45 protein-coding genes and 2 rRNA genes (1 of these 47 cut by a window edge) are annotated in these 44,992 nt (G+C 69.8%); 19 read left to right on the forward strand and 28 right to left on the reverse strand.

The window, feature by feature from the left end; all coding sequences use genetic code 11:
• From ACFYP5_RS20485 to hemL, 6 genes are all read right to left on the reverse strand, one after another.
• A protein-coding gene (locus ACFYP5_RS20485; protein ID WP_389037779.1) for a cytochrome c biogenesis protein ResB crosses the window boundary here: on the reverse strand, positions 1-612 show its beginning. 1,122 nt of this gene lie to the left of the window's left edge; 612 of the gene's 1,734 nt are visible here — the first part of the coding sequence; its start codon is at positions 610-612; the stop codon falls past the left edge of the window.
• 5 nt (positions 613-617) lie between these two features.
• Positions 618-1,355 (reverse strand): cytochrome c biogenesis CcdA family protein, encoded by a 738-nt coding sequence (locus ACFYP5_RS20490; RefSeq protein WP_078852814.1) that lies wholly within the window; start codon positions 1,353-1,355, stop codon positions 618-620.
• Between the two features lie 31 nt (positions 1,356-1,386).
• Complete coding sequence (locus tag ACFYP5_RS20495) at positions 1,387-1,998, reverse strand: TlpA family protein disulfide reductase (protein WP_389037782.1); 612 nt, start codon at positions 1,996-1,998, stop codon at positions 1,387-1,389.
• 67 nt (positions 1,999-2,065) lie between these two features.
• Positions 2,066-3,316 (reverse strand): hypothetical protein, encoded by a 1,251-nt coding sequence (locus ACFYP5_RS20500; protein ID WP_389037784.1) that lies wholly within the window; start codon positions 3,314-3,316, stop codon positions 2,066-2,068.
• A gap of 188 nt (positions 3,317-3,504) precedes the next feature.
• The gene (locus ACFYP5_RS20505; RefSeq protein WP_093776284.1) at positions 3,505-4,191 is read right to left on the reverse strand and encodes a histidine phosphatase family protein; all 687 of its coding nucleotides are present in this window, start codon (positions 4,189-4,191) and stop codon (positions 3,505-3,507) included.
• Positions 4,188-5,504: a glutamate-1-semialdehyde 2,1-aminomutase gene (gene hemL, locus ACFYP5_RS20510; protein WP_389037786.1), complete on the reverse strand. Its 1,317-nt coding sequence runs from the start codon at positions 5,502-5,504 to the stop codon at positions 4,188-4,190. Before hemL ends, ACFYP5_RS20505 begins: the two co-directional genes overlap by 4 nt.
• A 129-nt stretch (positions 5,505-5,633) precedes the next feature.
• Here hemL and ACFYP5_RS20515 point away from each other — a divergent pair, with 129 nt between their 5' ends.
• The 3 genes from ACFYP5_RS20515 to ACFYP5_RS20525 all read left to right on the forward strand — a co-directional run bounded on the left by ACFYP5_RS20515 (position 5,634) and on the right by ACFYP5_RS20525 (position 7,926).
• Complete coding sequence (locus ACFYP5_RS20515) at positions 5,634-6,218, forward strand: hypothetical protein (protein WP_267004589.1); 585 nt, start codon at positions 5,634-5,636, stop codon at positions 6,216-6,218.
• Positions 6,219-6,408: 190 nt separating this feature from the next.
• Positions 6,409-7,518: a hypothetical protein gene (locus tag ACFYP5_RS20520; protein ID WP_389037788.1), complete on the forward strand. Its 1,110-nt coding sequence runs from the start codon at positions 6,409-6,411 to the stop codon at positions 7,516-7,518.
• Positions 7,519-7,659: 141 nt separating this feature from the next.
• Entirely contained in the window at positions 7,660-7,926 is a 267-nt protein-coding gene (locus ACFYP5_RS20525) for a hypothetical protein (RefSeq protein ID WP_389037790.1), read from the forward strand.
• An 18-nt stretch (positions 7,927-7,944) separates the two neighbouring features.
• On the opposite strand, the gene ACFYP5_RS20530 is transcribed toward ACFYP5_RS20525, so the two are convergent.
• Positions 7,945-8,517, reverse strand: a complete 573-nt coding sequence (locus tag ACFYP5_RS20530; protein ID WP_389037793.1) for a TIGR03086 family metal-binding protein — start codon at positions 8,515-8,517, stop codon at positions 7,945-7,947.
• Positions 8,518-8,605: 88 nt separating this feature from the next.
• On the opposite strand from ACFYP5_RS20530, the gene ACFYP5_RS20535 reads away from it, so the two are divergent.
• Both ACFYP5_RS20535 and ACFYP5_RS20540 read left to right on the forward strand, forming a co-directional pair.
• The gene (locus ACFYP5_RS20535) at positions 8,606-9,412 is read left to right on the forward strand and encodes a DUF6597 domain-containing transcriptional factor (RefSeq protein WP_389037795.1); all 807 of its coding nucleotides are present in this window, start codon (positions 8,606-8,608) and stop codon (positions 9,410-9,412) included.
• 46 nt (positions 9,413-9,458) lie between these two features.
• Positions 9,459-10,010, forward strand: coding sequence for a GNAT family N-acetyltransferase (locus ACFYP5_RS20540; protein ID WP_389037798.1), 552 nt, complete (start codon positions 9,459-9,461; stop codon positions 10,008-10,010).
• A gap of 13 nt (positions 10,011-10,023) precedes the next feature.
• On the opposite strand, the gene ACFYP5_RS20545 is transcribed toward ACFYP5_RS20540, so the two are convergent.
• Complete coding sequence (locus ACFYP5_RS20545) at positions 10,024-10,467, reverse strand: GNAT family N-acetyltransferase (RefSeq protein ID WP_389037801.1); 444 nt, start codon at positions 10,465-10,467, stop codon at positions 10,024-10,026.
• A 204-nt stretch (positions 10,468-10,671) separates the two neighbouring features.
• On the opposite strand from ACFYP5_RS20545, the gene ACFYP5_RS20550 reads away from it, so the two are divergent.
• The gene (locus tag ACFYP5_RS20550; protein WP_389037804.1) at positions 10,672-11,424 is read left to right on the forward strand and encodes a Mut7-C RNAse domain-containing protein; all 753 of its coding nucleotides are present in this window, start codon (positions 10,672-10,674) and stop codon (positions 11,422-11,424) included.
• Between the two features lie 40 nt (positions 11,425-11,464).
• Here ACFYP5_RS20550 and ACFYP5_RS20555 read toward each other — a convergent pair whose 3' ends face one another.
• A complete protein-coding gene (locus tag ACFYP5_RS20555) occupies positions 11,465-12,040 on the reverse strand; it encodes a TetR family transcriptional regulator (RefSeq protein WP_389037807.1) in 576 nt (191 codons plus the stop codon).
• A gap of 107 nt (positions 12,041-12,147) precedes the next feature.
• Between ACFYP5_RS20555 and ACFYP5_RS20560 the strand changes: the two genes are divergently transcribed.
• Positions 12,148-13,635, forward strand: a complete 1,488-nt coding sequence (locus ACFYP5_RS20560; RefSeq protein ID WP_389037810.1) for an FAD-dependent oxidoreductase — start codon at positions 12,148-12,150, stop codon at positions 13,633-13,635.
• A 60-nt stretch (positions 13,636-13,695) separates the two neighbouring features.
• Here the strand turns inward: ACFYP5_RS20560 and ACFYP5_RS20565 are convergent, their stop codons facing one another.
• On the reverse strand, positions 13,696-14,250 hold the full coding sequence (locus ACFYP5_RS20565; RefSeq protein ID WP_389037812.1) for a hypothetical protein: 555 nt from the start codon (positions 14,248-14,250) through the stop codon (positions 13,696-13,698).
• 135 nt (positions 14,251-14,385) lie between these two features.
• On the opposite strand from ACFYP5_RS20565, the gene ACFYP5_RS20570 reads away from it, so the two are divergent.
• Both ACFYP5_RS20570 and ACFYP5_RS20575 read left to right on the forward strand, forming a co-directional pair.
• Complete coding sequence (locus ACFYP5_RS20570) at positions 14,386-14,721, forward strand: YnfA family protein (RefSeq protein WP_030974282.1); 336 nt, start codon at positions 14,386-14,388, stop codon at positions 14,719-14,721.
• A gap of 147 nt (positions 14,722-14,868) precedes the next feature.
• Positions 14,869-15,627, forward strand: a complete 759-nt coding sequence (locus tag ACFYP5_RS20575) for an SDR family NAD(P)-dependent oxidoreductase (protein WP_389037815.1) — start codon at positions 14,869-14,871, stop codon at positions 15,625-15,627.
• 87 nt (positions 15,628-15,714) lie between these two features.
• Here ACFYP5_RS20575 and ACFYP5_RS20580 read toward each other — a convergent pair whose 3' ends face one another.
• Positions 15,715-16,908, reverse strand: a complete 1,194-nt coding sequence (locus ACFYP5_RS20580; RefSeq protein ID WP_389037818.1) for an RtcB family protein — start codon at positions 16,906-16,908, stop codon at positions 15,715-15,717.
• A 170-nt stretch (positions 16,909-17,078) separates the two neighbouring features.
• Here ACFYP5_RS20580 and ACFYP5_RS20585 point away from each other — a divergent pair, with 170 nt between their 5' ends.
• The 3 genes from ACFYP5_RS20585 (at position 17,079) to ACFYP5_RS20595 (ending at position 20,342) form a co-directional block, all read left to right on the forward strand.
• Positions 17,079-17,870 (forward strand): DUF3558 domain-containing protein, encoded by a 792-nt coding sequence (locus tag ACFYP5_RS20585; protein WP_389037820.1) that lies wholly within the window; start codon positions 17,079-17,081, stop codon positions 17,868-17,870.
• Positions 17,871-18,022: 152 nt separating this feature from the next.
• Positions 18,023-18,802, forward strand: a complete 780-nt coding sequence (locus ACFYP5_RS20590; protein WP_389037823.1) for a DUF3558 family protein — start codon at positions 18,023-18,025, stop codon at positions 18,800-18,802.
• A gap of 208 nt (positions 18,803-19,010) precedes the next feature.
• Positions 19,011-20,342, forward strand: a complete 1,332-nt coding sequence (locus tag ACFYP5_RS20595; protein ID WP_389037825.1) for a DUF2637 domain-containing protein — start codon at positions 19,011-19,013, stop codon at positions 20,340-20,342.
• 99 nt (positions 20,343-20,441) lie between these two features.
• Here ACFYP5_RS20595 and lysS read toward each other — a convergent pair whose 3' ends face one another.
• Complete coding sequence (gene lysS, locus ACFYP5_RS20600) at positions 20,442-22,202, reverse strand: lysine--tRNA ligase (protein WP_389037828.1); 1,761 nt, start codon at positions 22,200-22,202, stop codon at positions 20,442-20,444.
• Positions 22,203-22,336: 134 nt separating this feature from the next.
• Between lysS and argS the strand changes: the two genes are divergently transcribed.
• From argS to ACFYP5_RS20620, 4 genes are all read left to right on the forward strand, one after another.
• Positions 22,337-24,112 (forward strand): arginine--tRNA ligase, encoded by a 1,776-nt coding sequence (argS, locus tag ACFYP5_RS20605; protein ID WP_389037831.1) that lies wholly within the window; start codon positions 22,337-22,339, stop codon positions 24,110-24,112.
• A gap of 119 nt (positions 24,113-24,231) precedes the next feature.
• On the forward strand, positions 24,232-25,689 hold the full coding sequence (locus ACFYP5_RS20610) for a hypothetical protein (RefSeq protein ID WP_389037834.1): 1,458 nt from the start codon (positions 24,232-24,234) through the stop codon (positions 25,687-25,689).
• Positions 25,690-25,871: 182 nt separating this feature from the next.
• On the forward strand, positions 25,872-26,678 hold the full coding sequence (locus tag ACFYP5_RS20615; RefSeq protein ID WP_389037836.1) for a DUF4253 domain-containing protein: 807 nt from the start codon (positions 25,872-25,874) through the stop codon (positions 26,676-26,678).
• Positions 26,679-26,877: 199 nt separating this feature from the next.
• On the forward strand, positions 26,878-27,408 hold the full coding sequence (locus ACFYP5_RS20620) for a HEAT repeat domain-containing protein (RefSeq protein WP_389037839.1): 531 nt from the start codon (positions 26,878-26,880) through the stop codon (positions 27,406-27,408).
• 27 nt (positions 27,409-27,435) lie between these two features.
• Here the strand turns inward: ACFYP5_RS20620 and hemB are convergent, their stop codons facing one another.
• From hemB to ACFYP5_RS20650, 6 genes are all read right to left on the reverse strand, one after another.
• On the reverse strand, positions 27,436-28,434 hold the full coding sequence (gene hemB / locus ACFYP5_RS20625) for a porphobilinogen synthase (protein ID WP_030928139.1): 999 nt from the start codon (positions 28,432-28,434) through the stop codon (positions 27,436-27,438).
• 146 nt (positions 28,435-28,580) lie between these two features.
• Entirely contained in the window at positions 28,581-30,248 is a 1,668-nt protein-coding gene (locus tag ACFYP5_RS20630) for a bifunctional uroporphyrinogen-III C-methyltransferase/uroporphyrinogen-III synthase (protein ID WP_030974229.1), read from the reverse strand.
• Positions 30,245-31,228, reverse strand: a complete 984-nt coding sequence (gene hemC, locus ACFYP5_RS20635; protein ID WP_389037842.1) for a hydroxymethylbilane synthase — start codon at positions 31,226-31,228, stop codon at positions 30,245-30,247. Before hemC ends, ACFYP5_RS20630 begins: the two co-directional genes overlap by 4 nt.
• Positions 31,225-32,721 (reverse strand): glutamyl-tRNA reductase, encoded by a 1,497-nt coding sequence (locus tag ACFYP5_RS20640; RefSeq protein WP_389037845.1) that lies wholly within the window; start codon positions 32,719-32,721, stop codon positions 31,225-31,227. Before ACFYP5_RS20640 ends, hemC begins: the two co-directional genes overlap by 4 nt.
• Positions 32,718-33,488, reverse strand: coding sequence for a redox-sensing transcriptional repressor Rex (locus ACFYP5_RS20645; protein WP_389037848.1), 771 nt, complete (start codon positions 33,486-33,488; stop codon positions 32,718-32,720). Before ACFYP5_RS20645 ends, ACFYP5_RS20640 begins: the two co-directional genes overlap by 4 nt.
• A 272-nt stretch (positions 33,489-33,760) precedes the next feature.
• Complete coding sequence (locus ACFYP5_RS20650; protein WP_389037851.1) at positions 33,761-34,036, reverse strand: glutaredoxin family protein; 276 nt, start codon at positions 34,034-34,036, stop codon at positions 33,761-33,763.
• Positions 34,037-34,194: 158 nt separating this feature from the next.
• Here ACFYP5_RS20650 and ACFYP5_RS20655 point away from each other — a divergent pair, with 158 nt between their 5' ends.
• The 3 genes from ACFYP5_RS20655 (at position 34,195) to ACFYP5_RS20665 (ending at position 37,682) form a co-directional block, all read left to right on the forward strand.
• Entirely contained in the window at positions 34,195-35,151 is a 957-nt protein-coding gene (locus ACFYP5_RS20655; protein ID WP_389037854.1) for an HAD family hydrolase, read from the forward strand.
• 355 nt (positions 35,152-35,506) lie between these two features.
• Positions 35,507-36,283: an ECF subfamily RNA polymerase sigma factor, BldN family gene (locus tag ACFYP5_RS20660; protein ID WP_030974218.1), complete on the forward strand. Its 777-nt coding sequence runs from the start codon at positions 35,507-35,509 to the stop codon at positions 36,281-36,283.
• 208 nt (positions 36,284-36,491) lie between these two features.
• Positions 36,492-37,682 carry a DUF5667 domain-containing protein gene (locus ACFYP5_RS20665; RefSeq protein WP_389037857.1) on the forward strand — a complete coding sequence of 397 codons (1,191 nt, stop codon included), beginning with the start codon at positions 36,492-36,494 and terminating at the stop codon, positions 37,680-37,682.
• A 74-nt stretch (positions 37,683-37,756) separates the two neighbouring features.
• Here the strand turns inward: ACFYP5_RS20665 and ACFYP5_RS20670 are convergent, their stop codons facing one another.
• From ACFYP5_RS20670 to ACFYP5_RS20715, 10 genes are all read right to left on the reverse strand, one after another.
• The gene (locus tag ACFYP5_RS20670; protein ID WP_389037860.1) at positions 37,757-38,806 is read right to left on the reverse strand and encodes a lysophospholipid acyltransferase family protein; all 1,050 of its coding nucleotides are present in this window, start codon (positions 38,804-38,806) and stop codon (positions 37,757-37,759) included.
• Positions 38,807-38,821: 15 nt separating this feature from the next.
• On the reverse strand, positions 38,822-39,916 hold the full coding sequence (locus tag ACFYP5_RS20675) for an NAD-dependent epimerase/dehydratase family protein (RefSeq protein WP_389037863.1): 1,095 nt from the start codon (positions 39,914-39,916) through the stop codon (positions 38,822-38,824).
• Between the two features lie 189 nt (positions 39,917-40,105).
• A complete protein-coding gene (locus tag ACFYP5_RS20680) occupies positions 40,106-40,204 on the reverse strand; it encodes a 30S ribosomal protein bS22 (protein WP_003948845.1) in 99 nt (32 codons plus the stop codon).
• Between the two features lie 109 nt (positions 40,205-40,313).
• On the reverse strand, positions 40,314-40,526 hold the full coding sequence (locus ACFYP5_RS20685) for a helix-turn-helix domain-containing protein (RefSeq protein WP_158070919.1): 213 nt from the start codon (positions 40,524-40,526) through the stop codon (positions 40,314-40,316).
• 128 nt (positions 40,527-40,654) lie between these two features.
• On the reverse strand, positions 40,655-41,470 hold the full coding sequence (locus tag ACFYP5_RS20690) for a phosphatase (RefSeq protein WP_389037866.1): 816 nt from the start codon (positions 41,468-41,470) through the stop codon (positions 40,655-40,657).
• A 142-nt stretch (positions 41,471-41,612) separates the two neighbouring features.
• Positions 41,613-42,785: an acetoin utilization protein AcuC gene (locus tag ACFYP5_RS20695; protein WP_389037868.1), complete on the reverse strand. Its 1,173-nt coding sequence runs from the start codon at positions 42,783-42,785 to the stop codon at positions 41,613-41,615.
• Positions 42,754-43,965, reverse strand: a complete 1,212-nt coding sequence (locus ACFYP5_RS20700) for an MFS transporter (protein WP_389037871.1) — start codon at positions 43,963-43,965, stop codon at positions 42,754-42,756. The genes ACFYP5_RS20695 and ACFYP5_RS20700 overlap by 32 nt, the downstream gene beginning before the upstream one ends.
• Before the next feature lie 41 nt (positions 43,966-44,006).
• Positions 44,007-44,651: an HAD family hydrolase gene (locus ACFYP5_RS20705; RefSeq protein WP_389037874.1), complete on the reverse strand. Its 645-nt coding sequence runs from the start codon at positions 44,649-44,651 to the stop codon at positions 44,007-44,009.
• A gap of 72 nt (positions 44,652-44,723) precedes the next feature.
• Positions 44,724-44,840 (reverse strand): 5S ribosomal RNA (rrf, locus tag ACFYP5_RS20710).
• Positions 44,841-44,919: 79 nt separating this feature from the next.
• A 23S ribosomal RNA gene (locus ACFYP5_RS20715) occupies positions 44,920-44,992 on the reverse strand; the annotation flags it as partial.

A 44,992-nucleotide genomic window follows, 5' to 3' on the forward strand; every position in this document is an offset into this window, starting at 1 on the left:
GCCCTTCTCGGCGGCGACCGCATCGCCGTCCGCGTGCGCCCGGAATCGCCGCTTGCGCATGATCGCGAGTGCGGCCTCGCGGACCTGCTCGGGCTCGGCGTCGGTGCGCCACGTCGTGTACGCGGGCAGCCGGGTCAGCCTCTTGGGAGCCCCCGGCGGCCGGCTGCGCAGCTGACCGATGAACTGGCCGGTGCGCGGCACGATGCAGCCGATGAGGGAGACGAACAGCAGGATGTAGATCGCGGAGAACCACACCGAGCTGTAGACGTCGAAGAACTGGAGCTTCTCGTAGATCGGCGTGACGGTGGTGTGGGCTTCCTTGAAGGTCTGCACCTTCAGCTCGTCCACGCTGTTCTGCGGGATCAGCGAGCCGGGGATGGCGCCGAGCGAGAGCAGGAAGAGCAGGATCAGAGCGACCCGCATCGAGGTGAGCTGGCGCCAGAACCAGCGCGCCCAGCCGATGACGCCCATGGCGGGGAGTGCGGCCAGGGCTTCTTCGCGCGGTGCCGTGGAGAGCTGCGAGCCGGCACTGCCGAGCTCGGCCGCGTTCTCCCGCTCCTGTCGGCTCTCGCGCTCGCGCTCTTCGGCCGCGTCGGTCTTGGTGTTGCTCATGGAACTCAGATCCCCACCGTGAAGCCGTTGGACCAGCCCTGCAGTTCCTGCATCATGCTGCTCCACACACCGGTCAGCAGGAGCAGTCCGGTCACGATCATCATTGCGCCGCCGATCCGCATGACCCATACGTAGTGGCGCTTGACCCATCCGAAGGCACCGAGCGCCTTACGGAAGGCGACCGCGGCCAGCACGAAGGGCAGGCCGAGTCCGAGACAGTACGCCAGGGTCAGTACCGCCCCGCGCCCGGCGGTCCCCTGTTCGAGGGCGAGCGTCTGCACGGAAGTGAGCGTCGGGCCGAGGCACGGCGTCCAGCCGACCCCGAACAGCACCCCGAGCAGCGGCGCTCCGGCGAGGCCGGACACCGGCCGCTTGTGGATGCGGAACTCGCGCTGGGTCATCCAGGGCATCAGCCCCATGAAGAAGACACCCATCAGGATCATCAGGACGCCGAGAATCTTGGAGATGACCTCGCTGTGATCCTGCAGCCGCTGCCCGAAATAGCCGAAGAGCGCGCCGCCGGAGACGAACACGGCGGAGAAGCCGAGCACGAAGAGCGAGGCGCCGACGACCATGCGCCCCCGTCTGGCCTGGGCCAGATCGGTCCCGCTGACCCCGGTGACGTACGAGAGGTAGCCGGGCACCAGCGGCAGCACACACGGCGAGAAGAACGAGACCAGTCCGCCGAGTACGGCGATAGGCAGGGCCACCAGAAGGGCCCCGTTGAACACAGTCGTGTTCATGCCCGTGGTCGCGGCGAGCGTGAGCACGTGATCACTTCTCCGCGATCAGCGGGTCGATCATCTTGTGGAGCTTGACGTCGTCGAGGGCGACGAGGGTGCGGGCCGCGATCTTCCCGTCCCGGTCGATGACCACGGTCGACGGAATGGCCTGCGGGTTCAGCGTCCCCTTGGGGAAGCGGAGGATGAGCTTGCCGATCGGGTCGAAGAAGCTCGGGTAGGTGATGCCGTTGTCCTTCTCGAAGTTCACCGCCGGGCCCTTCTCGGCGTCCCGGGTGTTGATCCCGATGAACTGGACACCCTGGCTCGCGGTCTCCTTCGACACCTTCGCGAAGTGCTTGGCCTCCAGCCGGCAGGGACCGCACCACGAGCCCCATACGTTCAGCACTACGACCTTGCCCTTGTAGTCGGCGACGTCGAGGGGCTTGCCGTCCAGCGTCGCTCCGTCGAGCTTCGGCGCGTCCTTGCGGTCCGCCTTGGCCACGGTGGAGATCCCGCCACTGCCGGTGACGAAGTGGGAGTTGCCGCCACCGCCGGCCTTGTTGCCGTCACCAGCGCAGGCGGTCAGGGTCAACGCCAGCGCGGCGGCCGCTGCGGGGGCGGCGAGCAGGGTGAAGCGGCGTCGGGGTGCGCGGCCAAAGCTCATGTGAAAAGTTTCGCATGGCGGTTTCGGGGATCTTGCGCACCCCCCTCGGTGCCCGTAAAGACCGTTGTCAGGCCTGATTAAAGAAGCTGTTCCAGCCACCGCCGGGCGACTCGCCGACCTCGAGGGTACGGAGCTTCGCAAGCACGGCCGGGTCCTGGACATCGAGCCAGTCGACGAACTGCCGGAACGAGACGAGCCGCACATCCGGCTTCCCCGCGATCCTTTTGAGGGTCTCCTCGACCGCATCCATGTAGATGCCGCCGTTCCACACCTCGAAATGGTTGCCGATGTAGAAGGGCGCCCGATTCGTTTTGTACGCCCGCTCGAAACCGGCGAGATACGACTGGATGGCCTGCTCACGCCAGGCCGGAAAGCGCGACGGCATTCCCTGGGTGGAGTTCTTCGACTGGTTGGCAAGGATGTTGTAGTCCATCGACAGCACTTCGAACGAGTGACCGGCGAACGGTATGCCCTGGAGCGGAAGATCCCACAGCCCCTGGCGCTTCTCCGGCCAGATCTGGGTGCCGCCGGGCGAACTCGCGTCGTAGCGCCACCCCAGTTTGCGCGCGGTGGGCAGCAGATTGTCCTGGCCGAGCAGACAGGGTGTGCGGGCGCCTATGAGTTCCTTGCGGTAGTCGAAAGGCAGCGGGTCGAGATCGGTCCAACCGGTATTGGTGCGCCATTCGGTGACGAAGGAGACCGCCTGATCGACTTCGTTCTCCCACTGGGCGGGCGTCCAGTGGGCGACGGATCCGGAGCCGGCACAGAAATGCCCGTTGAAGTGCGTGCCTATCTCATGACCGTCGAGCCAGGCCCGGCGTACCTGGTCCAGCGTCGCCTTGATGTGATCATCGGTGAGATATCCGATGTCGGAGGCACCGATGGCGTTGTTCGGCGGCCGGTACAGGGATTTCTTCGACTCGGGCAGGAGATAGAGCCCGGAGAGGAAGAAGGTCATCGCCGCGTCGTGGTCCTTGGCGAGTTCGAGAAAGCGCGCGAAGAGACCGGTGCCGACCTCACCCGCCCCGTCCCAGGAAAAGATCACGAACTGCGGCGGGGTCTCCCCGGGTTCCAGCGGGACCGGCGCGGCAGGCTGGTTCGGCTGCTCTCCGGTGTCAGCGGTGGAACCGTCCCCGATCTCCCGCACGTCATTGTCCCCGGCACCGCTTCCGTCGCCCTTGCCGTCCGTCCGCGCCCCGGGGCCGGAGCCCGGCCCGCTCCTCACGGCAGAGTCCGGGGAACCGCAGCCCGCCATCCCGATGGCAGCCGCCGCTCCCAGTCCGGCTGTGAGCAGACTCCTTCGGCTGATATCACGCATGGCGTCCCCATCTGCGGTCGTTCCGGCCCAACTCCATACAAACTGGCGAAGGCTTAGATGGGTGAAACAGCACGGTGGTTCCGCCGGTCGGCACATGACTCCTCACACGACCCGACCCGACGCCGGAACGCGGCGCGGACCCCGGCCGACGGATCGGCGGGGCCCGCGGAGTCGGCGGAGAGAGGGATCTACGCCCCGAACGCCTTGGACTTCCCCTTCACCGGCTTGGCACCGGCCAGCAGATGCGCAGGCACCAGATCGCGGGCCGGCTCGGTGTAGCCGACGGAGACGATCTTGTCGCCCTGGTACGTGAAGGTGGTCAGCGAGGCGAGCGTGCACTGCCGCTTGCGCGGGTCGTGCCAGAGCCGCCGCCGCTCGACGAAGCTCCGGACGATCCAGATCGGCAGCTGATGGCTGACGCAGACCGCCTCGTGACCGCGGGCCGCGTCACGCGCGGCGTCGAGGGCACCCATCATCCGTACGACCTGCTCGATGTACGGCTCGCCCCAGGACGGGCGGAACGGGTTGGTGAGGTGCTTCCAGTTGTCCGGCTTGCGCAGCGCGCCGTCGCCGACCCCGAAGGTCTTGCCCTCGAAGACGTTGGCCGCCTCGATCAACCGCTCGTCCGTGGCCAGGTCGATGCCGTGCGTCTTGGCGATCGGTGTCGCCGTCTCCTGGGCGCGCTCCAGCGGGGAGGCGACGACATGGGTGATGTCGCGCTTCTCCAGGTGCTCGGCCACCCGGTCGGCCATCTGCCGGCCGAGCTCGGAGAGGTGGTAGCCGGGGCGGCGTCCGTAGAGCACGCCCTCGGGGTTGTGCACCTCCCCGTGACGCATCAGATGTACAACGGTGATGTCCTTGTCGGCCGGGCTCATGCGGTGGCCTCCGATGCGGCGCGGGCGGCGGCGGGCAGCGCGGCGGCGATCCGCTCGACGGCCTGCGTGTCGTGGGCGGTGGAGACGAACCAGGACTCGAACGCGGACGGCGGCAGATAGACGCCCTGCGCCAGCATCGAGTGGAAGAAGGCGGTGAAGCGGAAGGCTTCCTGCTTCTTGGCGTCCTCGTAGTTCCGCACCGGCTGGTCCGTGAAGAACACGGAGAACATGTTGCTGGCCGCGGACACCGTGTGCGCCACGCCTTCCTTGGTGAACGCCTCGCTCACCAGGGCCTGGATCTCCGCGGAGACCGCGTCGACCTTCGCGTACGCCGCGTCGTCGAGCAGCCGCAGCTGGGCGAGTCCGGCGGCGGTGGCGACCGGGTTACCGGAGAGGGTGCCCGCCTGGTAGACGAGGCCGACCGGGGCCAGGTGCGCCATCACATCGGCGCGCCCGCCGAAGGCCGCGGCCGGGAAGCCGCCGCCCATGACCTTGCCGAAGGTCATCAGGTCGGGACGCACCCCGTCGACGCCGAACCAGCCGGCCTTCGAGGTACGGAATCCGGTCATGACCTCGTCGGAGATGTAGAGCGCGCCGTCGGCGGCGCAGATCTCCTTGAGACCGGCGTTGAAGCCGTCCGCCGGCGGTACGACGCCCATGTTGCCCGGCGACGCCTCGGTGATCACGCAGGCGATCTCGCCGGGGTGCGCGGCGAAGGCGGTCCGCACGGCCTCCAGGTCGTTGTACGGCAGCACGATCGTGTCGCCGGCCTGCGCGCCCGTGACCCCTGGGGTGTCCGGAAGACCGAAGGTCGCGACCCCGGACCCGGCGGCGGCGAGCAGCGCATCCACGTGCCCGTGGTAGCAGCCGGCGAACTTCACGACCTTCGCGCGGCCGGTGAACCCGCGTGCCAGCCGGATCGCGGACATGGTCGCCTCGGTGCCGGACGACACCAGCCGTACCTGCTCCACGGGCTCGATCCGGGCCACGATCTCCTCGGCGAGCGCGACCTCGCCCTCACCGGGCGTACCGAACGAGGTGCCGCGGGCGACAGCCTCCTGGACTGCGGCGATGACCTCGGGGTGGGAATGGCCGAGGATCATCGGCCCCCACGAGCACACGAGGTCGACATACTCGCGACCGTCGGCGTCGGTGAGGTACGGACCTGTACCGGACACCATGAAGCGGGGCGTACCACCCACGGCCCGGAAGGCTCGTACGGGAGAGTTCACGCCTCCGGGCGTCACGAGGGACGCGCGGTCGAAAAGCGTCTGCGAAACTGGGGCGTCATAGGGAAAGCTCACACAAGCCATGGTGTCAGAGCCACCGACGGTCTTGCGGACGGGTGTTTCACACCACGCCCGCGGGGGAGGTCACTGACACGATGATCGGGTTGCGCGGCGGGGGCTGTGTCTCCTAAGTAGTAGTCGGGTGGATGAGATATGCATCGCGGTGGCGGAGTGGGCGAAGGGACCGACGACCTGGGGCCCGAGCCTGCCCGGCGAGGTCGGCACCGGCGTGGGGCTGAGCGCAAGCAGGGCATACATCAGGCCGGCAGTGCACAGGCCGGAAGCAGGAGTGGTGGTCGGGTGGGGGTGACCTACAAATATTTCGGGGCCCCCGACGGGGCCACTGCCGCACGCGTGCCCATTTCGATGCGCCCCGAGGAACTCGGCGGTGACGAGCTGGGCATGGGCGGCATGTTCAGCAAGATCAAGCCGGAGACGGTCGCGGCCATGGTGCTCACCGGCATCCAGGGCATACCCCTGCACAAGGTCCCCCCGCTGGAACTGGTCGTCCTGCACCCCGACTACGCGGTGGTCAAGCTCCCGATGACGGTCGTCGACCCGCTGCGCGACGTCGGCGAGGAGTCGGTCGGCGCGGCGGCCTTCATCTGGTCCACGGTCCCGGACCGCGGCGGCCCGCGCGACGCGTTCAACGTCTACCAGCTGCTCCACGAATGGCAGGATTTCAGCCATCGTCTCCATGACGCGGGGCATCAGGCCTACTGCTTGGTGTGGCCCTGAGACGATCCCGATCCGGCCCTGAGCCGGTCCCGGTCCGGCCCCGGACGTGCCCTGCCCCGCCCCCGTCCCGGTCCTGACCTGGTCCCGAGCCGGTCCCGACGCCACCCCGTAGCGCGGCTGTCACCCCGGGGCTCTACGGTTCTCCCCTGTTCTCGTGCACGCTGCACGCTGCACGTTCGGGAGGGGACCCATGACCACCAGTGCCGCATCCGCTCGCCTTGTCGCCACGCTCACCGCACCCCTGGACCGGGATCGTGACGGCGCGTACGCCCCGTCCGTCGTGCGGTGGCCGGATCGCCGTCTGCTGATTCAGCGCGGGGATTTCGAGGCGGTCGCCGTCGACCTGGACGACCCGTCCGCCCCGCAGACCCGCTTCCCGGCTCCCTGGCCGCGTCGCTTCGGTACGTTCACGGTGGCGCCGGGCGGGGATCTCGCGGTCTTCGCGGGGGTGCATTCGGTACGCGCGGTGGATCCGGCGGGGGCGGTGCGCTGGGAGGTTCGGCACGGTTGCTGGGAGGGCAGTTGCCGCATCCTGCACGAGTCGTTCGAGGAGTACACGGACAGCCGGTCGCATCTGTACGCGGACAGCGGCTCGGCGGTGTTCTCGGCGGACGGGTCGCTCGTGTGGGCCCACGTCCGCGGCCCCCTGGCGGCGGCCGGGCCGGATCCGGAGGCGCTCGACGAGTGGCTGGTCATCGATGCCGCCGACGGCCGGGTGCTGGGGCGGGCGGACGCGGAGACCGTGGCGGCGGGCTCGGAACACGTACCGCATCCCGATCCGGCGCAGATGGGGCTGAGCGTCGGTGAGGGCCAGGACGGGGCGCCGCTGCTGTGGGGGCGGTGGGACGGGGCGGAGCTGTCCGTGGAGCACTTCGGCGAGGAGGAGCGGATCCTGACCTCCGTGAGCCCCACGGGCGAGCACTTCCTGACAGTGGCTCACGATCTGGACGCGCTGGCTCTGCACCGGGTCTCCGACGGTGCGGTGGTGGCCGAGCTGCAGGCCGCGGACGCCGTCCCCCGTCACCCCGACGCGGATCCGGACGACTTCGACGCCGACGATGTGATGTGGGACTACGAATGCGGGTTCGTGGACAAGGAGACGGCCATCTCCAGTACGGATCAGGAGGAGGAGTACGGACCGGTGCGGCACTGGCTGCTGGACGCGGCGGGGATGCGCCCGGCGGGTCAGGTCGCGTACCCCTTCCCGGTCTCCGGTACTCCCACGGCACTCGGCGACGGCACCTGGTACACGGTGTCCGGGAGCGGGGACGCCGTGCACCTGTGGGCCCTGGACGCGTAGGCCGGCATACGCCCATATTCGGCCATTCATTGGCCGAAGAATGATCTTCAGCAGACCTCCCCGCCCTGCCGATGCAACCCGTACAGCCGATACCGCCGGTGCGGTCGGTGTGCGAGGCATCGACATCTAGGAGGCCTGCTCATGGGCGACATTCTGCTGTCCCTGTCCATCCCGGCACTGGTTTTCGCCGTAGGGATCTACGCAGGATGCGAGACGTGGTGGCGGCGCCGGCACCCGGCGCCGCCGTCCCCGTACACCCATCAGGCGGCGCGCCTCTCCGGGCGCGAGATGGTCGCGTCCGCCGAGGAGATCGTCCACGGGGCGCACGCGAGGCTGGAGGGGCTCTACGGCACCTCAGGCGGGACGATTCCGGTCACGCGAGCCAGCGGGGTCATGGACGCCTCGTGAGTCCCGGGGCCCCGGCGCTCACACCCGAGGCGGTTGCCAGTCCGGGTCGCGACCGGTCACAGCCAGCATCCGCTCGAAGGGGCCGGCCCCGTCCGGAACGGGGAAGGGCTCACCGAACACCTTCGCCTTCCGTGCATTCGGAGCCATCTCGGCGAGCCCGGGACCCAGTTCGCTCACCACCGCCTCGTCGGGGAGGTATTCCTGACCGGTGGCCCGCGCCAGGTCCCACGCATGCACGGTCAGGTCGCCCAGGACCATCCGCGCGACGGTTCTGGCGGGGAACCCCATGGAACCCGCGGTCCCCTCGTCCGCACCCGGCGCGTCCCACGCCGCCACCAGCTTGGCCGTCTCCTCGCCGAAGCGGCCCCGCCAGTCCCCGGTGACCGCGGTCGGCTTCGCGCCGAAGTCCGGCTCCCCCCTGGCCGCCAGGGCCTGGAAGTTGACGACCACCTGGAAGAGATGGTCGATCAGGTCCTTCACGTCGTACTCCGTGCACGGTGTGGGGTCGCCCAGTCGGCCGTCGTCGATCCCATGCATGACGGGAGCAGCGCTGTCGGCGGCCGCAGCCAGCAGTTCACTGATTTTCTTCATGCTGCGACCGTCCGCCCGGCGGCGGCCCGTGTCTTGAATAAACGCGACACCACCGATACGAACGTACGTTCGCAATAGAATCGCTGCCATGTCTGCTCCTCGACGCGACACCCGGGGCATCGTCGACGCCCGCGAACTCTTCTCGCATGTGCACTTCCGCCGGCGTGAGCCCGCACCCGGACTGCGGACGCAGGTGGCCTTCTACTGGCTGATCGACTGGGACCTGCCGGAGCCGTACACCTCGCACGTGGTGCCGCACCCGTCGGTGAACCTGGTCTTCCAGCACCACGAGAGCAGCGGCGAGGCCGCCTTCGCGGAGGTCGCGGGCATCGGACTCGAACTCTTCACCCAGAAGCTGGAGGGCCGGGGACGGGTGTGCGCGGCGAAGTTCCGGCCTGGCGGCTTCCGGCCGTTCGCACCGGGCCGCCCCGTGTCGGAGTGGACGGGCCGACGGCTCCTGGCGCACGAGGTCCTCGCCGTACCCGCTCCCGTGGAGGCCGTGCTGGACCCGGTCCAGGAGGACGCGCGGGTCGCCGCGCTGGACGCGTACCTGCTGGCACTCGCCCCGGAACCGGACCCGCAGGCCGAACGGGCCATGGCCCTGGTCGAGCGTGTCCGCACCGACCGCACGATGCGCCGGGTCGACGAACTCGCCCGCGCCGAAGGGCTTTCGGCACGCTCGCTGCAGCGGCTCTTCGCCACGTACGTGGGCGTCGGCCCCAAGTGGGTGATCCTCCGCTACCGCATCCACGAGGCGCTGGAGCGCGCCGAGTCGGACCCCGAAGTGGACTGGGCGGAGCTGGCCGCGGACCTCGGCTACAGCGATCAGGCCCACCTGACCAGGGACTTCACGTCGACCATCGGCGCCCCGCCGACGGCACTCGCCACCCGTTGACGGTCGGTGCCGGTAGTTGTCGGTGGTGCGGCCTACTGTCTTGGGTATGGAACGCACCACGTCGTCGCCGGCGCCCGTCGTACGGATCGTGCCCTGGTCGGACGACGACCTGGAGCTGCTCCGCCGCGCCAATGCACCGGAGCTGATGGACCACCTCGGCGGCCCCGAGTCCGAGGAGCAGCTCATGGCGCGTCACGACCGCTATGTCGCGCTGAGCGAGGACCGGGCGGGTCGCGGCAGGATGTACCGGATCGCGCTGACCGACGGCAAGGGGGACGAGGCCGTGGGGACCATCGGGTTCTGGGAACGGACCTGGCGGGGTCAGGAGGTGTACGAGACGGGGTGGGCCGTCCTCCCGGGATATCAGGGGCGGGGCATCGCGGCGACCGCGGCCGTCGCCGTCGCCGAGCAGGCCCGGGCCGAGCACAAACACTGCCATCTCCACGCATACCCGTCCGTGGACAACGCCGCATCGAACGCGGTGTGCCGCAAGGCGGGATTCACCCTGCTCGGCATGTGCGACTTCGAGTACCCGCCCGGCCATGTGGTGCTGACGAACAACTGGCGGCTGGAACTCGCCCCGGAGTCCGCCCCGTAGTTCAGCGCGTAGCTCAGCCCCGGTCCCGGGCCAGCCGCTTGGTGAAGCTGAAGGCGACGATGGCAAACCGCTCCCGCAGATAGAAGCGGTGGGCATCCGTGCGGTGGGTCCCCGAGTCCAGACTGAACTCCAGGCATCCCGACTCCTGGGCGCGCTGCTCCAGATACCTCAGGAGCCGGCGGCCGACGCCGGTGGAGCGGGCGCGCTCCGCGGTGACCAGATCGTCGACGTACAGCTTGCGGATCTGGCTGGTGTTGTCGACGACGCGCCATCCGGCCGCACCCACGCATACGCCGTCGTCGTCGTAGCAGGCGGTGAAGCGGAGCCCCTGCGCGTGTCCCCTCCCGTACACCTCGCTGAAGAGGTCCTCCGTCAGATGCGGACGCAGTTCACGCAGGACGGGAAGCAGGTCGTCGGCCAGTCGGGGATCGCCGGGTTCGAGATCGAGAATTTTCATGGCAGAACTGTAGGCGGGTCGCCCGAGGCCCGAAGCCGGGCGGACCCTGACCAGGCAATCATCTGCAATGCACAGCTTCTGTGTAATACAACTAAATGCTCTGCAGACCTGCCGCACACACCGCCGCGTTCCGCGCCCGAGCCACCGCCCCTCCCTCCGCGAATCCCCTGGCTGCCATGGACCGCTCAATGGCATCCTGGCGACGTGAACGGACCGGAGATCCACCTCGAGGTCGACCCCGAACTGCGGCTCTTCGTCGCGCACGAGCGCCGCAACGGGCGCACGGTCGTGATCACCGACGGCGCCTCGACGCTCGGCCATGTCGTGGAGTCGCTCGGGGTCCCGCTCACCGAGGCGGGCCAACTGCTCGTCGACGGGCACCCCGTCCCCGTCTCGCACATCCCGGGCGCGGGTGAACTCGTCGAGGTGCGCGCGGTGGCACGCCCCCAGCGCATCGAAGGCGCGCCGCTGCGCTTCGTCCTCGACGTCCACCTCGGCACGCTCGCCCGGCGGCTGCGGCTGCTGGGCGTCGACGCCGCGTACGAGAGCGCGGACATCGGCGATCCGGCACTGGCCGCGCTGTCGGCGAGGGAACGACGGGTACTGCTCTCGCGCGACCGGGGACTGCTGCGGCGGCGGGAGATCTGGGCGGGCGCGTACATCTACAGCGACCGGCCGGACGACCAGCTACGGGACGTACTCGAGCGGTTCGCACCGGTGCTGGCCCCGTGGAGCCGGTGCACCGCATGCAACGGGCAGCTCACAGAGGCCGACAAGGACTCCGTCAGCGGCCAGCTGGAGCACGGCACACGGCGGTCGTACGACGTCTTCGCGCAGTGCGTGGAGTGCGGCCGGGTGTACTGGCGCGGCGCCCACCACGCACACCTGGAGAAGATCGTCGCCAGCGCGGTCCACGAGTTCGGTGACGCTTCCGATCAGGCCGGTCCACTGGTGTAGGCGGTGTCCGGCCGAGTCCCCACCGAGGCCGGCGGGGCCGTTACGGCCGCTCGGCGGTCAAGTAGCGCTGGACGGTGGGCGCGAGCCAGGCGATCACCTCGTCGCGGGACATCGAGGCGGCGGGCGCGATGCGCAGGACGTATCGCGCGAGCGCCATCCCCAGGATCTGGGACGCGGTGAGCGCGGCACGGCGTGGGGCATCCGCGGGGTCGGGGCAGACCCCGGCAGCTATCGGACCGAGCTGTTCGGCGAAGACCGCCCGCATACGCTCGGCACCCGCCTCATTGGTGACACCGACCCGGAGCAGCCCCGTCAGCACGTCGTCCTCCTCCCAGCGGTCCAGGAAGTGGGCGACGAGTACGGCCCCGATGTGCTTGCCGGGCAGTGCCCCGAGCGCGGGCAGGCGCAGATCGATCTCGGACGCGGCGGCGAACAGTCCTTCCTTGTTGCCGTAGTAGCGCATCACCATCGACGGATCGATGTTCGCGTCGCGGGCGATGGCCCGGATGGTGGCGCGCTCATAGCCGTCGGCTGCGAACCGCTCGCGGGCGGCTTCGAGGATCGCGGCCTTCGTGGCGTCCGAGCGGCGGGGGGCGCCGGAGGCTTCCGTCATCATGCCAACAATCGTAGGCCAACAGGTGTTGACTTGCCATATCCGTCGGATCTACATTTGCCAACAAGCGTTGACCCACACTCGTTGGCAAACGGCTTCAGGAGGCCGCCATGACCGGCAAGCCCAGCACCCGTGCGAAGGCCGACTCCACCCCCGACGCGCCGCGCAACGCGACCACCGCCGATGTCTTCGTGGTGGGCGCAGGCCCCACCGGGCTGCTGCTCGCGGGCGACCTCGCCGCGCGCGGCCTGTCGGTCACCGTCGTCGAGCGCCGCCGACGCAGCGCCAGCAACATGACACGCGCCTTCGCCGTGCATGCCCGCACCCTCGAGGTGCTCGACGCCCGCGGCCTCGCCGACGAGCTGCTCAAGACGGGCTCCCGCCTCACCAGGCTGCGGCTCTTCGGCAACCTTTCGCTCGACCTCTCCCGGCTCCGGTCCCGCTTCCCGTTCGTGCTGATCACCCCGCAGTACGAGATCGAGCATCTGCTGGAGGGCCGCGCGCTGTCAGAAGGGGTGCACTTCCGATACGGCACGAAACTGACCGGCCTGCACCAGTCCGCCGACGAGGTCACCGCCGAGGTGGAGGACTCCGACGGGACGCGGACCACCCTCTGCGCGCGCTACGCCGTCGGCACCGACGGGGTGCGCAGTGCCGTCCGCGAGGCGCTCGGGCTCCCCTTCCCCGGCAAGTCGGTGATCCGGTCCATCATCCTGGCCGACGTCCGGCTGACCGAGGAACCCGCGGCCCTCCTCACGGCCAGCGGCGTGGGGGACGCCTTCGCATTCATCGCCCCGTTCGGCGACGGCTGGTACCGGGTCATGGGATGGAACCGGAACCACCAGGCCGACGACACCGACCCCGTCGAGCTCGACGAGCTGCGCGAGATCGCCCGTCTCGCCCTGGGCAGCGACCACGGCATGCACGACGCCCGCTGGATCTCACGCTTCCACAGCGACGAGCGCCAGGTACCCGCCTACCGCACGGGCCGGGTCTTCCTCGCCGGGGACGCCGCTCATGTCCACTCCCCCGCGGGCGGCCAGGGCATGAACACCGGCCTCCACGACGCCGCCAACCTCTCCTGGAAACTCGCAACCGTGCTCCGGGGATACGCGGCGGACCCGGAGGCGCTCCTCGACAGCTACCACGACGAGAGGCACCCGGTCGGCGCCAAGGTGCTGCGCAGCAGCGGTGCGCTGGTCCGCCTCGCCATGGCCCGCACGCTGCGGCAGCGAGCGGTCCGCGCGGCCGCCACCCGCCTCCTGTCGATGGCGCGGCCGGCCGGCGACAAGGCGATGGGCATGATCTCCGGCGTCGGCATCGCGTACGGGGCGCCGCGCGGATCGCATCCCCTCACCGGAAAGCGCGCTCCCGACCTGGGACTGGTGGAGGGCCGCCTCCAGGAGGTGCTGCGTGACGGCGAATTCGTCCTCGTGACTCCCGCCCACACGCCCACACCGGTATCGCCGGCCCCGCTGGTGCACACGCACTGGACGGACGACCGCTCGACCGTGCTGCTCGTCCGCCCCGACGGTCATGTCGCCTGGGCGAGCGACCGGCCCGACCCCGCGGCGCTGCGGGCCGCCCTCACTCGATGACCGACGCCCACACCACCACCGCGGCCGGCAGCCGCGTGTCCGGCCCCGCCGGACACGCGGTCAGAAGACGTATTCGTCCCCGGTGGCAGGCGCCAGCACCTCATGCCGGTCGTTCTGCGGGTTCCGGTCGGTCACGCCGCCGTTCCACGCGGTGTCGATCCGTACGGCCACCTCGTTCGGCCGCCCCGCGAGCTGCAGTTCTAGCGCGAACTGCCGCCCCGGCGCCCCACCCGCACGCAACGGGCCTGTCCGGCACAGCAGGGTGCGGGCGTCGGCCTGCAGACAGGCGCTCGGCATCTCCTGCCGGCCGGTGAGGGCCACCGAGAAGCGCAGCCGCACGGTCGAGCGCATCACGTCCGACGGGCCATGATTCTCGCTGAGCAGCCAGACTCCGAGTGCCTCGCCCCACAGTGAGACATGGCCGTGGTAGGAGATGTCCGCCTCCGGCGCAACCGACCGGTAGGCCGGAACCGGCATGGCCGCAGGTCCGGCCACCGGCACGGGCGCCGGGACCGCCCCGCTCGCCTTTCCGGCCCCCCACATCACAGTCGACACCGTCGCCGCAGTCGCCATCGCGACGAAGACCATCAGTCGAGCCCTACGCGTCAGTACCATGCCCCGAAGATACTGATCAGTCCGAATCATCCTTATTTACACACCGGCTCGACACACCAACTCCACCCACCTGCCCCACCTTCCGGATCACCTCCCCCGAGTCATCCCGCCCCGCCCACATGAAACGCTGCTCCCATGGTCGTCGCCCGCTCAGTCGCGCTGTTCGTCGTCGCCGCGCTCTTCGAGATCGGCGGAGCCTGGCTCGTCTGGCAGGGCGTGCGCGAGCACCGGGGCTGGATCTGGATCGGCGCCGGAGTCATCGCCCTCGGTGCGTACGGTTTCGTGGCCACGCTTCAGCCGGACGCCGAGTTCGGCCGTGTCCTCGCCGCGTACGGCGGTGTCTTCGTCGCGGGTTCGATCGCCTGGGGCATGATCGCCGACGGCTACCGTCCCGGCCGCTGGGACGTGATCGGCGCACTGATCTGTCTGGCCGGCATGGCCGTGATCATGTACGCGCCCCGCAACCACTGACCGCGCCATCGATCCCCTCGGTGACCAGCACCGACCGCACCGGCCGCGCCGCTGAACGCACCACCCCCGGTCGGCCGACGAACGGCGCTCGTCCCGCCTGCCTATCCTGAACGTGTACCGATCAGCTGTCCGAGGAGTCGAGTCCGCATGGCCGCCACCCCCATCGCCGTGATCACCGGAGCGAGCAGCGGCATCGGCGCCGCGACAGCCCGCCGGCTGGCCGTCGCCGGCTACCGCGTCGTCCTGACCGCCCGCCGCAAGGACCGGATCGAGGCGCTCGCCGCCGAGATCAACGAAGCAGGCCACGAGGCCACGGCGTACGCCCTGGACGTCACGGACCGCGAGGCGGTCGACACGTTCGCCACCGCCTTCCGCACCCTCGCCGTCCTCGTCAACAACGCGGGCGGCGCACTCGGCGCGGACCCCGTCGCCACCGGCGACCCGGCCGACTGGCGCCAGATGTACGAGACGAACGTCATCGGCACCCTCAACGTCACCCAGGCCCTGCTCCCCGCCCTCACCGCAAGCGGGGACGGCACGATCGTGGTCCTCTCCTCGACGGCGGCCCTCGCCTCCTACGAGGGCGGCGGTGGCTACGTGGCCGCCAAGCACGGCGAGCACATCCTGGCCGAGACCCTCCGCCTGGAGATCGTCGGCACCCCGGTCCGCGTCATCGAGGTCGCCCCGGGCATGGTCAAGACGGAGGAGTTCGCCACCACCCGGTTCCGTGGCGACACCGAGAAGGCCGCCAAGGTCTACGCGGGCGTCGACGCCCCCCTCACCGCCGACGACGTGGCCGACACGATCACCTGGGCCGTCACCCGTCCCAGCCACGTCAACATCGACCTTCTGGTGGTCCGCCCCCGCGCCCAGGCCTCCAACTCCAAGGTCCACCGCACCCTCTGACAGCCGACAGCGACGCGCACACGCAGAAGAGCCCCGGACCACCACCACAGGGTCCGGGGCTCTTCCGTTCATCGGTGCGAGAGGCACTCAGCCCTTCACGCACACCACCTGCTTCAGCTTCGCGACGACCTCCACGAGGTCCCGCTGCTGCTCGATGACCTGCTCGATCGGCTTGTACGCGCCCGGAATCTCGTCCACGACGCCGGAGTCCTTACGGCACTCCACACCCCGCGTCTGCTCCTCCAGGTCCCGTGTCGAGAAGCGCCGCTTGGCCGCGTTGCGGCTCATCTTCCGGCCGGCGCCGTGCGAAGCCGAGTTGAACGACTTCGCGTTCCCGAGGCCCTTCACGATGTACGAGCCGGTGCCCATCGATCCGGGGATGATGCCGAGGTCCCCCGACCCGGCCCGGATCGCACCCTTACGGGTGACCAGCAGGTCCATGCCTTCGTACCGCTCCTCCGCCACGTAGTTGTGATGGCAGGAGATGACCGGGTCGAAGGTCACCCGGGCCTTCTTGAACTCCTTGCGGACCACGTCCTGGAACAGCCCCATCATGATCGAGCGGTTGCGCTTCGCGTACTCCTGGGCCCAGAACAGGTCGTTGCGGTAGGCCGCCATCTGCGGCGTGTCCGCGATGAAGACGGCCAGGTCGCGGTCGACCAGTCCCTGGTTGTGCGTCAGCTTCTGTGCCACCCCGATGTGGTGCTCGGCGAGTTCCTTGCCGATGTTCCGGGATCCGGAGTGCAGCATCAGCCAGACCGAACCCGATTCGTCGAGACAGAACTCGATGAAGTGGTTGCCCGACCCGAGCGTCCCCATCTGCTTCGTGGCTCGCTCCCGACGGAACTTGACCGCATCGGCCACTCCCTCGAACCGTCCCCAGAAGTCGTCCCAGCCCGCCGTCGCGAAGCCGTGCAGCCGCCCGGGGTCCACGACGTCGTCGTGCATCCCACGGCCCACCGGAATGGCCTGCTCGATCTTCGATCGCAGCCGCGACAGATCTCCCGGCAGGTCGTTGGCGGTCAGGGACGTCTTCACCGCGGACATTCCGCAGCCGATGTCCACCCCCACCGCAGCCGGGCAGACCGCACCGTGCATCGCGATCACCGAGCCGACGGTCGCGCCCTTGCCGTAATGCACGTCAGGCATGACGGCGAGCCCCTTGATCCAGGGCAGGGTGGAGACATTCTGCAGCTGCTGCATGGCGCCGCCCTCGACCGAAGCCGGGTCGGCCCACATGCGGATCGGGACCTTGGCCCCCGGTACCTCTACATACGACATAGTTCCTCGATTCCCCCGAAAAGTCAGAAAGCGCAAAACCGGTGCCAAGGTCGGCAAATGAGTCGGCCGACCGGCATTCACAGCGGCGCGTGCGATACACATTGTGTCCACCGGCCGCCATCGAGCGGCAACCGTTTTTCGCACGAAGGGAGCCCAGGATCGTGCGACGAATGGCGTACGTACCCGGCGCCGCGCTCCTTGCAGCGCTTGTCGTCGGCTGTAGCGCCGGCACCGGAACCGACGGCTCCGCCGCCGACAGCAGGCCCGGCGGCCCGACGGCCTCCCCCGCCGCACCGGCGGGCAAGTACCGCACACTTCCCGACCCTTGCCGTTCCGTCACGCACTCCACCCTGAAGGACCTGCTCCCGGGCGTCGCCGAACTGCCGGAGGACCAGCAGGAGAAGGCGTACGCGGGAACGGCCTCCGTGACCTACGACACGGACCGCCGCGTCGGCTGCACATGGAAGGCCGAGGCCCCGGACTCGTCCCGCACCCTCTCCCTCGACTTCGAGCGGGTCGTCTCGTACGACACCGCCGTGAGTGACGACGACCGCGCCGACGAGGTGTACGGGAAGAAGGAGGCCGCCGCCCATCTGCCGCCCTCCGCATCGGACACCCCCTCGGACTCGGGCTCCCCGTCGGGCTCGGCGCCGAGCGACGCGACGACCGACGAGGAGACCGACGGAAAGGGCGGCGACGGGTCCACCGGAGCCACCGAAGACCTTCAGCCGCGTATCCTCGACGACCTCGGAGATGCCGCATTTCTGGACGATCTACTCATCCAGGCAGGTTCCGCCGCGCAGCACCGGACGGTGAGCGTGGTATTCCGCACATCGAACGTCATCGTGACCGTCCAGTACACCGACCAGCCCGCCCTCTCGACGGAGATCCCCGACAGCGAGGAACTGCAGGAGAAAGCCCAGGCGCTGGCCCGGAAGCTGGTCGACAAGTTCAGCGAATAGCCCCGTGCCGAGCGGCCCGGACCGGATCCGGTCGCCCTCGGCGGTCCACCCGGCCGAGGCGGCATCCGGCCGCCGTCCGTCGTACCGTGGCCCTCCGGAACACCCGCCCGACCGCCCACCCGCGCCGCCCGCGCCACCCGAGTGAAGGAACCATGCACCGATCAGCCTCGCGACTCACCCGCATACTCGCCTGCGCCGCCGTCCCGGTGATGCTCGTCGTCGCCGGCTGTTCGTCGGACTCCGGCAGCAAGAAGGAGTCGGACGGCTCGTCCTCCTCCGCTCCGGGCGCGAAGAAGTCGGCGGCGGCGGTCGCGCCGGCGAAGTTCGCCGAGCTGCCCGACCCGTGCAAGGCGATCTCCACGAAGACGATCACCTCGCTGGTCCCCAAGGCCAAGAGCAAGGCCGGCTCGCCGGCCACGTCCAGCGACACCTCGGCGCGCGCCGGCTGCTCCTGGAACGGCCTCGACGACAACGGCGTCAAGGGCTCGCAGTACCGCTGGCTCGACGTCGGCTTCACCCGCTTCGACTCGGACCAGGCCCTCGGCAGCGGCGCCAAGCGCGCCGAGGACGACCTCACGAAGCAGCTCGCCAAGACCAGGACGGCCGAGGGTGCGAAGAAGATCACGGAGGCGCCCGTCAGCGGTATCGGCGAGCAGGCCACCAAGGTCACGTACGACCTCACCAAGACCGGCGAGGACTTCAAGTACGCAACGATCGTGGCCCGTACGGGGAACGTCGTCGTCACCCTGACCTACAACGGCGCGGGTTACGCGGGTGCGAAGACGCCGTCCGGCTCCGACATCCTCAAGGACGCCGAGAAGGCCACCAAGGAAGCCGTCGCCGCGGTCGCCGACACCAACGGCACCGCCGACGACAAGCAGTCGAGCCCGTCCGCGAGCCCGTCGAAGTCGGCCAAATCCTCGTCGAACTAGGCGTCACAGGGCCCCGGACCCGGACCCGCCGCCGCTCGCCCGGCAGCCGCCCCGATTCCCAACCCCCCCTGCCCAGAAGCGGTTTTACGAAGCCCGGTCCTGCCCCGAGGACCGGGCTTCTCCCCTCCCCGCGCAACGCACGGCACACACATGTGCCAGGCTGTGCCCGCCAGAAGTCGAAGAAGGGGACACAGGGAGGGGATCGCGGGTGGCCGCGATGCAGCTGACACGCACGCACCGGGTACTCATCGGGGTCGTCGTCGCCGGCGCGGCAATCATCGCCGCGATCGGCTTCGCGGGCTCGTACGCCGCCGTGCGCGCGCTCGCAGAACAGAAGGGCTTCGGGAACTTCTCCCTGGTCTTCCCGATCGGCATCGACGCGGGCATCTGCGTGCTGCTGGCGCTGGACCTGCTCCTGACCTGGATGCGGATACCGTTCCCGCTGCTGCGCCAGACGGCCTGGCTGCTGACCGCCGCGACGATCGCCTTCAACGGCGCCGCGGCCTGGCCCGACCCGCTCGGCGTCGGCATGCACGCGGTGATCCCGGTGCTGTTCGTGGTCGCGGTCGAGGCCGCCCGGCACGCGGTCGGCCGGATAGCCGACCTGACGGCCGACAAGCACATGGAGGGCGTCCGGCTCACCCGCTGGCTGCTCTCCCCCGTCCCCACGTTCAAGCTGTGGCGCCGGATGAAGCTGTGGGAGCTGCGTTCGTACGAGCAGGTCATCAAGCTCGAACAGGACCGGCTGATCTACCAGGCCCGGCTCCAGGCCCGTTTCGGCCGGAACTGGCGCCGCAAGGCCCCCGTCGAGTCCCTGATGCCGCTGCGGCTGGCAAAGTTCGGCGTTCCGCTGGCCGACACCGGCCCGGCCGGACTGGCCGCAGCGGGCATCGAACCGGTCCTGCTGCCCCCGGCCCCGGAACCGGCCGCCGTCGAGACGGTCCACCCCCAGGCCGAGTTGCCGTACACCCCGCAGCAGCAGTACGCCGAGCCCCAACAGCACCATCCGCAACAGCGCGCCCACCCCTCCGACCCCGCCGCCGAGGAATGGCCGCAGGAGGGCCCCGGCTCGCACGAGAGCCCGTGGTTCGCGGCGCCGCAGGTCCCGGAGGGCGCGTACGAGGGTGCGTACAACCCGACGTACGTCGAGGGCCTCGAGCCCACCCCGGTCATGATCCCGTCGGGCCCGGGCGGCCGTACCCGCCCGCTGGGCAACGTGGGCACGATCGGCGCGGTCCCGCACCCCCGTAGCGAAGAGCCCCTGCCGGAGTCGCTGGAGCAGCCCCAGCAGCCCCAGGAGCCCGCGGCGGACCCGGTCGAGTGGGCGCAGGAGGACGCCGAGTTCGGCGAAATCGCCTACGAGGTGTTCAGCGCTTACACGCACCAGCACAACGACTACCCGAGCGTCGAGGTCCTCGACATTCATCTCTCGGACGGCCACAACGTCAGGCACCCGCGCAGCGCGGCCCTGCTCCGCCGTCTGCTGCCGGGTTTCAAGCAGCGCTTCGACAACGAGATGGCCGAGAACCACATCGCGTGAGCGATCCGGGCCCGTCACCGCGCGAGGACGGACCGGAACCGGCACGACGGAGGGCCGTCACCCACATCACCGGGTGACGGCCCTCCGTACAGCGGGCAGCTACGCGCCCAGCAGCTTCCGCACCCGCTCCGCACCCACGGCCAGCAGCAGGGTGGGCAGCCGCGGCCCGGTGTCCCGGCTGACGAGCAGCCGGTACAGCAGCGCGAAGAACGACCGCTGCGCGGTCTTCAGCTCGGGCGTCGGCTTGGCGTCCGGCTCCAGCCCCGCCAGGATCTTCGGCACGCCGTAGACGAGCGTCGTCAGCCCGTCCAGCGACCAGTGCGAGTCCAGCCCGTCCAGAAGCAGCTGCAGCGACCGGCGCCCCTCCTCGTCCAGCGAGCCGAGCAGCTCCTTGTCCGGCTCGTCGCGGACGATGGTGCGGGCCTCGGCCGGAACCTGGCTGGTGATCCAGTTCTCCGCGCGGTCGAGCCGCGGCCGCGCCTCGTCGAGCGAGGCCAGCGGGTTCTCCGGGTCCAGGTCGCTCAGGATGCGCAGCGTCTGCTCGTCGTGCCCGGCCGTGATGTCGACCACGGACGCGAGCGTGCGGTACGGCAGCGGACGCGGGGTACGCGGCAACTCACCGGCGGCCGTGCCGATGGCCCGGGCGTACGCGGCGGCGTCGGCGGGCAGCACGGAGCCGTCGCCGACCTTGCGGCCCAGCGAGTCCCACTCGTCGTACAGCCGCTGGATCTCCTGGTCGAAGGCGATCTTGAAGGACTGGTTGGGCTTGCGGCGCGCGTACAGCCAGCGCAGCAGCGGCGCCTCCATGATCTTCAGCGCGTCGGCCGGGGTCGGCACACCGCCCTTGCTGGAGGACATCTTCGCCATGCCGGAGATGCCGACGAAGGCGTACATCGGGCCGATCGGCTGCACACCGTCGAAGACCTCACGGACGATCTGGCCGCCGACGACGAACGACGAGCCGGGCGACGAGTGGTCCACACCGCTGGGCTCGAAGATCACGCCTTCGTACGCCCAGCGCATCGGCCAGTCGACCTTCCAGACCAGCTTGCCGCGGTTGAACTCGCTGAGCCGGACGGTCTCGGCGAAGCCGCAGGCGGTGCACGTGTAGTTCAGCTCGGTCGTCTCGTCGTCGTACGACGTGACGGTCGTGAGGTCCTTCTCGCAGTTGCCGCAGTAGGGCTTGTACGGGAAGTAGCCGGCCGAGCCACCGCTGCCGTCGTCCTCGCTCGCCGCGCCGGAGCCCGCCTCGGCCTCGAGCTCGGCGTCGTCGACCTTCTTCTGCTGCTGCGGCTTCTTGCCCTTGCCCGCGGCCGCCGGGTCCTTCTTCGTGCGGTACCGGTCGAGGACTGCGTCGATGTCGGCCCGGTGCCTCATCGCGTGCAGGATCTGCTCGCGGTAGGCCCCCGCCGTGTACTGCTCGGTCTGGCTGATGCCGTCGTACTCGACGCCCAGTTCGTCCAGCGCGGCCGTCATGGCGGCCTTGAAGTGCTCCGCCCAGTTGGAGTACGCGGACCCGGCCGGGGCCGGCACGGACGTCAGCGGCTTGCCGATGTGTTCGGCCCACGACTCGTCCACGCCGGGGACGCCCGCCGGGACCTTCCGGTAGCGGTCGTAGTCGTCCCACGAGATGAGGTGCCGGACCTGGTGCCCCCGGCGGCGGATCTCGTCCGCGACCAGGTGCGGGGTCATGACCTCGCGGAGGTTGCCCAGGTGGATCGGGCCCGACGGCGAAAGACCGGACGCGACGACGACCGGTTTGCCAGGCGCACGACGCTCCGATTCGGCGATGACCTCGTCCGCGAAGCGGGAGACCCAGTCGGCCTCGGTGCTGCTCTGACTCTGAGCCACGGTCGGCACGTCCTTCTCTCTGGTAGGGCTCGTAGGGGCACCGTCCATTCTCCCAGGTCCCACCGGCAGCGCGAAAACGGCTTTACAGTGCGTGGGATACTGGGCGTGATCCCTTGTACCCCTACGGAAACGGCAGCCGTCCCATGGCCTCGGTCAATTCCCTCGCTTCCACGCTCCAGCAGCAGCTGGCGGACGCCCTGACGGCAGCTCTGCCGGATGCCGGCACCGCGGACCCGCTGCTGCGCCGAAGCGACCGGGCCGACTTCCAGGCCAACGGGATCCTGGCCCTCGCCAAGAAGCTGAAGGGCAACCCGCGCGAGCTCGCGTCCCAGGTCACGGCCGCGATCCCGGCGGGCGACCTGATCAAGGAGATCGAGGTCTCCGGCCCCGGCTTCCTGAACATCACGCTCAGCGACAAGGCGATCATCGAGACCCTGGCCGCACGCGCCGCGGACGACGAGGGCCGCCTCGGTGTCCCGTACGGGCAGAACGCGGGCACGACGGTCGTCGACTACGCGCAGCCGAACGTGGCCAAGGAGATGCACGTCGGCCACCTCCGGTCCGCGGTGATCGGTGCCGCCATGGTGGAGGTCCTGGAGTTCACCGGCGAGACCGTGGTCCGGCGCCACCACATCGGCGACTGGGGCACCCAGTTCGGCATGCTCATCCAGTACCTGATCGAGCACCCGCAGGAGCTCGACCACCGGGGCGGCGAGGAGCAGGACGGCGAGGCCGCCATGTCCTCGCTGAACCGGCTCTACAAGGCGTCGCGGGCGCTCTTCGACTCCGACGAGGAGTTCAAGGCCCGCTCCCGGGACCGGGTGGTCGCGCTCCAGGCCGGTGACGAGGAGACGGTCGCGCTCTGGCAGCGGTTCGTCGACGAGTCGAAGATCTACTTCTATTCGGTCTTCAACAAGCTCGACATGGAGATCCGCGACCCCGACATCGTCGGCGAGTCCGGTTACAACGACATGCTCGAGGAGACCTGCCGGATCCTGGAGGAGACGGGCGTCGCCGTCCGCTCCGAGGGCGCGCTGTGCGTGTTCTTCGACGACGTGAAGGGCCCGGACGGCAACCCGGTCCCGCTGATCGTCAAGAAGACGAACGGCGGTTACGGCTACGCGGCGACCGACCTCTCCGCGATCCGCGACCGGGTGCAGAACCTCAAGGCCAGCACCCTGCTGTACGTCGTGGACGCGCGGCAGTCGCTCCACTTCAAGATGGTCTTCGAGACGGCCCGCCGGGCAGGATGGCTGAACGAGGACGTGAAGGCGCACCAGCTGGCGTTCGGCACGGTGCTCGGCAAGGACGGCAAGCCCTTCAAGACCCGTGAGGGCGAGACGGTCCGGCTGGTCGACCTGCTGGACGAGGCGATCGAGCGGGCGACGGCCGTCGTGCGCGAGAAGGCCGAGAAGGTCGGCCTGACCGAGCAGGAGATCGTCGAAAACGGCGAGTACGTCGGCATCGGCGCGGTGAAGTACGCCGACCTCTCCACGTCCGCCGTGCGGGACTACAAGTTCGACCTGGACCAGATGGTGTCGCTGAACGGCGACACGTCCGTGTACCTCCAGTACGCGTACGCCCGTATCAAGTCCATCCTGCGCAAGGCGGGCGAGATCCGGCCGGTCGCGCACCCGGAGCTGGAACTGGCCCCGGCCGAGCGGGCGTTGGGCCTGCACCTGGACCAGTTCGGCGAGAACCTCGCCGAGGTGGCGTCCACGTACGAGCCGCACAAGCTGGCCGCGTACCTCTACCAGCTGGCCTCGCACTACACGACGTTCTACGACCAGTGCCACGTGCTGAGCGACGAGAATCCCGCCGGGGTGGTCGAGAACCGGCTCTTCCTCTGCGACCTGACCGCCCGCACCCTGCACCAGGGCATGGCACTGCTCGGCATCCGCACCCCCGAGCGTCTCTGACCCTCCGTCTCCCCCTGTGACCTGCGAAATCGCCTATTGACCGGAGGTCGGTCACCGGGCGACAGTGACGCGGCCGACCTGTTCGGCACGGACGCGAAGTCACAGGGTGGGGACGGACCATGCAGGTTGTCGGCGAAGAGGACAGACCGGCGCGCGCGGAAGCGGAAGCGCTGTTGCGGGCGGGACGGCTTTTCGAGGCCCGGTGCACGGCACAGGACGCGCTAGACGCGGACGGGCCGGACGCCGGGCTCTACGTCGTTCTGGGACGGTCCCATGCGGCTGAGGACGCGGATGACGAGGACGATCTCGCCGAACGGGTCTACCGCACAGGGCTGGCCGCGTTCCCCGACAACCTCGACCTGCTCGCCGCCTACGCGGAACTCTGCCTGAACAGCGACCCGTTCGACCGCCCCGCCCGGTACGGGCACGGCCCCGAGCTCGCCGAGCGGCTGCGCCAACTGGCTCCGGGCTCTCCTCAGGCGCTCCGCCTCGAACAGGCCGCCTCGCGCCGCGGCAGCCCCACCGGCAGGACCGGCACGCTGCCACCGTCGGCGTCCCGTGCCCAGCGTCACGACGCCCGCGAGGCACTGACCGCGGCAGCGGCAGCAGGCGTGGCTCCGCGCGAGGCCGCGCACAGCGCCCGGGAACAGGCGGACGAGCACCCCTCCGACCTCCGTCTCGGCGTGCGCGCCGAGACCCTCGCAGCACTGGCCCGCCCTGGCCTGGCTCCGCTCCGTCTCCTGGTACGCGCTCCGCTGGCAAGCCTGGCGGCACTCTCGGTGGCCGTGGGCGCCGCTGTCCTGGCCGTACCGGCGGTCCACCTGCCGTGGTGGGTCTCGTTCGCGGGCCCAGTGCTCTGCCTGCCGCACCGGATACTCGCGCTCCTGCTGCGCGCGGCCCGTCGCCGGGCCGCGACCACCACCGCCCCGCCCACCGGCACCGAGGCGCCGGAACCGACCGCATACCCCGCGCTCCAGCCCGTCCCCGGGATCTCGCGCCGGGAGCGGGCCGTGTCCCTGACCGCAGCTCTCGTCGTCGTCGCCGCAGTGATCACCGCCGGGGCGTGGTCGGACGCCCGGTACCGGTCCTACCCGCACTACACGGCATCCCCTCCGGCCGTCTTCCGGGGAGCGCAGCTGCTCCCCGACACCCCGGCCGGAACCGCCCTCAGCAATGCGATGACGGTCGAAGGGGACTTGGGGGACAGTGAGCCATTCACGTACATCTACGGGACGCCGGGCCGCACGCGGCCCGAGGCCATGGTGTTCGGCGCGATCGGCGACTTCCACGACACCTCGCCCGAGGTCGTCGGCTTCTTCGAGCAGGGGCTGCGGGAACTCACCTCGACGGCCGGCACCGCCTGGAACGCCGACCCGGGTGACGACGGCGGGTGGCTGCGCTGTGTGGCGTACACGCCCGTCGTCGACAGCGGTGCGCGCCAAGTGGCGTGCAGCTGGGCCGACAAGGGCAGTCTGGGCACGGTCGTCGTCAACGAGGAGGGGCTGGACCACGAGTCCGCGGCCGGGCTGGCCCGCGCGCTGCGCCACGCGATCCTGCACACGGGCCCCGAGGTCTGACAGGGTTCGCCACCGCTGGCCCTGGACCCTGCTTCGAGCCCCGGCACGGCGGCCCGCGCGGCCTCGTCGCCGTACACATCCGTCTGCCCGACGACGAGCCCGTCACCGTCGGCCGCCACAACGACCTGCTGACGCCGGGGCCGGGCCGCCGGTTGTCGGTGGCGGCCTCTAAGGTCACCGACATGGCGACGCTCCCGAACCCGCTCCCGTCACTGGCCACTTCCGGGCTCCAGCTCCCGCCCGGCACCCTGGTCGACACCACTAACGACGGCCCGTGGCACGAACCCCTGCTCTGGTACGCGGACGGGCCCGCGACCCCGGACACCTGGCCCCGGCTGCTCACCGAGGGCAGGACGGTCGGGCTGCTCCCCGTCCTCCTGGACGGCGGACCACGCGGCGAGTGGCCCGAGAAGTGGGAGCTCAGCCCCGGCATCACGTCGTACCCGGGCGACCACCACGCGGATGACGTGCTGGGCGAGTTCTGGGAGGAGTACGCGGAGGACGAGCTGGAAGGTGCGGCCATCGAGCCGTTCGGCCCGGAATGGCCGGGCCTCGCGCCCACCCCGTCGGCGAACGGCCCCGTCGACGCGGAGGAACGGGCCGCGGGGATAGCCGCTCTGCTCACCGACGCGGACGGCCGGATGCCGGGAGCCCGGGCGGCGCTGGTCCCCGCGCGGCGCAGCGCGGACATACCGGCGGCGATCGGCTGGGCGGGACCACTGAACCACGAGAACGACGTGGCGCGGCTCTGCGCGGTGCTCCGGTCCTGGGAGGACCGCTTCGGCATACGCGTGGTGGCGCTCGGTTTCGACCATCTGATCGTCTCGGTGGCCACCCCGGCTGCCACTGCCGACGAAGCGGTAGCGGTCGCCGCCGAGCACTTCGCGTTCTGCCCGGACAACATCGCCCACAACACCCCGGACACCCTGCGCGCCTACGCGGACCAGTACGTGCTGGGCGAGGATTCCTGGTCGTTCTGGTGGGACTGAGCGAGTGGTGCTGACTGCTCGCTCACCAGGACTCCCCGGCCACCCGAACCCCCTCCGGCTCCCCCTCTTCATGAGCACGTGGAAGACCGCGGTTGCCGTGGCCGCCTGGAGGGGCGGACCACGGGAACGGGCCGGTCACCCGGTCCTTGGGACAGGGGCCGAGGAATGCAACCGCCGCCGACGGGGAAACGCACACATCATGGATCGGACAGACAGCCTCATCGAGCAGTTCCGCGCGCTGCCCGCCGAAAGCGACGAAAAGCGCGCACTCATCGCCGCAATGGGCGACATGCTCGCCGACCGCCCGGACCATCCGGCCGCCGTGCCCTTCCTCGCCTCGGTGACCGCCGACTCGGAGGAGTACGACCTCGCACGGGTCGAAGCCACCATGGTCCTGCGCCTGCGGCCGCCGACCGAGGCCGATTTCCGGCTCCGCGCGGGCCGGGCACTGCTGACCGTGCTGCGCGGCCCCGACGAGAACCTGGTCCGCCAGTACGCGGCCATGGCACTCGGGCCCTACGCCGACGATCCGGAGGTCCACGAGGTGCTGGCCGCCGCCGTCATGGACGACTTCGACCGGCTCGTACGGGACAACGCCCTGGCGGCACTGGACGAGGCGGGCCCCAGCGACGAGCGGATCGAGCTGCTGCACCGGCTGTCCGCGGACGCCGCGCTGGGCCACGAGGCGGTCCGCATCCTCTCGTCCTGGGGCCTGGAACCCGCGGCCTGAGGCGACGCCGGCTCCAGGTGTCCGCTGCTACGAACGGCGCAGCCGCTCGGCGACCTCCGTCGCCCAGTACGTCAGGATCATCTGTGCACCCGCGCGCCGGATCCCGGTCAGGCTCTCCATGATCGCCGCGTCGCGGTCGATCCAGCCCTTCTCGGCGGCGGCCTCGATCATCGCGTACTCGCCACTGATCTGGTACGCGGCGACCGGCACATCCACCGCGTCGGCCACCTTCGCCAGGATGTCCAGGTACGGTCCGGCCGGCTTGACCATGACCATGTCGGCGCCCTCGTCGAGGTCGAGCGCCAGCTCGCGCAGGGACTCACGGGCGTTCGCCGGGTCCTGCTGATACGTCTTGCGATCGCCCTTCAGCGACGATCCGACCGCCTCACGGAACGGCCCGTAGAACGCCGACGAGTACTTCACCGTGTAGGCGAGGATCGACACGTCCTCGTGCCCGGTCTGGTCGAGAGCGTCGCGGACCACGCCGACCTGGCCGTCCATCATGCCGCTCGGGCCGACCACATGGGCGCCCGCATCCGCCTGGACCTGGGCCATCTCGGCGTACCGCTCCAGGGTGGCGTCGTTGTCGACGCGGCCGTCGGCGGTCAGGACACCGCAGTGACCGTGGTCCGTGTACTCGTCGAGGCACAGGTCCGACATGACGACGAGATCGTCACCGACCTCTTCGCGCACCGCGCGCAGACCGACCTGGAGGATGCCGTCCGGGTCGGTGCCCGCGGTTCCCCGGGCATCCTTCTTCTCGTCCGTCGGAACGCCGAAGAGCATGATCCCGGAGACCCCGGCCGAGACCGCGTCGACGGCGGCCTTCCGGAGGGTGTCCAGAGTGTGCTGCTGGACACCGGGCATGGCCGAGATGGCGACGGGCGCCGTGATGCCCTCGCGTACGAACGCGGGCAGGATCAGGTTCGCCGGGTCGAGCCGTGTCTCGGCGACCATCCGCCGCATCGCCGGGGTCGTCCGCAGCCGCCGGGGGCGGGAGCCGGGGAAGTTTCCGTACACAGTCATCCTTCGACGATAGACCCGTACACATCACCGTCTTACCGACACCTGTGCCGGAAAAACGAACGGGAGACGGGCCGGCGAACAGGCAGGGGCCCGGCTGCCGAAGCAGCCGGGCCCCTGAGCACCCTCGACATTCCCGAACGGGCCGGTCAGGTCGTCGTACGACGCCTCCGCGCGCCAGGACGCCGCTCGCTCGGCCGCGTCACCGGGTCACCGGCCTCCTTCGCCGCGTCCCGGCGCTGCGCGCCGAAGTCGGCGAGCGCCGCGGCCAGCTTGTGCACCGACGGTTCCGGCGACAGCACGTCCACCCGCAGACCGTGCTCCTCGGCGGTCTTCGCCGTGGCAGGGCCGATACACGCGATGACGGTCACGTTGTGCGGCTTGCCCGCGATGCCGACCAGGTTCCGGACGGTCGACGACGAGGTGAAGAGCACCGCGTCGAAACCGCCGCCCTTGATGGCCTCACGGGTGTCGGACGGCGGCGGCGAGGCGCGGACCGTGCGGTACGCGGTGACGTCGTCGACCTCCCAGCCCAGCTCGATGAGCCCGGCGACCAGCGTCTCCGTGGCGATGTCGGCGCGCGGCAGGAAGACACGGTCGATCGGGTCGAAGACCGGGTCGTAGGGCGGCCAGTCCTCCAGCAGACCGGCGGCGGACTGCTCACCGGACGGCACCAGGTCCGGCTTCACACCGAAGTCGATCAGCGCGGCGGCGGTCTGCTCGCCGACCGCCGCGACCTTGATCCCGGCGAAGGCACGGGCGTCGAGCCCGTACTCCTCGAACTTCTCGCGGACGGCCTTGACCGCATTGACGCTGGTGAAGGCGATCCACTCGTAGCGGCCCGTGACGAGGCCCTTGACCGCACGCTCCATCTGCTGGGGCGTACGCGGCGGCTCGACGGCGATGGTCGGGACCTCGTGCGGCACGGCGCCGTACGACCGCAGCTGGTCGGAGAGCGACGCCGCCTGCTCCTTCGTACGCGGCACGAGCACCTTCCAGCCGAAGAGCGGCTTGGACTCGAACCACGAGAGCTGGTCGCGCTGGGCGGCGGAGCTGCGCTCACCGACCACGGCTATGACCGGCTGGTGCCCGTCCGGCGACGGCAGCACCTTCGCCTGCTTGAGCACCTGGGCGATCGTCCCGAGCGTCGCCGTCCAGGTGCGCTGCCGGGTCGTCGTACCGGCGACCGTGACGGTGAGCGGGGTGTCGGGCTTGCGGCCCGCCGATACCAGCTCGCCCGCGGTGGCCGCGACCGAGTCCAGCGTCGTCGAGACGACAGCCGTGGCGTCGCTCGCGCCGATCTCGGTCCAGCAGCGGTCCGAGGCGGTGCGGGCGTCGACGAACCGGACGTCGGCGCCCTGCGCGTCACGCAGCGGCACGCCGGCGTACGCGGGCACGCCCACGGCGTTCGCGACACCCGGGACGACCTCGAAGGGGATGCCGGCGGCGGCGCAGGCAAGCATCTCCGCGCCCGCGGACCCGTCCAGGCCGGGGTCGCCGGAGACGGCACGGACGACCCGCCTGCCGCCCTTCGCGGCCTCCATGACAAGATTGGCCGCGTCCCTGAGAACGGGCACCCCGGCGGCTGTTGACGACACGTCAACAACCGCCAGCTCAGGCGTGCTTACGCCTGCCCGCGCATGCCCGCGAACAACGCCGAGCACGTCGGGCTCGGCGACAAGGACGTCCGCGCTCGCGAGCGCCTCGACAGCGCGCAGAGTCAGCAGTCCCGGATCGCCGGGACCGGCGCCGAGGAAGGTGACGTGCCCTGCGGACAGGACAGGAAAGTCGGATGCGGCGGGGCCGGTGGGGCTCAAAGTGCTCGCTCCCCCATAAGACCGGCCGCACCCTTGGCAAGCATCTCGGTCGCGAGCTCGCGACCGAGGGCCGCCGCGTCGTCGTGCGACGTGGGGACGGGACCGGTGATGGACATCTGTACCAGCGAGGCGCCGTCGGTGGAACCGACGACACCGCGCAGGCGCAGTTCGTTGACAGCCTGTCCGTCGACCAGGAGGTCGGCCAGCGCACCCACAGGTGCGGAACAGCCGGCCTCCAGGGCGGCGAGCAGGGAACGCTCGGCGGTCACGGCGACCCGGGTGTACGGGTCGTCGAGCTCGGCGAGCGCGGCGGCGAGGTCCGCGCTGGTTGCAGCGCATTCGATCGCCAGTGCTCCCTGACCGGGAGCGGGCAGAACGGTGTCGACCGGCAGGAAGTCGGTCACCTCACCGGTCCGGCCGAGGCGGCTCAGCCCGGCCGCGGCGAGAACCACCGCGTCCAGTTCACCGCTTCGTACAAATCCGATACGCGTATCGACGTTGCCACGGATCGGCACGGTCTCGATGTCGAGGCCGTGGCTGCGGGCGTACGCGTTGAGCTGCGCCATGCGGCGCGGCGAGCCGGTGCCTATGCGGGCACCGGACGGCAACTGCTCGAAGGTCAGCCCGTCCCGCGCCACCAGCACGTCGCGCGGGTCCTCGCGCCGCGGTACGGCAGCCAGCACGAGGCCCTCGGGCTGTGTGGTCGGCAGATCCTTGAGCGAGTGGACGGCGAAGTCCACCTCGCCTCGCAGCAGCGCCTCACGCAGCGCCGCGACGAACACGCCGGTGCCGCCGATCTGCGCGAGGTGCTCCTTGGAGATGTCTCCGTACGTGGTGACCTCGACGAGCTCGACGGCGCGCCCGGTCACCTCGCTGACCGCGTCGGCGACCAGGCCGGACTGCGCCATGGCGAGCTTGCTGCGCCGGGTGCCCAGCCGGAGCGGCGCGCCGGTCTGCGCGCGGGGTGAGTTGTCGGTCATGACCGCCCTCGATTCGGGTCGTTCAGGTCTGCCCGGGAGACGGCGGCGACCGTCTGCGGGTCGAGGTCGAAGAGTTCCCGCAGAGCGTCGGCGTACCCGGCGCCGCCGGGCTCACTGGCGAGCTGCTTGACCCGCACGGTGGGCGCGTGCAGGAGTTTGTCGACGACGCGGCGCACGGTCTGCGTGATCTCGGCGCGCTGCTTCTCGTCCAGGTCGGGGAGGCGTCCGTCGAGCCGCGCGATCTCGCCGGCCACCACATCGGCGGCCATGGTGCGCAGGGCCACCACGGTCGGGGTGATGTGGGCGGCACGCTGGGCGGCACCGAACGCGGCGACCTCGTCGGAGACGATGGTGCGCACCCGGTCCACATCGGCGGCCATCGGAGCGTCCGCGGACGCCTCGGCGAGCGACTCGATGTCGACGAGGCGCACGCCGGGGAGGCGGGCCGCCGCGCCGTCGATGTCACGCGGCATGGCGAGGTCGAGCAGGGCGAGCCGGACGGTGCCGGTGGACTGCGCGGGCACGATGGCCCTGCGCACGGCCGGCGCCTGCACGGGCGTGGCGGCGGAACCGTTCTCCACCCACGCGGCGTGCTGGTCCAGGTCGGCGGCGGGCACGGCGGGCGCCTCGACGGCGATGGCGGCCGCGTCGAACGGCAGGCCGAGCGCACCGGCGACGGTCTCACCGGTCAGGACGAGTCCCGTCGCACCGGTACAGGACACAACGACATCGGCACGTGTCAGTTCGTCGGAGACCGCGGCCATCTCGACCGCCCGGGCGGTCACTCCCGTGCCACCGGCCTGGCCCAGGATCTCGACGAGCCGGTCGGCGCGGGCCCGGGTCCGGTTGGCGACGACGATCTCGGCGACACCGGTACGGGCCAGCGTGGCGGCGGCCAGCGACGACATCGAGCCGGCACCGATCACCAGAGCACGCTTGCCCCGGGCCCAGTCGGCAGTGTCGGCGCCGCCCGCGAGCTGCTGCAGGCCGAAGGTGACGAGCGACTGCCCGGCCCGGTCGATCCCGGTCTCGCTGTGCGCGCGCTTGCCGACCCGCAGCGACTGCTGGAACAGGTCGTTCAGCAGCCGGCCCGCGGTGTGGCTCTCCTGCCCCAGCGCCAGCGCGTCCTTGATCTGGCCCAGGATCTGGCCCTCGCCGACGACCATGGAGTCCAGGCCGCACGCCACCGAGAAGAGGTGGTGGACGGCCCGGTCCTCGTAGTGCACATAGAGATACGGAGTGAGCTCGTCCAGCCCGACCCCGCTGTGCTGCGCGAGGAGCGTGGACAGCTCGGCGACGCCCGCGTGGAACTTGTCCACGTCGGCGTACAGCTCGATGCGGTTACAGGTGGCGAGGACGGCGGCCTCGGCCGCGGGCTCCGCGGCCAGGGCGTCCTGCAGCAGCTTGGACTGCGTCTCGGCAGCCAGCGACGCCCGCTCCAGTACGGAGACCGGGGCGCTGCGGTGACTCAGCCCAACGACAAGGAGACTCATGCCGGCATCACGGCGGGCATGTCCCCGTCGGGTCCCTTCCGGCTGCTCGCGGCGGTGCGCACGGGCGGCGCGGCCTGGTCGGCGCCGCCCCCGGCCTCGGCTTCCTCACCGGCCTTGCGCTGCTCGTGGAAAGCGAGGATCTGAAGTTCGATCGAGAGGTCGACCTTGCGGACGTCGACGCCGTCGGGCACGGAGAGCACCGTCGGCGCGAAGTTCAGGATGGAGGTGACGCCCGCGGCGACGAGGCGGTCGCAGACCTGCTGGGCGGCACCGGCCGGGGTGGAGATGACACCGATCGACACGCCGTTGTCGCTGACGATCTTCTCCAGTTCGTCGGCGTGCTGGACGGCGATCCCGGCGACGGGCGTACCGGCCATCGCGGGGTCCGCGTCGATCAGCGCGGCGACCCGGAAACCGCGGGAGGCGAAGCCCCCGTAGTTGGCGAGCGCGGCGCCGAGATTACCGATACCGACGATGACGACCGGCCAGTCCTGGGTGAGCCCGAGCTCGCGGGAGATCTGGTAGACGAGGTACTCGACGTCGTACCCGACGCCACGCGTTCCGTAGGAGCCGAGGTAGCTGAAGTCCTTGCGCAGCTTGGCAGAGTTAACTCCCGCCGCCGCGGCGAGTTCCTCGGACGAGACCGTGGGGACCGAGCGCTCGGAGAGCGCGGTCAGTGCGCGGAGATACAGCGGAAGCCGGGCGACGGTGGCCTCGGGAATTCCTCGGCTACGGGTCGCCGGTCGGTGAGTTCGGCCAGTTGCCACGGTGCTCCTGCGGGATGAGCGGGGCTGCAGGCGGCCGTATGTTCCAAGACCGCCCCGTCGAGTGCAGGCTATGTCTTTGTGAACGCGTGCACAAAGATGGTGTCCGTTTTGTCCGGTCAAAGTGACCGGGGTCACGCACATCCGTCGCGCGATCCCGGAACCTTGGATCGCATCAGCCCGTTGCAGGCCCGAAGGGGGCAAAGCCGCACACACTCCTCACAACTACGCCCCCGAGATCACTCAAAACGCCCACGATGGTAACCGGGTTTCACTCAGGAAAGCAGCGCGCTGCGCAGCCTCGCCGGATCCACCCGCCAGAACGTGTGCTGTTCGTCATCGATGAGGACGACCGGAATCTGCTCCCAGTACTCCCGGTGCAGCTCCTCGTCCTGAGTGATGTCCTTCTCCTCCCAGGACGCGCCGGTCTCTTCACAGACCTCCCGCACCACCAGCCTCGCATCGTCACAGAGGTGACACCCCGGTTTCCCGACCAGGGTCACCACCCGGTCCGCGGGCTTCTTCTTCGCACGACGCAGCAAGGGACTCATGCCTTCATTCTGCGCCGACGGACCGTCCTTTCCGGAACTCGTCCGGCATCGATCCGGTACGCCCAGAATCGCCCGTTTAACAATTCGGCCGCCGAGAGTTCACGCCACCGCATCCCGGCAGGTCGGGAAGGGCTCAACAGACTGGCTATGCTCACGACATGGCCGCTCTTGGATGGCTCACACCACGTAGGCGTTCCGCGACAGCACGGAGCGTGCTGGCAGGCGAGGCAGCAGCCGAGGCAGCGCGGAAGTCGTCACTCCACGCCGAACAGCCCGCCGAACGATCCGCCGACGAGATCCCCGCCACGACCGCGGAGCCGGAACCGGCCTTCCCGGTCGTCGGCGACGAACGGGCTGCCGCCTTCTTCGACCTGGACAACACCGTCATGCAGGGCGCGGCGATCTTCCACTTCGGCCGCGGGCTGTACAAACGGAAGTTCTTCCAGCGTCGCGAACTGACCAGGTTCGCCTGGCAGCAGGCCTGGTTCAGGCTGGCCGGCGTGGAGGACCCGGAACACATGCAGGACGCCCGTGACAGCGCCCTGTCCATCGTCAAGGGCCACCGTGTCTCCGAGCTGATGTCCATCGGCGAGGAGATCTACGACGAGTACATGGCCGACCGCATCTGGCCGGGCACCCGCGCCCTCGCCCAGGCCCACCTCGACGCCGGCCAGAAGGTGTGGCTGGTCACCGCCGCCCCGGTGGAGACCGCCACGATCATCGCCCGCCGCCTCGGGCTGACCGGCGCGCTCGGCACGGTCGCCGAGTCCGTCGACGGCGTCTACACCGGCCGCCTGGTCGGCGAGCCGCTGCACGGGCCGGCGAAGGCCGAGGCGGTCCGCGCCCTGGCCGCCGCCGAGGGCCTCGACCTCGCCCGCTGCGCGGCGTACAGCGATTCGCACAACGACATCCCGATGCTGTCCCTGGTCGGCCACCCCTACGCGATCAACCCGGACACGAAGCTCCGCAAGCACGCCCGGGCCCTCGACTGGCGGCTGCGCGACTACCGCACGGGCCGCAAGGCGGCCAAGGTCGGCATCCCGGCCGCGGCCGGTGTCGGCGCCCTCGCGGGCGGCACCGTGGCCGCCGTCGCCCTGCACCGCCGCCGCCGCTGACCGCACGCGGACCTTTCCCCGCGCAGGGGGCCGAGCCACGCCCGGCTCCCTGCCGCCAATCGGGACCCCCTACCCGCTGACCGCTCCGGCCAGTCGGATTGCGCGCACCCGACCACAACCCGTTGCGGCCGCAGGCAGATCACGAAGTAATCCGATCAATAAACGGTCACGATGTGCTACTTGATGCGTCTCATAGTCGCTACAGAAGCGACGGAATCGATGATTTGAGCAACTGGGTGTAGCACTGCCTGTACGAAGCGTTATTCTCCTCAGACGCATTCCGGAACCCGCCACTCACTACGACGAGTGACGGTTTCGCACTGCACGTGATGGAAGCTCTGCCTCTGGGAGTCCCGTGTACCCACACGTCGGGGTTGACGCCTCGGGCCTGGCTACGCTGCGCGCAACGGTCGCCGACCGCTTGCGCGGCTTCGTCCCCACCGCGTACGCCGTACCCGCTTTTGCCGCCCCTGCACCTGTCGGCCCTTGCTATGCCCTGGCCGAACGCGGTGCAGCGGTCGGAAGACGCAGCAACCGCGGCGCAACGACCACGTCCACCGTTCGTCGGCCGACCGCCGACAGCGACAGCGCGCGCATGATGGATCTCGTCGAGCGCGCACAGGCCGGTGAGGCTGACGCCTTCGGCCGTCTCTACGACCAGTACAGCGACACCGTGTACCGGTACATCTACTACCGCGTGGGCGGCAAGGCGACGGCGGAGGACCTCACCAGCGAGACCTTCCTGCGCGCCCTGCGCCGCATCTCCACGTTCACCTGGCAGGGCCGCGACTTCGGCGCCTGGCTGGTCACGATCGCCCGCAACCTGGTCGCCGACCACTTCAAGTCCAGTCGTTTCCGACTGGAAGTGACCACCGGCGAAATGCTCGACGCCAACGAGGTCGAGCGCAGCCCCGAGGACTCCGTCCTGGAGTCCCTCTCCAACGCCGCACTGCTGCAAGCCGTGCGCCGACTCAACCCCCAGCAGCAGGAGTGTGTGACGCTGCGCTTCCTGCAGGGCCTCTCGGTCGCCGAGACGGCCCGCGTGATGGGAAAGAACGAAGGCGCGATCAAAACCTTGCAGTACCGCGCTGTGCGCACGCTCGCCCGGCTCCTGCCGGATGATGCCCGCTGAACACGCTCTGCGACACGCCCCTCACGCACTGGTCCGATCATCTTTCGTGCGTAACCCATGTGCCGCGCCACTCGTTGTGCCGGTTGCAGGCCCCCTGTCGTCACTCCATGTCCGCTGACACTCACTCTTTCGTGTGGAAGCGCTCAAGGTGTGCAACCTTCCGGACCCCCAGGGGAGTCGACCGTCATGACGAGAGGAGGTGCCGCCAGTGATCGCAAACGTTTCGGCACACCGGCGGGCGAACGCCTTCGCCCAGGCCCTGGAGGAGCAGGAGCTCCAGGGTGCGGCGGCCGTACAGCCCGAGGACCCGGCCGAACCGGCCGACCACGGAACGCTGTTGGCCCTGGCGAACGGCCTCGGTGAGCTGCCGAGGCCGAAGTTGGATCCCGAGGTCAAAGTGGTGCAGCGAGCACAGCTCGTCGCCGCCATGGAGGCCATGTTTGCCGAGGGCGGCGCGTCCACGGGCCCTACGGTGCCCGAACAACGGAGCAGGGGAGCCCACCGGGCCTCCCCGCTCCGGAAGTTGCGCCCCCGCTCCCGCTGGACGAAGGGCATCGCGGCCGGCGGTCTCACCGTCGGTGTGGCCGCGGGAGCCTTCGGCGGAGTGGCCGCTGCCAGTTCCGACGCCCTCCCGGGTGATTCGCTGTACGGGCTGAAGCGCGGCATGGAGGACATCCACCTGGGCATGGCCGACGGGGACGCCGACCGGGGCGAGGTCTACCTCGACCAGGCGTCGACCCGGCTGAGCGAGGCCCGCAGACTGATGGAGCGCGGCCGCGCGGGCGATCTGGACCACGAATCACTCGGCGAGATCAGGCGCACGCTCAACGGCATGACGCGCGACGCCACCGAGGGCCACCGTCTGCTCCACGCCGCGTACCAGCGCGACGGAGCACTCGGGCCCATCCAGACCCTGGACTCCTTCTCCCGCTCCCACCGCGGAAGTTGGAGCACCATGCGCGACCGTCTGCCGGTCCAGCTGACGGACGTCGGGGACGAGGTGAGCTCGGTCTTCGAGGCCATAGACGAAGAGGTCGCACCACTGCAGTCCCTGCTCCCCCGCAGCCCGGACCGGAGCACCGACTCCCAGGAGTCCGGTTCCTCGCAGCAGACCGACGAGTCGCCCGGCACGGACGACCCGTCCCCCTTCTCCCCCGAGGCCTCACAAGGCCGGACGGGGAGCAGCGGTACCCCGGATCCGTCCGGATCCGCCTCCACCCCGGAGGACGGCCTGATCGCCGGCGGCACGGATGGCTTCCTGGACACACCGTCCCCGGGCACCACCCCGCCCTCGACGGGCAGGGACAGCACCCCGCCCACCCCGGACGTGACGCTGCCGCCCCTGCTACCCGGCCTGCTGCCGGGCCTGGGATTCAACAGCGAGGACGAAGAGCAGTGATTGCCCGGCGGACGGATTCCCCCAAACCCGTCCGCCGGTCGCTCAACCCCTTCCGGCGGTGAGGACACCCGCCGTCAGAAGAACACCGACCTCCGCTGCACCAACAGTTTGTACAGCGTGTGCTGGATCTGCTCCCGCACCTGATCCGTCAGGTTGAACATCAGCATCGGATCCTCCGCCGCCTCCACCGGATAGCCCTCCGTGGGAATCGGCTCCCCGAATTGAATCGTCCACTTCGTCGGCAACGGCACCGCCCCCAAGGGGCCGAGCCAAGGAAACGTGGGCGTGATCGGGAAGTACGGAACCCCCAGCACCCGAGCCAGCGTTTTCGCGTTGCCGATCATCGGGTAGATCTCCTCCGCCCCCACGATCGAGCACGGCACAATCGGCACGCCGGCTCGCAACGCCGTCGACACGAAGCCGCCCCGCCCGAACCGCTGCAGCTTGTACCGCTCGCCGAACGGCTTACCGATGCCCTTGAAGCCCTCCGGCATCACACCGACGACCTCGCCCTGCCTGAGCAGCCGCTCCGCGTCCTCCGCACAGGCCAGCGTGTGCCCGGCCTTCCTGGCCAGCTCGTTCACCACCGGCAGCACGAAGACCAGATCCGCAGCGAGCAGCCGCAGATGCCGGCCCGCCGGGTGGTTGTCGTGCACGGCGACCTGGAGCATCAGCCCGTCCAGCGGCAACGTCCCCGAGTGGTTGGCCACGATCAGCGCCCCACCGTCCGACGGGATGTTCTCGATGCCCCTCACCTCGACCCGGAAGTACTTCTCGTACATCGGCCGCAGCATCGACATCAGAACCTGATCGGTGAGTTCCTTGTCGTACCCGAACTCGTCGACCTCGTACTCGCCGGTGACCCGCCGACGAAGAAACGCGAGCCCACCCGCGATCCGCCGGTCCCAGCTGCCGCGCCGAACGTCGTCCTGCACACCCTCCACGGGCTCCCCGCCCCCCTGCACCGCCTCCTGGACCGGCGCGGCGTCCAACTGCCCGGGCAGGGCGCTCAGGGCCGCAGTGCCCACCGCGGGACCCGCCCCGGACCGCCGCCGCGCCGACCGCGGCGCGCCACTCGACCGCGAACGGTCGTCGTCGAACGGAATGACCTTGGCATCCGCCATCGTCGGTGCGCTCCTCTATCTCCCGCTGTGGGTCGGTTGTGTGTCGTCGGTCCCGGTGATCTCCGTGACCTCGCCGGTCCCACCGGCGAACGGCATCGCCGCCAGCCGGTCGACGGCCCTGCCGACCATCTCGGGCGGCAACAGGCCGGGAGCCTGGTTCCGCGCGAAGTCCGCGAACGTCTCCGCAGTGGTGAAACCCGGGCGGAAGCCCAGCGTCTCGCACATCTGCACGGTGGAAACCACCCTTCCGTGCGTGAGCAGCCGGATCTGCTCCGGTGAGAAGTCCGTCATGCCGACGGTGCGGAGCGCCTGGCCCACCCAGGTGACGGCGGGCAGGGGCACCGGCATCGTCGGCCGCCCGAGCCGCCGCGAACACTGCGACAGCAGCAGCACCCCGTCGCCCGCGATATTGAACGTGCCGCTGTTCAGCGTCCCGCGCCGCGGTTCGTGCGAGGCGATCCTCAGTACGTCGATGACGTCGTCCTCGTGGACGAACTGGAGCCGGGGGTCGTACCCGAACACCGTCGGCAGGACGGGCAGCGACAGATAGTCGGCGAGCGGCGAGTCCGCGTCCGGCCCCAGGATGTTCGCGAACCTCAGCACGCACACGGCGACATCCGGCCTGCGGCGCGCGAAGCCCCGCACGTACCCCTCGACCTCCACCGCGTCCTTCGCGAAGCCCCCGCTCGGCAGGGACTTGGGCGGGGTGGTCTCGGTGAAGACCGCCGGATCACGCGGTGCGGACCCGTACACGCCCGTACTGGACTTGATCACCAACCGCCGCACCGTCGGCGACTTCTGGCAGGCACCGAGCAGCTGCATGGTGCCGATGACATTGGTCTCCTTGACCATGGTGCGGCCACCGGCCCCGAGCGCCTTGCCGCTGACGTCCAGATGCACGACCGTGTCGACGGTGTGCTCGGCGAGGACTCTGGCGATCGCGGGCTGGCGGATGTCCGCGCGGACGAAGTCGGCATCACCCAATTGGTGCCCCGGCGCGATCGCGTCGACGGCGATCACCCGGTCCACCTCCGGGTCACGCTGGATGCGCCGCACGAATCGGCCGCCCAGCTGCCGGGCCGCTCCCGTGACGAGCACGACCTTCCCCAAGATCAGCGCCTTCCGTCGAAGAGGTTTCCCCTGGCCGTCACCGTAGCGGGTGGATGTTGCCCTGTGATGACTGCGCGGCGGCGTTCTGTCGAGTCTTTGGCCCAAATATGCGCAAGGCCGCTCGCACAACGCACCGCAGCCCTCCCACCGTGTCGGCGGGAGGGCTGCGGATTCACGAACTGCGTTCGCTTACTTCTTGTTGCGACGCTGAACGCGCGTGCGCTTGAGCAGCTTGCGGTGCTTCTTCTTGGCCATCCGCTTGCGCCGCTTCTTGATAACAGAGCCCACGACTACCCTCGCTCACTTCTCTTCACTGGTGCGGGGCGTCTGGGCCCACACGACCTACGTCGGCCTAGCCTACCCGCCACCGGGTGAGGGACGTAATCCGAGGCAAACCTCAGGCCGACTCCACCCCCACAAAGGACTCGCGGAGATACTCGTGAACCGCTTGCTCCGGGACCCGGAAGGACCTGCCCACCCGGATCGCCGGCAGATGACCACTGTGCACCAAGCGGTACACGGTCATCTTCGACACCCGCATGACCGAGGCGACTTCCGCCACGGTCAGAAACTTGACCTCGTTGAGAGGCCTCTCGCTGTCAGCAGCCATGACCCACCTGTACCTTCCGCACGAGACGCGCACCGGCTTCCCCTCCGGTGACTCTTCGTCGTTGTGCGCTCACTCCCCAGATTAGGGGCGGGTGATGCGAGTGGGGAAGAGGAGGGACCATCGGCCGCCTACTGTGACAGACACGCCCGATTGAGCACATAGCGAGTGAGTGGCCGGTAGTAGGCGGACCGAACGGCGTCATCAAGCGGAACGGCGACCGACACCTGCCCCTCGGCCTCGCCGACGAACAGGGCGGGATCGTCCGTGTCCGCCAGGCCGATCGCCTCAATGCCCAGCTGACCTGCCCCGCAGACCCATCCGTGGTCCCCGACGACCAGCTCGGGCAGCCGCCCGTGGGCAGCCACCGCCGCCTCCAGCGCCACCCGAACCGGCAGCGGCGAGTGGGTATGTGCGCCCGGCTCACCACCGCGGACCCGCACGCCGGGCTCGCGCACCAGGGCGACTCCCCGTACGTAATCAAGGTTGTAGGTGCGTACGCCGAACCGGGTCGTTATGTCGATACATCGCCCCTGCGCCGGGGTGAGTACGGCGCAGCCTGCCGCCGACAAGGCGTCTGCCAACGCGGCGTAGAAGCCGAGCAGTCGGTGCGGATGGCCCGTCCCGAACAGCACGGGTGCCCGCCGGACCGCCACATTCGACAGCCGCTCGGCGAACGCGTCCAGACCAGCCAAAGTGCGCTCCGGATCGATCACATCAGGACCCGAGACATCGGCAGGATCGTCCGAGACTCCGCACTTCTCTGCCATCAACCGAAGCAGATCGCACTCCTTCCACCCCCACTCGGGATTGAGACCGAGCAGCACCCGCGGATCCCTCGCCGCGAACAGCCGATAGCTCCGCAGGCTCACCTCCCGCGAGGTGGCCACGGGCCCGGCCAGCCGGGCCGCCAGCAGATGCGCACGCAGCGCTCCGGTGCTCAACACCCTGCCGATGCTCCCCCAACCACCCGGACGGGGGGACAGAAGTCCGACTACGCCCCACAGTTGGCGTAACCATTCCTCGGTTGGCGCAACCCTTCCTCACGTCAGCACGGAATCGGCCGCACCGGGACCGTCCCCGCCCGTTTCAGGCCAGCAGCCCCCGCAACGGGAACGCCGCCCGCCTGGTCGCGAGCACCGCCTGGTCGAGCCGGTCCGCCGGGTCGTACCCGCCCTCCCACGACTGCCACGAAGGCGTACGTCCATCCGTCATCCGGGCCGGCCCCAACTGCCGCGTCCGCGCATAGACCTCGTCCCGCCACGAAGCAGGAATCACCGACTCCGGGTCCACCGGAGCATGCGCGGCGATCCCCACCAGATGCGTCCAGGACCGCGGCACCACGTCGACGACCGCATACCCTCCGCCGCCGAGTGCCACCCACCGCCCGCCGTCCACGTACTCATGGGCGAACTCGTGACACGACTCCATGACCGACCGCTGCGCGTCCAGCGACACCGCCAGATGGGCGAGCGGGTCCTCGAAGTGCGTGTCGGCCCCGTGCTGGGTCACCAGCACCTGCGGCCGGAAGTCCGCCAGCAGTTCCGGCACCACCGCGTGGAACGCCCGCAGCCACCCCGCGTCCCCCGTACCCGCAGGGAGCGCCACATTCACCGCGGCCCCCTCCCCCGCACCGGCACCGGTCTCCTCCGGCCAGCCGGTCTGCGGAAAGAGCGTCCGCGGATGCTCGTGCAGCGACACCGTCAGAACCCGCGGGTCCTCCCAGAACGCGGCCTGAACCCCGTCGCCGTGGTGCACATCCACATCGATGTACGCGACCCGCTCCGCACCCAGCTCCAGCAGCCGGGCAATGGCAAGCGCCGGGTCGTTGTAGATGCAGAACCCCGACGCACCGCCCGGCATCGCATGGTGCAGCCCGCCGGCGAAGTTCACCGCATGCGCCGTGACCCCGCGCCACACCGCCTCGGCCGCCGCCACCGACTGCCCGGCGATCAGCGCCGACACCTCGTGCATCCCCACGAACGCGGGATCGTCCACCGTCCCGAGCCCGTAGTTCTGATCGGCCGCCTTGGGGTCCGCCGAGGCCACGCGCACAGCAGCCACGTAGTCCTCGCGGTGCACGAGCCGCAGCGTGGAGTCCCCGGCCGGCTTGGCAGCCACCACGTCCACCGCACTGTCCAGCCCGTAGGCCCGCACCAGACCCATCGTCAGGGCCAGTCTGACGGGGTCCATCGGATGACCGTTCCCGAAGTCGTATCCCGTTACTGCGTCATCCCACATCAACTGTGCGCGGCCGCTCATGTCCGCCACCGTATCGGGCGGGCTCCGGACCGAACGACTTGGCGTACACGAGCGTCGCGAGCACCAGCACCATCGGGACGAGCATCGCGCCCCGGTAGCTCCATACGTCCCCCAGCGCCCCGACCAACGGCGACCCCACCAGGAACCCCACATAGTTGAAGACGTTCAGCCGCGCGACAGCCGTATCGCTCGCGCCGGGGAACATCCGCCCCGCCGCCGCGAACGTCTGAGGCACGATCACACAGAGCCCCAGCCCCAGCATGGTGAACCCGAGCATTCCGATCCACGCGCCGGAGGCAACCGCCACCACCCCGAACCCGGCAGCTGCCAGCACACTCCCGAACCGCACGACAGTCACGGCCCCGAACCGCCGCACCCCGAAGTCCCCCCCGGCCCGCCCCAGCAGCGTCGTCACCATGTAGACGTTGTACGGAACCGTCGACAGCTGCTCCGAACTCCCCAGCACGTCCTGCAGGTACTTCGCGCTCCAGTTGGAGACCGTCGAGTCCCCGATGTACGCGAAGCTCATCACCAGACAGAGCGGCATCAGCAGCTTGAACGAGACCGCGGCCCCCGCGGAGACCTCTTCCCGCTGCCCCTCGCCGTCCGTCTTCCTCTCGACACCCTCGACGTACCACCGGCTCCCGATGAACGCGGCCGGCAGCAGCACGACCACCGCCGGAAGATACGAGACCAGCAGCGTCAGATCCCAGTGCGCCCCGGCCCACGCCAGCGACGCCCCGGCGATCCCGCCCAGGCTGTACGCGGCATGGAACCCGAGCATGATGCTGCGCCCGTACGCCCGCTGGAGGCTGACCCCCATCATGTTCATGGAAGCGTCGAGTGCCCCGACCGACAGCCCGAACACACCGAGCGCCACGGCCGCTTGCCACAACTCGCTGCCGGCACCGACACCGAGCAGCGCCAGCAGCACGACGGGCTGCGCCCACCTGAGCACGACCCCGGGCCGTACCCGCGCGACCACCTTCTCGGTGACCACGCTGCCCACCCCGGCCAGGATGGGCACGGCGGCAAGGAACACGGGCAGCAGACCGTCGGATATCCCGTACCGGTCCTGAATGGCAGGAATACGCGTCACGAGCAGGGCAAAGGTGACCCCCTGCACGAAGAAGCTCAACGCCAAGGAGGCCCTACCGTGCCGCAACCGCGCATCCTTCATGGCCGCAGCGTAGGGCCCTGGCCTACCCGTGGGTAGATGGATCAGGCGAGCAATTCCCGCAGTTGAGCCATGTCGGAGAAGCAGCCGGTCACCCCGGCGAGCCGGTCGGCGGGCATCATCGACGTGAACCCGTACACATCCATCCCCGCGGCCCGGGCCGCCTCCACACCGAGCGGGCTGTCCTCGATGACCACACACCTCTCGGGCGGAACGCCCATCCGCTCAGCGGCATGGAGGAACAGGTCGGGTGCCGGCTTCCCGTGCCCCACGTCCTCCGCGCTGAAGATCCACTCCTCCTCGAACCACTGGTCGAGCCCGGTCTTGCGGTGCCCGACCCTGATCCGCTCGTGGTTCCCGGACGAGGCGACGCAGTACGGAACCCCGTCGGCGACGAGCTTTCCCAGCACGTCGGCCACCCCTTCGACCGGCTCCAGCTCTTGCTGGAACGCGGCGAAGATCCGGGAGTGGAGCGTCTCGTCGAAGTTCACGGGCAGCTTCTCCCCGGTCCTCTCCTCGACGAGGTCGTGGATCCGGTGCACGGCAGACCCCATGTAGTCACGGAGCGATTCCTCGTACGAGGTGGGGTGACCGAGCTCGGTCAGGTAGCCGGAGAGGATGGTGTTGGAGATCGGCTCACTGTCGACGAGCACACCATCGTTGTCGAAGATGACCAGTTCGTAGCGCATGGTTCGAGCCTAGACGCTCAGAACGCAGAAAAGCCCCGTGCCACAAGGGCACGGGGCTTTCCCGGAATAATTGTTCGGCGGCGTCCTACTCTCCCACAGGGTCCCCCCTGCAGTACCATCGGCGCTGAAAGGCTTAGCTTCCGGGTTCGGAATGTAACCGGGCGTTTCCCTAACGCAATGACCACCGAAACACTATGAAATTAACCAACACCGGGCAACAACACGGCCGTTCGTTATTTCAGAACTAACACAGTGGACGCGAGCAACTGAGGACAAGCCCTCGGCCTATTAGTACCAGTCAGCTCCACCCGTTGCCGGGCTTCCACATCTGGCCTATCAAC

Origin of the sequence: Streptomyces sp. NPDC005262 (assembly GCF_042872425.1) — a bacterium.
In the GTDB taxonomy this organism is placed as follows: Bacteria; Actinomycetota; Actinomycetes; order Streptomycetales; family Streptomycetaceae; genus Streptomyces.

Coding starts and splice junctions, on each gene's coding strand:
- ACFYP5_RS20615 (WP_389037836.1), top strand. CDS start 25,872: ATGGCGACGCTCCCGAACCCGCTCCCGTCACTGGCCACTTCCGGGCTC.
- ACFYP5_RS20540 (WP_389037798.1), top strand. CDS start 9,459: ATGGAACGCACCACGTCGTCGCCGGCGCCCGTCGTACGGATCGTGCCC.
- argS (WP_389037831.1), top strand. CDS start 22,337: ATGGCCTCGGTCAATTCCCTCGCTTCCACGCTCCAGCAGCAGCTGGCG.
- ACFYP5_RS20650 (WP_389037851.1), bottom strand. CDS start 34,036: ATGAGTCCCTTGCTGCGTCGTGCGAAGAAGAAGCCCGCGGACCGGGTG.
- ACFYP5_RS20570 (WP_030974282.1), top strand. CDS start 14,386: ATGGTCGTCGCCCGCTCAGTCGCGCTGTTCGTCGTCGCCGCGCTCTTC.
- ACFYP5_RS20685 (WP_158070919.1), bottom strand. CDS start 40,526: ATGGCTGCTGACAGCGAGAGGCCTCTCAACGAGGTCAAGTTTCTGACC.
- ACFYP5_RS20585 (WP_389037820.1), top strand. CDS start 17,079: ATGGCGTACGTACCCGGCGCCGCGCTCCTTGCAGCGCTTGTCGTCGGC.
- ACFYP5_RS20535 (WP_389037795.1), top strand. CDS start 8,606: ATGTCTGCTCCTCGACGCGACACCCGGGGCATCGTCGACGCCCGCGAA.
- ACFYP5_RS20580 (WP_389037818.1), bottom strand. CDS start 16,908: ATGTCGTATGTAGAGGTACCGGGGGCCAAGGTCCCGATCCGCATGTGG.
- ACFYP5_RS20530 (WP_389037793.1), bottom strand. CDS start 8,517: ATGAAGAAAATCAGTGAACTGCTGGCTGCGGCCGCCGACAGCGCTGCT.
- ACFYP5_RS20505 (WP_093776284.1), bottom strand. CDS start 4,191: ATGAGCCCGGCCGACAAGGACATCACCGTTGTACATCTGATGCGTCAC.
- ACFYP5_RS20515 (WP_267004589.1), top strand. CDS start 5,634: ATGCATCGCGGTGGCGGAGTGGGCGAAGGGACCGACGACCTGGGGCCC.
- ACFYP5_RS20590 (WP_389037823.1), top strand. CDS start 18,023: ATGCACCGATCAGCCTCGCGACTCACCCGCATACTCGCCTGCGCCGCC.
- ACFYP5_RS20620 (WP_389037839.1), top strand. CDS start 26,878: ATGGATCGGACAGACAGCCTCATCGAGCAGTTCCGCGCGCTGCCCGCC.
- ACFYP5_RS20520 (WP_389037788.1), top strand. CDS start 6,409: ATGACCACCAGTGCCGCATCCGCTCGCCTTGTCGCCACGCTCACCGCA.
- ACFYP5_RS20670 (WP_389037860.1), bottom strand. CDS start 38,806: ATGGCGGATGCCAAGGTCATTCCGTTCGACGACGACCGTTCGCGGTCG.
- ACFYP5_RS20575 (WP_389037815.1), top strand. CDS start 14,869: ATGGCCGCCACCCCCATCGCCGTGATCACCGGAGCGAGCAGCGGCATC.
- ACFYP5_RS20705 (WP_389037874.1), bottom strand. CDS start 44,651: ATGCGCTACGAACTGGTCATCTTCGACAACGATGGTGTGCTCGTCGAC.
- ACFYP5_RS20610 (WP_389037834.1), top strand. CDS start 24,232: ATGCAGGTTGTCGGCGAAGAGGACAGACCGGCGCGCGCGGAAGCGGAA.
- ACFYP5_RS20525 (WP_389037790.1), top strand. CDS start 7,660: ATGGGCGACATTCTGCTGTCCCTGTCCATCCCGGCACTGGTTTTCGCC.
- hemC (WP_389037842.1), bottom strand. CDS start 31,228: ATGACCGACAACTCACCCCGCGCGCAGACCGGCGCGCCGCTCCGGCTG.
- hemL (WP_389037786.1), bottom strand. CDS start 5,504: ATGGCTTGTGTGAGCTTTCCCTATGACGCCCCAGTTTCGCAGACGCTT.
- ACFYP5_RS20640 (WP_389037845.1), bottom strand. CDS start 32,721: ATGAGTCTCCTTGTCGTTGGGCTGAGTCACCGCAGCGCCCCGGTCTCC.
- ACFYP5_RS20495 (WP_389037782.1), bottom strand. CDS start 1,998: ATGAGCTTTGGCCGCGCACCCCGACGCCGCTTCACCCTGCTCGCCGCC.
- ACFYP5_RS20565 (WP_389037812.1), bottom strand. CDS start 14,250: ATGGTACTGACGCGTAGGGCTCGACTGATGGTCTTCGTCGCGATGGCG.
- ACFYP5_RS20655 (WP_389037854.1), top strand. CDS start 34,195: ATGGCCGCTCTTGGATGGCTCACACCACGTAGGCGTTCCGCGACAGCA.
- ACFYP5_RS20545 (WP_389037801.1), bottom strand. CDS start 10,467: ATGAAAATTCTCGATCTCGAACCCGGCGATCCCCGACTGGCCGACGAC.
- ACFYP5_RS20695 (WP_389037868.1), bottom strand. CDS start 42,785: ATGAGCGGCCGCGCACAGTTGATGTGGGATGACGCAGTAACGGGATAC.
- ACFYP5_RS20500 (WP_389037784.1), bottom strand. CDS start 3,316: ATGCGTGATATCAGCCGAAGGAGTCTGCTCACAGCCGGACTGGGAGCG.
- ACFYP5_RS20700 (WP_389037871.1), bottom strand. CDS start 43,965: ATGAAGGATGCGCGGTTGCGGCACGGTAGGGCCTCCTTGGCGTTGAGC.
- hemB (WP_030928139.1), bottom strand. CDS start 28,434: ATGACTGTGTACGGAAACTTCCCCGGCTCCCGCCCCCGGCGGCTGCGG.
- ACFYP5_RS20555 (WP_389037807.1), bottom strand. CDS start 12,040: ATGATGACGGAAGCCTCCGGCGCCCCCCGCCGCTCGGACGCCACGAAG.
- ACFYP5_RS20490 (WP_078852814.1), bottom strand. CDS start 1,355: ATGAACACGACTGTGTTCAACGGGGCCCTTCTGGTGGCCCTGCCTATC.
- ACFYP5_RS20560 (WP_389037810.1), top strand. CDS start 12,148: ATGACCGGCAAGCCCAGCACCCGTGCGAAGGCCGACTCCACCCCCGAC.